This is a genomic window from Paenibacillus sp. 598K (assembly GCF_003851045.1).
Taxonomy (GTDB): domain Bacteria; phylum Bacillota; class Bacilli; order Paenibacillales; family Paenibacillaceae; genus Paenibacillus_D.
This window is the reverse complement of record NZ_BFBX01000133.1, coordinates 35,582-93,252: the sequence shown is the minus strand read 5'-3', so window position 1 is coordinate 93,252 and position 57,671 is coordinate 35,582. Positions and strand designations below refer to the sequence as shown.

40 protein-coding genes and 3 pseudogenes (1 of these 43 cut by a window edge) are annotated in these 57,671 nt (G+C 57.5%); 10 read left to right on the top strand and 33 right to left on the bottom strand.

Annotation, left to right across the window (positions count from 1 at the left end; all coding sequences use genetic code 11):
• From PA598K_RS30520 to PA598K_RS30475, 10 genes are all read right to left on the bottom strand, one after another.
• Positions 1 to 1,760 carry the 5' portion of a DUF4838 domain-containing protein gene (locus PA598K_RS30520; RefSeq protein ID WP_128660559.1) on the bottom strand. It extends 1,300 nt beyond the left edge of the window, so the window shows 1,760 of its 3,060 coding nt (coding positions 1-1,760); the start codon lies at positions 1,758 to 1,760; its stop codon lies beyond the left edge, outside the window.
• Positions 1,761 to 1,807: 47 nt separating this feature from the next.
• Positions 1,808 to 6,430: a DUF4838 domain-containing protein gene (locus tag PA598K_RS30515; protein WP_128660558.1), complete on the bottom strand. Its 4,623-nt coding sequence runs from the start codon at positions 6,428 to 6,430 to the stop codon at positions 1,808 to 1,810.
• Positions 6,418 to 8,364: a DUF4838 domain-containing protein gene (locus tag PA598K_RS30510; protein ID WP_128660557.1), complete on the bottom strand. Its 1,947-nt coding sequence runs from the start codon at positions 8,362 to 8,364 to the stop codon at positions 6,418 to 6,420. Before PA598K_RS30510 ends, PA598K_RS30515 begins: the two co-directional genes overlap by 13 nt.
• A 27-nt stretch (positions 8,365 to 8,391) precedes the next feature.
• On the bottom strand, positions 8,392 to 10,059 hold the full coding sequence (locus PA598K_RS30505) for a response regulator transcription factor (RefSeq protein ID WP_128660556.1): 1,668 nt from the start codon (positions 10,057 to 10,059) through the stop codon (positions 8,392 to 8,394).
• Positions 10,059 to 11,786 (bottom strand): sensor histidine kinase, encoded by a 1,728-nt coding sequence (locus PA598K_RS30500; RefSeq protein WP_128660555.1) that lies wholly within the window; start codon positions 11,784 to 11,786, stop codon positions 10,059 to 10,061. Before PA598K_RS30500 ends, PA598K_RS30505 begins: the two co-directional genes overlap by 1 nt.
• Positions 11,787 to 12,077: 291 nt before the next feature.
• Positions 12,078 to 12,962: a carbohydrate ABC transporter permease gene (locus PA598K_RS30495; RefSeq protein WP_128660571.1), complete on the bottom strand. Its 885-nt coding sequence runs from the start codon at positions 12,960 to 12,962 to the stop codon at positions 12,078 to 12,080.
• A gap of 17 nt (positions 12,963 to 12,979) precedes the next feature.
• Positions 12,980 to 13,882 carry an ABC transporter permease gene (locus PA598K_RS30490; RefSeq protein WP_128660554.1) on the bottom strand — a complete coding sequence of 301 codons (903 nt, stop codon included), beginning with the start codon at positions 13,880 to 13,882 and terminating at the stop codon, positions 12,980 to 12,982.
• A gap of 63 nt (positions 13,883 to 13,945) precedes the next feature.
• Complete coding sequence (locus tag PA598K_RS30485; protein ID WP_128660553.1) at positions 13,946 to 15,601, bottom strand: extracellular solute-binding protein; 1,656 nt, start codon at positions 15,599 to 15,601, stop codon at positions 13,946 to 13,948.
• Positions 15,602 to 15,705: 104 nt separating this feature from the next.
• Entirely contained in the window at positions 15,706 to 17,655 is a 1,950-nt protein-coding gene (locus tag PA598K_RS30480; protein WP_128660552.1) for a hypothetical protein, read from the bottom strand.
• A gap of 189 nt (positions 17,656 to 17,844) precedes the next feature.
• Entirely contained in the window at positions 17,845 to 18,756 is a 912-nt protein-coding gene (locus PA598K_RS30475; protein ID WP_128660551.1) for a helix-turn-helix transcriptional regulator, read from the bottom strand.
• A gap of 155 nt (positions 18,757 to 18,911) precedes the next feature.
• Here PA598K_RS30475 and PA598K_RS30470 point away from each other — a divergent pair, with 155 nt between their 5' ends.
• Positions 18,912 to 20,063 (top strand): Gfo/Idh/MocA family protein, encoded by a 1,152-nt coding sequence (locus PA598K_RS30470; protein ID WP_260405693.1) that lies wholly within the window; start codon positions 18,912 to 18,914, stop codon positions 20,061 to 20,063.
• Positions 20,064 to 20,189: 126 nt separating this feature from the next.
• On the opposite strand, the gene PA598K_RS30465 is transcribed toward PA598K_RS30470, so the two are convergent.
• The 3 genes from PA598K_RS30465 to PA598K_RS30455 all read right to left on the bottom strand — a co-directional run bounded on the left by PA598K_RS30465 (position 20,190) and on the right by PA598K_RS30455 (position 23,768).
• Positions 20,190 to 21,224, bottom strand: coding sequence for an NAD(P)/FAD-dependent oxidoreductase (locus PA598K_RS30465; RefSeq protein ID WP_128660550.1), 1,035 nt, complete (start codon positions 21,222 to 21,224; stop codon positions 20,190 to 20,192).
• The gene (locus tag PA598K_RS30460; RefSeq protein WP_260405699.1) at positions 21,221 to 22,276 is read right to left on the bottom strand and encodes an ABC transporter substrate-binding protein; all 1,056 of its coding nucleotides are present in this window, start codon (positions 22,274 to 22,276) and stop codon (positions 21,221 to 21,223) included. The genes PA598K_RS30465 and PA598K_RS30460 overlap by 4 nt, the downstream gene beginning before the upstream one ends.
• Positions 22,277 to 22,379: 103 nt before the next feature.
• Positions 22,380 to 23,768, bottom strand: coding sequence for an AraC family transcriptional regulator (locus PA598K_RS30455; RefSeq protein WP_185602317.1), 1,389 nt, complete (start codon positions 23,766 to 23,768; stop codon positions 22,380 to 22,382).
• A gap of 599 nt (positions 23,769 to 24,367) precedes the next feature.
• On the opposite strand from PA598K_RS30455, the gene PA598K_RS30450 reads away from it, so the two are divergent.
• The gene (locus tag PA598K_RS30450; RefSeq protein ID WP_128660547.1) at positions 24,368 to 25,471 is read left to right on the top strand and encodes a copper amine oxidase N-terminal domain-containing protein; all 1,104 of its coding nucleotides are present in this window, start codon (positions 24,368 to 24,370) and stop codon (positions 25,469 to 25,471) included.
• A 123-nt stretch (positions 25,472 to 25,594) separates the two neighbouring features.
• Here the strand turns inward: PA598K_RS30450 and PA598K_RS30445 are convergent, their stop codons facing one another.
• From PA598K_RS30445 to PA598K_RS30420, 6 genes are all read right to left on the bottom strand, one after another.
• The gene (locus tag PA598K_RS30445; protein ID WP_128660546.1) at positions 25,595 to 26,194 is read right to left on the bottom strand and encodes a response regulator transcription factor; all 600 of its coding nucleotides are present in this window, start codon (positions 26,192 to 26,194) and stop codon (positions 25,595 to 25,597) included.
• A 2-nt stretch (positions 26,195 to 26,196) separates the two neighbouring features.
• Positions 26,197 to 27,324, bottom strand: a complete 1,128-nt coding sequence (locus tag PA598K_RS30440; RefSeq protein WP_260405698.1) for a sensor histidine kinase — start codon at positions 27,322 to 27,324, stop codon at positions 26,197 to 26,199.
• Between the two features lie 122 nt (positions 27,325 to 27,446).
• Entirely contained in the window at positions 27,447 to 28,520 is a 1,074-nt protein-coding gene (locus tag PA598K_RS30435) for a fatty acid desaturase (protein ID WP_128660544.1), read from the bottom strand.
• 215 nt (positions 28,521 to 28,735) lie between these two features.
• Positions 28,736 to 30,628 (bottom strand): molecular chaperone HtpG, encoded by a 1,893-nt coding sequence (htpG, locus tag PA598K_RS30430; protein ID WP_128660543.1) that lies wholly within the window; start codon positions 30,626 to 30,628, stop codon positions 28,736 to 28,738.
• 71 nt (positions 30,629 to 30,699) lie between these two features.
• Complete coding sequence (locus tag PA598K_RS30425) at positions 30,700 to 31,314, bottom strand: hypothetical protein (protein ID WP_128660542.1); 615 nt, start codon at positions 31,312 to 31,314, stop codon at positions 30,700 to 30,702.
• Between the two features lie 114 nt (positions 31,315 to 31,428).
• Entirely contained in the window at positions 31,429 to 32,310 is an 882-nt protein-coding gene (locus PA598K_RS30420) for a cell wall hydrolase (protein ID WP_128660541.1), read from the bottom strand.
• A 278-nt stretch (positions 32,311 to 32,588) separates the two neighbouring features.
• On the opposite strand from PA598K_RS30420, the gene PA598K_RS30415 reads away from it, so the two are divergent.
• The gene (locus tag PA598K_RS30415) at positions 32,589 to 33,455 is read left to right on the top strand and encodes a PhzF family phenazine biosynthesis protein (RefSeq protein ID WP_128660540.1); all 867 of its coding nucleotides are present in this window, start codon (positions 32,589 to 32,591) and stop codon (positions 33,453 to 33,455) included.
• A gap of 111 nt (positions 33,456 to 33,566) precedes the next feature.
• On the opposite strand, the gene PA598K_RS30410 is transcribed toward PA598K_RS30415, so the two are convergent.
• From PA598K_RS30410 to PA598K_RS30390, 5 genes are all read right to left on the bottom strand, one after another.
• A complete protein-coding gene (locus PA598K_RS30410; protein WP_128660539.1) occupies positions 33,567 to 35,252 on the bottom strand; it encodes a glycoside hydrolase family 13 protein in 1,686 nt (561 codons plus the stop codon).
• 1 nt (position 35,253) lies between these two features.
• Complete coding sequence (locus tag PA598K_RS30405; protein ID WP_128660538.1) at positions 35,254 to 36,090, bottom strand: carbohydrate ABC transporter permease; 837 nt, start codon at positions 36,088 to 36,090, stop codon at positions 35,254 to 35,256.
• Positions 36,090 to 36,965, bottom strand: a complete 876-nt coding sequence (locus PA598K_RS30400) for a carbohydrate ABC transporter permease (protein ID WP_128660537.1) — start codon at positions 36,963 to 36,965, stop codon at positions 36,090 to 36,092. The genes PA598K_RS30405 and PA598K_RS30400 overlap by 1 nt, the downstream gene beginning before the upstream one ends.
• 101 nt (positions 36,966 to 37,066) lie before the next feature.
• Positions 37,067 to 38,323, bottom strand: coding sequence for an ABC transporter substrate-binding protein (locus PA598K_RS30395; protein ID WP_128660536.1), 1,257 nt, complete (start codon positions 38,321 to 38,323; stop codon positions 37,067 to 37,069).
• 178 nt (positions 38,324 to 38,501) lie between these two features.
• The gene (locus PA598K_RS30390) at positions 38,502 to 39,485 is read right to left on the bottom strand and encodes a LacI family DNA-binding transcriptional regulator (RefSeq protein ID WP_128660535.1); all 984 of its coding nucleotides are present in this window, start codon (positions 39,483 to 39,485) and stop codon (positions 38,502 to 38,504) included.
• A gap of 293 nt (positions 39,486 to 39,778) precedes the next feature.
• Between PA598K_RS30390 and PA598K_RS30385 the strand changes: the two genes are divergently transcribed.
• Together PA598K_RS30385 and PA598K_RS30380 are read left to right on the top strand one after the other, a co-directional pair.
• Complete coding sequence (locus PA598K_RS30385; RefSeq protein ID WP_128660534.1) at positions 39,779 to 41,191, top strand: PepSY-associated TM helix domain-containing protein; 1,413 nt, start codon at positions 39,779 to 39,781, stop codon at positions 41,189 to 41,191.
• 117 nt (positions 41,192 to 41,308) lie between these two features.
• Complete coding sequence (locus PA598K_RS30380) at positions 41,309 to 41,839, top strand: FixH family protein (protein ID WP_260405697.1); 531 nt, start codon at positions 41,309 to 41,311, stop codon at positions 41,837 to 41,839.
• 525 nt (positions 41,840 to 42,364) lie between these two features.
• On the opposite strand, the gene PA598K_RS30375 is transcribed toward PA598K_RS30380, so the two are convergent.
• From PA598K_RS30375 to PA598K_RS30360, 4 genes and pseudogenes are all read right to left on the bottom strand, one after another.
• Positions 42,365 to 43,666: an MBL fold metallo-hydrolase gene (locus tag PA598K_RS30375; protein ID WP_128660532.1), complete on the bottom strand. Its 1,302-nt coding sequence runs from the start codon at positions 43,664 to 43,666 to the stop codon at positions 42,365 to 42,367.
• Between the two features lie 7 nt (positions 43,667 to 43,673).
• Positions 43,674 to 45,350, bottom strand: a complete 1,677-nt coding sequence (locus PA598K_RS30370; protein ID WP_376739095.1) for an ABC transporter permease — start codon at positions 45,348 to 45,350, stop codon at positions 43,674 to 43,676.
• Between the two features lie 3 nt (positions 45,351 to 45,353).
• Positions 45,354 to 46,481, bottom strand: a complete 1,128-nt coding sequence (locus tag PA598K_RS30365) for an ABC transporter substrate-binding protein (RefSeq protein ID WP_376739096.1) — start codon at positions 46,479 to 46,481, stop codon at positions 45,354 to 45,356.
• 206 nt (positions 46,482 to 46,687) lie between these two features.
• Positions 46,688 to 47,644: pseudogene (locus PA598K_RS30360) on the bottom strand (ABC transporter ATP-binding protein); the annotation flags it as partial.
• A 183-nt stretch (positions 47,645 to 47,827) separates the two neighbouring features.
• On the opposite strand from PA598K_RS30360, the gene PA598K_RS30355 reads away from it, so the two are divergent.
• On the top strand, positions 47,828 to 48,811 hold the full coding sequence (locus PA598K_RS30355) for a LysR substrate-binding domain-containing protein (protein WP_307719904.1): 984 nt from the start codon (positions 47,828 to 47,830) through the stop codon (positions 48,809 to 48,811).
• Positions 48,812 to 48,886: 75 nt separating this feature from the next.
• Positions 48,887 to 49,447, top strand: a complete 561-nt coding sequence (locus PA598K_RS30350) for a hypothetical protein (RefSeq protein WP_128660528.1) — start codon at positions 48,887 to 48,889, stop codon at positions 49,445 to 49,447.
• Between the two features lie 136 nt (positions 49,448 to 49,583).
• On the opposite strand, the gene pflA is transcribed toward PA598K_RS30350, so the two are convergent.
• Positions 49,584 to 50,348 carry a pyruvate formate-lyase-activating protein gene (pflA, locus tag PA598K_RS30345; protein ID WP_128660527.1) on the bottom strand — a complete coding sequence of 255 codons (765 nt, stop codon included), beginning with the start codon at positions 50,346 to 50,348 and terminating at the stop codon, positions 49,584 to 49,586.
• Between the two features lie 171 nt (positions 50,349 to 50,519).
• Positions 50,520 to 52,796, bottom strand: a complete 2,277-nt coding sequence (gene pflB / locus PA598K_RS30340; protein ID WP_128660526.1) for a formate C-acetyltransferase — start codon at positions 52,794 to 52,796, stop codon at positions 50,520 to 50,522.
• A gap of 356 nt (positions 52,797 to 53,152) precedes the next feature.
• Between pflB and PA598K_RS30335 the strand changes: the two genes are divergently transcribed.
• Together PA598K_RS30335 and PA598K_RS30330 are read left to right on the top strand one after the other, a co-directional pair.
• On the top strand, positions 53,153 to 54,382 hold the full coding sequence (locus PA598K_RS30335) for an acetate/propionate family kinase (RefSeq protein WP_128660525.1): 1,230 nt from the start codon (positions 53,153 to 53,155) through the stop codon (positions 54,380 to 54,382).
• Positions 54,383 to 54,390: 8 nt separating this feature from the next.
• Positions 54,391 to 54,606, top strand: a pseudogene (locus PA598K_RS30330) (transposase domain-containing protein); the annotation flags it as partial.
• Positions 54,607 to 54,839: 233 nt separating this feature from the next.
• On the opposite strand, the gene PA598K_RS30325 reads toward PA598K_RS30330, so the two are convergent.
• Entirely contained in the window at positions 54,840 to 55,226 is a 387-nt protein-coding gene (locus PA598K_RS30325; RefSeq protein ID WP_128660523.1) for a hypothetical protein, read from the bottom strand.
• A gap of 219 nt (positions 55,227 to 55,445) precedes the next feature.
• Positions 55,446 to 56,243, bottom strand: a complete 798-nt coding sequence (locus PA598K_RS30320) for a hypothetical protein (RefSeq protein WP_185602319.1) — start codon at positions 56,241 to 56,243, stop codon at positions 55,446 to 55,448.
• Between PA598K_RS30320 and PA598K_RS30315 the strand changes: the two are divergent.
• Positions 56,243 to 56,970, top strand: a pseudogene (locus PA598K_RS30315) (Tn3 family transposase); the annotation flags it as partial. The gene PA598K_RS30320 and the pseudogene PA598K_RS30315 overlap by 1 nt on opposite strands.
• Before the next feature lie 315 nt (positions 56,971 to 57,285).
• Here the strand turns inward: PA598K_RS30315 and PA598K_RS38380 are convergent.
• On the bottom strand, positions 57,286 to 57,671 hold a 386-nt coding region (locus PA598K_RS38380), incomplete at its 5' end, for a fibronectin type III-like domain-contianing protein (protein WP_260405692.1).

Sequence of the window (57,671 nt, the reverse complement as noted above, 5' to 3'; positions counted from 1 at the left end):
CCGACCTCGGTCGAACGGGTCCACAGAATGCCTGTATTGCGCTCCAGAAAATCGTATACCCCGTTCAGTACGCCGCCGGGCTCCGTCCCCAAAATGTACGTCTCCCCGCTATGCTGGCGCACCGCAAATCCGTCGCTGTCCGCAAGCTGGGCAAGGTCGGCGGGGAACAGCGTCGCAAGCGCCGCGTTCGAGGATGGCGTCCCCAGATGAATCCGGGTATGCTCGCCCGGGCCAGGCTGCCCGTCCTGATTGGCATCGCTAATCTTGCTCAAGCTGACATCGTCGATCCAGAGTTGATCGTTCACCGCATAGAAGTAAGCCAGATGAAAATCCGTCCCTGCCGCGGTCTGCGGCGTAAACTGCCACTGCATCAGCGTCCAGCCCGTATCCAGACTCCTTGCTTCCATAGGCGTAGGCGGAACCAGATCCGACCAGTCGACGCCGTCCTTCTCCATAAAGCTGACGAGTACCTGCTGTCCGGACGGCTGGCTGCCCTTCACCCAGGCCTTGAGCACATAGGTCTCGCCCAGCTCCAGCCCATGCAGCGGCTCCGTCCGCGCATAGGTCCAGCCTGCGGCGGGAATATCGACTCGCAGCGAGGCTGCGCCGCTATGCTTCACCCCGGTATCGACGGCCCCGGAGGGGACATTCCAGCCGACAGGCAAGACGCCGCCGGACAGCGTCTGCTCGAATCCGCCATTGTCGACAGCGCTGGCGATCAGCGGAGGCGCGTCGACCTCGGTATCGACGGCCCGCAAGGCGACATCGTCGATCCAGATCGGGTCGCTGCCGCTCGCGAGGTAGAAGGTGCATGAGACAAAATCCAACTGGGTTGCCGACGATGGCGTATAATCCAGCTCGATGCGGGTCCAGCCGTCATGGATCGCATAGGTCGTCTGGGGCATCGGGGCGGAGCTCTGCCAATCGGAAGACATCTCGATGAATTGGGCTACCACCTGCTGCCCGGCGGGCAACGACCCCTTCACCCACGCTTCCAGCTTATAGGGCTTGCCCGCCTCCAGCTTGAGCTGCTGATCGGTCCGCAAGACGGTGTATGGCGCGCTGAAGTCCATCCGCATCGACTGCTGGCCTGTGCGCGCGACCTGATCGTCCAGGGCGCCGGAAGAAACGACCCACCCCGTTCCCGGGAGCGAGCCCGAGCCCGCTTCAAACGAAGGATTGTACAACACATTACGGTTCAGCTCGACGGTGGCCTGCAGCACTTTGTAAGGAACCGCGTCGACGGACAAGGTTATCGGGATCGAATACGTTCCGTCGGCAGCCTCGGGCGCCACCTCGATGATGCCGGTGGCGTTGGCCCCGGTATACGGGGCCAATACCACCTCCTTTTCAAAGGAGGCGATGGCCAGACCCGACATCGCGGTCTCGAGCCGCACCGTGACGGGATTGGCGCTATTATTCATCAGCGATACATCGATGGCTGCGCTGCCGCTCTCCGCAAGCGCAATCGTATCTGTCCACAGATACGCGCTGACCGGCGTATCCTCGATCGCTCCGCGCAGCGCAGGCAAGCGCGCTCCGCTGATCATCGCTACGGTCTGCTGCAGCTCCTCGGCGGCCAGACGTTCGGTGCTTCCGGCCCCGGGCCGAATCATAATGTCCGCTTGCGGCGCGCCGTTGGTCGTCAAATGGTAGGTCGTCTCCTCGGCTTCGCTGCTCCCTGCCGTCATCGACACGCCCAGGCTTAATACAAGGACCGCTGCCACCAATTGTCGATACCATCGCTTCTGTTTTTGCATTGCTTCAGGCCTCCTCGTCAGGAATGGTCTTCATCACAAGCCTATCGTTATTTGGTCAACGCAATCGGGAGAAAGCTGCCGGAATCCCATACGGTACCGGTTCCCCAGCCATAGTGGCCGGCCATGCCGTGATAGCTGCGGAAGAAATAACCTTGCAGCGCTTGCGTCTGTTCGGGATTCACCTGGATGCTGGCAAATGGAATGACCTGAATCGATGTCCAGCGATCCGCTTGGACGGAGGTATAGGCCTCCCATGCGCCGTTATAGGCGCTGTTCTGCGCAGGTCCGCTGTACTCCAGCTTGAGTCCGCCGGGATTGTTGAAGAAGACATAATAGCTCGAAGCGTTCGGTTCCCCGGTAATGAAAGTTTCATTCTCATCGTCCGCGCCGCTCGCCCACCATTCGTTCGGGGCGCTGTCGCTGACGATCAGTCCATCGATGTCGGGGTCCATATTTTCATAGGCGACGTACAAATTGTCATCATCCCACAGCAGGCGGACCTTGGTCTGAACAGGAGCCTTGGTGGTCGAATTCATCTTATAGAAATCGCTGATGACAGGCGCATCTGCCCATGGTCCTTGCGTAAAGTCTGTTGTGCCGACAATCGCCTCCTTATCCGCTGTCGTATAGACCGCCTCCCCCTGCAAGGACGGGATCTCGTTAAACTGCGTGACCATCGCTTCGAAGGTCGTTTTGATCGGCTGGATACGCGCCCGGATCGCGGCATCCGCCAGGCTCCAGGCTTCATCGAGCGCCGCCTGGGCCGCTTCGGCAATACCGGCCTGGACGATATATTTGCCAATATACGTATTCGTGCTCGTGTTGTAGGCGATCACATCTTCATACTTGTTCCAGCCTTGCTCGATGAGCGAATAATAGGTCGCCATCGGGCCGGCCGCCGGGCCGAACACTTTGGTAATATAGTCCGTCTTCAACTGCTCGATATTGGCGTCCGGATTCCACATGAGCTTCTGGAACAGCCAGAACTGCAACGCATTGATGCCCCAGTTCGGACCGTTGGCATCCGCGATGCCCTCCGGGATGACGCCAGTCAAGCCGAGCTGCCGGTAATACTGCATATCCGCTTGCACTTTGGCGGCAATCGGGCGCTCGTACTTATCGGACAAGAAGGCGCCGTAGTAGTTGTACATGACGATATTGGACGTCTTCTTCAGCCATCCATCGAGCTTGGAGACATAGGCCCGGTTCGGATTGGACGGCTCCGGCGTATTCATCGGCTTGCGATCATCGCCCGAGATCGGAGCGAGGACGATGACGATATTGTCCTCCAAGGCGATGCGCGGCGGCACCTCGGTGAAGAAATAAGCATAGGTGGCAATCTGCACGCCTGGATTCGTCACCTTGACTTGACGGGCGATCTTGTTCAAAAAGGTATAAAAGACCGTCGATTTGTAATCTGCTTCATTCGGTTGAATGGTGATGCCATCCTCGGTCACGAATGGCTGGTCGCTGTAGCCGGCCTGCTCGAAATAATGCGTATCATTGATGCCGATGCCGACCACCTCGATCGGGTTCTCCTCCAGGAAATCGGCTACCCGACCGGCTATGACGCCGGGGACATCGGGATGGTAGAAATTGATCTGCGTCTCCAACCCGACCGGCAGCGGGTCGCCGTTCGCGTCGGTGTTGTAATACTCCGGATGATTGGCAAAGTAAACTTCATTGGGCAGCCAGAAGGGCAGGTTATGCCCGATATTAAAAGGCTCGATGCCTCTCTCGCTTTGCCCCTTCCAGAGCGGCATATTCTCGAATTCGGCCAGCTTGCTATTCAGCTTGTTGCGCGCCATCATCTGCTCGGTGCCCGGATCGGAATGATATTCGCCAGCCGCTCCTTGCCCGGTGAGATGCCACCCCCGCAGCTCGAATGGCGAGCGCTCGGAATAATTAACGGTTCGGAGGGCGATCGTCGGTTGCTCCTCGTAGACCGTGCCGATGGAGGTGGAGCGAGTCCACAATATGCCGGTATTCTTCTCCAGTACATCGTATACGCCGTTGAGCACGCCGCCTGGCTCCGTTCCCAAGATATAGAGATCGTTGCCCCGCTGCCGCACCGCGAAGCCGTCGCTGCCCTGCAAGGCGGCGAGATCGGTCGCAAAAAGCTTCGCCAGCTCGGGATCGGAATCCGGCGTTCCCAAATGGATGCGCACTCGGCTGGCCGGGTCAAGCGCGGCTATGACCGGCGCTGCTGGAAGCGCATCTTGCTTCCCTTGCAAATCTGGCGATGGCTGCAACGCTTGCCCCTCATGCTCGCCTTCTCCGGCAACGGGCTCTGCGGCAGACCGCCCTGCAGGCGATGCTGGCGATGAGTCTGCCAGATCAGAGGTTAACGACATGCTCACGTTATCGACCCAGAGCGGATCGGTAACCGCATAGAAATAGACGAGGTAGAAGTCCGAGCCCTCCGCCACCTGCGGCGTAAAGGTCCATTCCAACAAGGTCCAATCCTCTGTGATCGGCCTCCCCTCCATAGGCGTGGGGGGCACAAGATCCGACCAGTCGACGCCATCCTTCTCCATAAAGCTGACCAACACCTGCTGTCCCGCCGCCTGACTGCCCTTTACCTGCGCACGCAAGGTGTAGGATTCGCCAAGCTTCAGGTCGTAGATCGGCTCCGTCCTCGCGTAAGTCCAGCCAGCCGCCGGAATATCGATGCGCAGCGAGGCATTGCCCTCATACTTGACCTCGGTATCCCGCGCGCCGGACGGGACATTCCACTGCTCAAGCAGCACGCCGCCTGACCCGGCGCTCTCGAAGCCGCCATTAGCGATTACATTCGGTACTGGCTCCGGCTCTGGCTCCGGTTCTGGCTCAGGCTGCGTTGATGCGGCCTTCGCCTTCAGCGATATATCATCCACCCATACGGGACCTTTGTCATCCACAACAAACAGATATGCCCACACGAAGTCCAACTGGTTGCCAGCCTGAGGAGTGTAGTCGATCTCGATGCGAGACCATTCGTCCGTCAGGTCGAAGATATACTGAGGCAGCGGAATGGTAGATTGCCAGTCCGAGGATATCTCCGTAAACTGCGCGACGACACGCTGACCAGTCGGCACGCTCGCCTTCACCCAGGCTTCCAGCACATAGCGCTGACCCGCCTGCAGCTTCAACTGCTGCTCGGTGCGCAGAATCGTGTACGGCGTGCTGAAGTTCATCCGCATCGACTGCTGCCCTGTCCGCGCCTCCTGGCTGTCGATGCCGCCGGCCGAGATATTCCACCCTGTGCCCGACCCCAGCTCGAAGGAGCTGTTCTGCAGCAGATTGCGATCGAGGCGAACCGTGGCCGACAACGTCTTGACGGCTTGCCCGTCGACGATGATATCAATCGGGACGGTATGTACCCCGTCGGCCGCTTGCGCATCAACCACCACCTGGCCGGGTACAGACAGGCTTTCGTACGGAGCAAGCGTGACGTCGCCTCCGAACGAAGCAGTCACCTCGCCCGTAGCAGGCGATTCCAGACGAACGACGACGGTTGCCGCACTGGTGTTCATCACAGAAGCTTCGAGCGGGGCGCTACCGCTCTGCTGCATCTGCAGTTCCTCCTGCCACAGATACGCGCTCACCGGCGTATCCTCGATCGCGCCGCGCAGCTTCGGCAAGCGCGCTCCGCTAATCGACTCCACGGTCTGCTGCAGCTCCTCGGCCGCCAGCCGCTCCAAGCCGCTCGCATTCGGACGGATCACGATCTCCGCTTGCGGCAGGCCGTTTGCGGTGATTTGTTTGGGCGCCTCTGCCGGCGGATTCGGATTGCCCGGCGTCACAGGCGGCACATAATACGGCGGTCCTCCCGGCACGCCTGTCCCTTGCTCGCTGCCTTCCTCCTCCGGCGCTTGCTCCTCCTCCGTGCCCGGTTGCTCCTCTGCGCCCGCTTCCGCCGACGCAGCCTCGATCGCCACCAGCACGCGATCCATCAGCACGACGACCTCTGCCCGCTTCATCTCTTGCGCGGGTCGGAAGCTCCCGTCCGGATAACCCTGGATTAGCTGATGGCTGACGACGGCTCCCGCCTCTTCGGTGACCCAGCTCGGTATCCCCTCATAATCCGTAAAGGCCTCCCAGTCAGCCGCGCTCCCGGCGCTGTTGCCCGCAGAGCCGGCCGGAGCCGTCACGTCGCCTTCAGCCTCCTCGACGATCCGCTCCTGCCAGAGCCGGGCGATAATGACCACCGCCTCCTGACGCGTCAGGACACGCTGCGGTCGCATCGTCCCGTCGCCATAACCGCGTAGATAACCGGCTACGACAGCCGTCGCAATATCGCCGTACGCCCAGTGTTCGGGACCAACATCGGCGAATGGCGCCGCAAGCCCTTCAGCAGGCGGAACCGTCAGACCGAAGGCGCGGTTGATCAGCGTCGCCAGCTCCCCCCGCGTGAGCGATGCATCGGGCCGCAGCGAGCCATCCGGGTAGCCTTGCAGCAAGCCGCGTTCCATCCAACTGCGCATCGTCTCCTCCGCCCAGTGACCGCTTTCGCTATGTGCCGCTTCCTCTTGCCGGGCAGGGTTGGAAGCCCCGTCAATGCCTGCCCCGTCGCTCCGATCAGTTGCCCCGAACGAGGCAGATACAGACGATGCCAACAAGCTAATCATAAGCGCCAGAATGGCCGTCATCCGCACCCATCGTGTCTTGTGCTGCTTCAGTCTTCGCATGAAATGGCCTCCCCATCATTCGTTATTGGCTGGCCTGGTCGATCCAGTATCCAGCCGATGACCAAAATAAAATTGTATACGTCGAACACGTCCGCCACTTCCGACTCGATCTCCCATAGCCAGTGCTGCAGCCGCTGCCAATCGGCATGACCTTGCTCTGTCTCTCCGGCATCATAGCGATGGAAAATATCCGTCATCGCAAGCCATAGCTGTCTGTGAAGCTCCAACTGACGCCAGGAGCGGGCCTGCACCTCGGGAAGACCGGTCAGATGTTCGGCGATGACGGGCTCGAAGCGCTCCAGTTCGGCCGTTACGCTCGCGTAATACTCCGCCTTGCTCTGCGAGCCGCCCAGTCCATCCTCCAGATTGATGTTGTCGTATAGCTCGGATACAAAATTCAGAAGATTCAGACAATAATTTCCGTATTTACCGTACGCATCTGCATAATAGTCCTCCGCCAGCGTGTCGAAGGCAACTTCGCGATCCCATAAGGTCCGCCCCATCACCGTCATGGCAAGCCCGTTCGGGAAGCAGTTGCGCTGTACCTGACAGCTCATATAGCCATTTAGTCCAAGGCTCGATAAGGCCTGGATATCGGCATGCAGGATGCGCGCCAGCTTCATATGGCCGGGATCGCGCTGCTGCGCCCACATCAGATGATAGTCGAAATCGAAGCTGTCGCCAGCGAACGAGGCTTGCCAAGGCTCCAAAAAAGCGAGGTTTTCGGCAATCGTGCGCGGCAATTCGATGCGATTGCGGACGAAGGGCGGCGGCTCGGACCTTGCTCCCGCTTCTGCGAACGATTGACGATAGGTGCGCGTAATGGGAGCAAACATGAGCACAAAACGCTCCGAGCGGGCAAGCTTCTCCTGAAGCGGACGCCATAGCAGCTCCTGGTAGATGAGAAATACGATCCGCGTCGCAAGGCCCAGCTCCGACAGGCGCTCATCCAGCTCGTTGAGCAGCAACACATACCAGTCTGAAGGCGTCATTGCAGTGCAGAGCTCGCACTCGCATTGATTGTTCATCCCGTCCGACAACCAGACATGCAGATAATCGATCTCCGAATGGGCAGACGCATAGGCGGTTGCTTCATCGATCATCCGTTGTCGCGCTTTTGCATTGGAGTAGCAGAGCTCGGTATCGAGCGGCACCCCCTTCCACAGCTTGCGCTCGCCGTCTACCTCGGCGATCAGCGCAGCCAGCTCAGCGTCCGACTCCCCCTGCCACTCGATCTTCTCCCAGCCCAGTCCAGGCAACCCCAAGGCGTTGCAGGTCCAGCCATGGCCGACGGCATGATAGAGCAGCCCTCGCTTACGGATTGCCGCTACCGCCTGCTCCATAAAGCCGAGCGTATCCGAGACTTCAATGTCCTTGTACCAACGCTCGAAAAAAGTGAATGCCTCCTTGAACTGGATGAAGTAGCTGTTCAAGCCTAGCTTGGGCATCCAGTCGATCATATCCAGCACATGCTCGATGCCGACAGCCCCCTCTAGGCAGATGCCGCGATGGCGATGCGATGCCTCCTCCCGGATGGCGACTGCGGCCGCCGGCCATGCGATGCGGGGCAGATGCTCCCCCGTCCGGCCCGGTCGAACCCAACGACATCCGAGCGCATGCAGGTAACGGTAGACGGCGATCAGGACGCTGCGCGGATTGGTGCCGGCGATGACCCCGGTACCGTCATCCTCCACCTCGATCCGAATGCCATCCGGCCGTTCCCCGGTCTCGCCCTCCTCCTGCAGGCAGAGCGCGATGCCTGATCGCGACCCCTCTGCTCGCTCCGATGCGCCTACCTGTACGATCGCACATCCTGTCATCGCTGCCAGACACCTGCTCAGCTCCGCAGCGGCGAAGCCGATCGTCTCATCTTGTCTGTCCGGGAGCCATAACGCAATTGCGTCGCCTCCCTCTCGGTCGATACGTGTTGTCATGATCGCCTCCTGGTCATGTTTTGCCTTTTAGGGGGTACCCCATTGATCCCGGTACTCCTGCGGCGTGATGCGGTTCTGTTTTTTGAAAAAGCGGATAAACGCATGCGAGGAATTGTAGCCCAGCTCGGCCGCAATCGCATATACCTTCAGGTTGCTTTTCTTCAGCAGCTCCTTGGCCTTGCGATCGCGAAATTCAACGATATAGTCTGACAGGGCGTTGCCTGTAATCTGCTTGTATAGCCGAGAAAGATAGGAGGGATTCAGGTCCAGGAAGTCCGCGATCTGAACCAGGGACAGATTCGTCGCGACATGGCGTTCGATAAAAGCATGGATCTTGCCCACAATATCCCGCGTCGACTGCTCCTGCTCGTTGCGCGTCCATCTCATGATGCGGTCTGCCGCCTGCAGGAAAAAGTCGTTCCACTCGCTCCAGGAAACCTCCGCGTCGAAGTGAGCGAGCTTGCCCCAGTCGATCTCCCCGGCCAGCTCCCGCTCCAGGTTGTACTTGTTCACGAAGGACAGGAAGAGAAAGGATAGCGCATGGTAAAGCTCCAGCTTGCGCAGCGGCGACACCTGCTCATCGGTAAAAATAACGGTCAACTCTGCATAGAGGGGATAATATTCCGCTTCGTTGCCGTTCTCCAGACTGTTCATCAGCATCGGCAGCTTCGCTTGCAATTGGTAATTGGATGCTCCGCCGCTATACCCTCCGCCGTCCTCGCTGTTGCCCTGCGCCTGCTCGCCGGACTCCGGCCGATGGTCCGTCAGCAAGGAGCCGCGTTGGCCGCCGATTCCCCGCACGAGTAGGAACTTGAGCGCATGGAACCGATCTGCCAGCTCGTTCCAGTCGACAGGCTGGCTGCCGAGCACAAAGGAGATCGAGAGCTTCAGCAGCTGCTCGCAACGGGATTGGATCATCTCCATCAGTCCGTTGACATAAGAGACGGACCGTTCCCAGCTATCCGCTTCTCCTCCCGGCGGCTGCAAGATCCACACCATACGGGATTGCTCGTAGACGATGGAGATCAACTGCATCGATTCGCCGAGGAACTCCTCGGCAATATTTTGTACGGCGTAGACGAGCAAGGCTTTGTCCGGCGCTGTCGTCACCTCGTTCCAATCGTCCACCCGGCAGATGAGCAGCATGACAGGCAGCTCTGCATCGAAGGGAAGCTGGATATGGGCGAAGTGCTCGCGCAATACCGCTTGCCCGACCTTCTTGCCCTGCAGCAGGAACCACAGATACTCCTGCTGCAAGGCGGGCAAGGCCATCCGCATATGCTCCTGGGCCTTGTCGATCAATTGCCGCGCGCCATGCTCCTTGTCGAGCGCCTCGCAAGCCTTGCGTACAGCCTGGAGGATCGTATCGTCATCCTCAGTCTTCAAGATATATCCCAGTCCGCCTAGCGACATGGCGTCCTGGACATATTTGAAGTCGCTATGGCTCGTCAACATGATAACCTTGCAGCCCGGCCAACTGGCGCGAATCTGCCGCAGCAGCTCGATCCCGTCCATGCCCGGCATCAGAATATCCGTCATGACGATATCGATGCGATGCCGGCCCAGCAGCTCCAGCGCTTCGATGCCCGAATACGCTTTGTACACCTCGAGAGCCATGTCCGCCTGCTTCTCGAACAGCTCGACCAGACCATCGGTAATAATCGGCAGATCATCGACAATAAGCAAGCGATACATCAGTCCTCACCTCCCGTATCCAGCGCCAGGCGCACCATGACCTTCAAGCCGCCCAGCTCCGATCTCGACAGAAATAGTCCGTATTGCGGACCGTACATAATCTGAATGCGCCGGTGAACATTGATCATCCCTGTCGTATCCTCGATACCTTGTCCGGAGGCCGCCAACCGCCGGTTCAACTGCAGCAGCTGCGCATCCATCAATGACGTGCCGCTGTCCTCCACGACAATCGCCAGATCCTGGCCGGAGTAATCGAAGCGGATCGCCAGCTCTCCCCCATGGACCATCGCCGTCGCGGCATGCTTGTACACATTCTCGACGATCGGCTGCAGGATCAGGCGCGGTACCAACTGCTTGGCGTATGCAGCGTCCAGCAGATCGAAGCGAATCTGGATACGTTCCCCGTAACATACCTTCTGCAGCTCCACATAGGTTCGCGCATGCTTGATCTCCACCTCCAACGGCACCTGGTCGGAATCGTCGCGAGTGATGAACTGGAAGTAATCGCCCAAGTAGCGGCAAAAGCGGTACGACAGCTCCAGATCCTCGGACTTGATCAGCCGGCACAGCACGAAGAAGCAGTTGTACAAAAAATGCGGGTTAATTTGCGATTGCAATCGTTTCAGCTCCGATCGCTGGCTATAAATCTTTTGCTCATAGTTTTCCTGAATCAGCAGCTTCAGATGGAGCGCGGTCTCATTGTAAGCCTGGTACAAATAACCGAATTCGCCTTGTCGCGGCGGGTGCGGGATCGGCTCGATCTCGCCTGCTCTCATGCGCTTGAATCCCATGATGAGTCTCTTCATCGGCTGATGGATCATCCGATAGATCGACAGGGAGAAGAAGAGGATAATGAATCCCGAGAGCACGGATACGGTCATAATCCAGTATTGATACTTGCGGATCGGGTCCGTAATATAGCTTTCGGGCACATAGCTGACCAGATACGTATCGAGCTGCTCCGAATACTTGTAGTAGACCAGATGGGGAGCGCCATCGACCGTTAGCGTCGTATTACCGTCGACGACCCCCTCGTCCGCATGCTCTGCCAGGTAGGCTCGCAATACAGGCATGATCGCTTGGGCCGATTCGCTCGATACGCTCCAGTTACGATTCAGATTCACCAGGAGTGCTTTCCCATGCGAGATACTGACCTGCTCCCCTAACGCCTGCATCAATTTCTGGACCGAGATTTCCACGGCGACAACAAACAACGGCTCGCGGTCTGCGATAGGAGGAAATTGCATGCCGATAAACATTCGATCCTGCCAGTAGATAAGCGGGCTCTCTTGCGCGTAGCTTCCCGCCTTGAGCGCCTCCATCTCCTCCCGATCTATGCGCGTGTCGAAGCTGGAGCTTAACAGCGTACGATCAAGCAATGGCACATATACCCGCACCTCGTTGATATACATGCTGTTGTACTTGATGAGGCTCATGCGTTTTTGAATCGCCTTGATGAGCGCAACCTTCTCATAATCGCTAATTTTATGACCGGTGGTGCTTAACGCCTGCAGATCGTTGTCGGCTACATATTCCGGCAGCATGCGCTTGACCCGTTCGATCTCGTTCTCGAGCATGCTCAGGTAGAAGGTATTGCGTCCATTAATCGACTGCGAGATTTCTTTTCGAATGCTTTGCGCGCCCTTGTCGTTAATGACCAAGGTCAGGACATACAGCGGCATCAAGACGGCCACAAAGGTAATGATCAGGCGAGCCAGCAAGCTCATGGTGGTTCCCCCTCGGTCTGCTTAGGCATCTAGTAGATCGCTTCTGAAATAACGTCCCGATCTGCGTTACGAGGAGAGGGGGCTTCCGATCGCTGTTGTCCCCGGATTTCTTGATTATCTAACAGCAGATGCTGTTGAAATCCGGGGACAAAGGCGAACATTCCATTTCTCCAGCCTCCCTCTCCTCTCCACGCCTCATCGTTTGATTATTTCGGGTTCTTTCTACTAAGTATTCCTATCATACCTCGGGTTATATAGGGGAAGACAACCAAAATTCGCGTCGTCGAGCTGTTATTCTTTGACGCTCCCCAGAACGATGCCTTTGATAAAGAAACGCTGCAAGAACGGATAGACCATCAGAATCGGCAACGAAGCGATAAAAATCTGCGCCGCTGAGTTGGTACGATCCGAAATGAGGCGCATCAGCTCCATGTCTTCCGGGTTCATAAACCGTACATCCCGCTGAATGACGATTGTTTGCAAAAAGGTTTGCAAGGGATAGTTTTCCGACCGATTCATCAATATCAATCCGTCGAACCAACTGTTCCAGTGCCCTACCATCGTGAACAAGCCGACCGTAGCCAGGGCTGGCTTGGAGAGCGGGACGACAATGCTCCATAATGTCCGAAAGTGGCCCGCCCCGTCCATTCTCGCCGACTCGTCCAGCTCCTTGGGCAAGCCGCGGTAAAAATTCAACAGCAAAATAATGTTAAATACGGCAAGTGCGCCTGGCAGCACCAGCGCCCAGATGGAATCGATCAAGCCCAGTTGGCGAATCGTCATGTACCAAGGGACCAAGCCGCCGCCAAACAGAATGGTAAACACAAAATACCAGGCATATACGGTGCGAAACTGAAACGCCTTCACTTCCTTGGCAAGCGGGTAAGCCGTTATAATCGTAAGCACCAAGCTAACCGTCGTCCCGAGCACCAAGCGCTGAACGGATATAAAAAAGGCTCGCGCATATTCTGGTTTGGCAACAATATTTTTATAAGCCGCCAATGTGATCTCTACGGGCCACAATCCGACCGTCCCCGCAGCCGCCGCCGAAGCTGAGCTTAAAGACAAGGCGAACATATGAATCAGCGGGGACAGGCACAGGATGGACAAAAGGGCCAAGAAGATATAATTGACCACTAGAAAAACTTTTCTGCCAACTGACAATTGTATGCGCATGGTTGTAATCTCCTTGATCAAAATATTCGATAGCCGGCAAACCGATAGGCAAGCGTATAGGATACGGAAATGAGAATTAAAGCGACGATCGATTTAAGCAGACCTACAGCAGTCGCCAATCCGTACTGAACCTTCTCGAAGGTTAGGCGATACACGAAGGTATCGATAATATCTCCGCTCTCGTATACGATCGGACTGTATAGATTAAATATCTGCTCGAATCCCGCATTGAGGATATTTCCAATACTTAGTGTCGACAATAGCACGATAATCGGCAGCATCCCGGGCAAGGTAATATGCCAGGTCTGCCTCCAGCGATTGGCTCCATCCATCTCGGCCGCCTCGTACAGGGACGGATTGATGCTGGTCAGAGCCGCCAAATAGACAATCGTACTAAAGCCAAATTCCTTCCATACGTCGGATAAAACCAAGGTATAAGGGAACCAGGTATTGCTGCCCAAAAAGAAAATCGGTTTGATCCCCACCCAGCCCAGCATTTGATTAATAATGCCTTGCGAGGGGGATAGCAAATCAATCAGTATGCCTCCGAGCAAGACCCAGGACAAGAAATGGGGCAAATAGATCATCGTCTGCACAAACCGTTTGAACGTTTCCCTGCGGATCTCATTCAACAACAGGGAGATGGTAATCGGCACGAGCAGCCCGGCGATAATTTTCATGACGGCAATAAAAATCGTGTTGTACATAATCTGACCGATGTCCGGGTATTGAAACATAAACTTAAAGTTATCCCAGCCCACCCATGGCGAATGAAAAATTCCTTTGTTCGGGATGTACTTCTGGAAGGCAATAACGATGCCGGCCATGGGAACATAACTGAATATGAAAGCTGCCAGCACACCTGGCACTAACAGCAGATGAAGCGCCCACTCTCTGCGAAATCTCTTGATCATCTGCATAGCGTTCTCCTTCTAAAAAGGAGGAAGAGCCAGTTGAGCCTTCCCCCTCCAATTTCTTCAACCTCAGTTGGCCGTGCTTTGGTACCAGGTATTGACTTCTTCTGTAATTTGCTTGCCGCCCAAATTGTCAAATTGCTCTACCAGCTTGTCAAACTCCTCAATCGGTATCTGGTTCATCACGATTTTGGTAAACACTTCATTGATTTTGTCGGTCAGCACCGCAAGCTTCTCTGTCATAGCCGGGCCTGGCGCGCCAAAGAATTCGTTGAATTTGTAACGATCCTGCTCGAAGTAGTCGTACATAATCGAGAGGGCTCCGTCTGGACCGGACAGCGGATACTCCGCCCATTCCTTCGCATCTCCATCCAGGTATTTCATAATTTTGTTGTACCGGTCCGGGGCCTCCAGACCTGTCAGCTTGGAGCCGTCCTTCGCCTCTACGGCCTCCGGGACCCATTGTCCCAGCATCAACGTCTCGGTCTGCGAGTTGACGCGGATCGGGTTGATCTTCCAGTAGTTCGAGGAATCCTCGCTCCGATAGAGGTATACCTCATCCCCCTCTTGCGGATCGTTGTACGCTTGCACCCATTTGTTCAACAATTGAATGACGGCTTCGGGATGCTTGGCCGACTTGGATACGACATAGTAGCTGCCCACGCCCAGCTCGATCTGCGATAATGCCGGCTCGGCATCATGCGACACGATCGGGTACGGCCACCAATCCTGTACAAGCTTGCCGTCCTTTACAGCGTTGTCGAAGAGCGGGTAATAGCTTAGCCAAAACGGGCCGTAGGCGATACCGATTTGGTTGGAGGCGAGCAATTCATTCACCTTTGCCACGTCTTTTACAGCAAATTCGGTGTCGAGCAGACCTTCCTTGTACAGATTTTGAAGCTCCTGCAGCGCAACCTTCACCTGTGGCTGGATGCTGCCATAGACCAGGCTTCCATTCTCATCCTTCACCCATTGGCCCGGATAAGCATGATAGCCATTGAAGAATCCTTTAATATCGAAGGTACCGTCGTTCAGGAAGTCTCTAGTCAACGGGAAAGCATAGTTTTTGCCTGTTCCTCCCGGGTCCTTGGCGGCGAAGGCTCTGGCAATCGCAAGCACATCGTCCATCGTCTTCGGTTCCGGAAGGCCGAGCTGCTTCAGCCAATCTCTTCTGATCCAGATCTGAGTGGACGAACCGTAAGGGCTGCCCGTCGACGGAATCGCCATTAACCTACCGTTAACCTTGGCAGAATCCATTTGCTTGCCGCCGTCTCCGGTCATATAAGCCTTCGTCTCTGGAGTAGCGTATTGTTCGAAGACGTCGGTCAAATCCATAATCATGTCGGCTTCAATCAATTGCTGCATCTGCATCAAGGAAATCTGCATCAGATCGGCGATGTCATTGGCGGAAATGCTCATTTGCAGTTTTTGCTGATATTGTGCGGCATCGGCCACCCAAATGTTTTTCAGACGAATGTTCAGATCTTTTTCGATGGCATCGTAGATCAGGTTGTTATCCATCGACTCGCCTGGCTTGAATTTGATATCTCCCGACACATCCCGGAACATCGTCAGCTCGACTGGAGCGCTTGGCTTATCCCCCTCTGTCGTCGGTCCGTTGTTCGGCTGCGGTTTGTTTTCTTCTGTATTCCCCTTGCTACATGCTGCGATGAACACCAACGAAACGACCAATAGCAATGCCAAAAACTTTTTTTTCCGTTGCAAGCCTTCATCCCCCTTATGTCATGATCCATCTGAGTTCCTCTTAATTATATTCTCGTCAAAACCTTCGCTTCTATAGCCAAGCGATGACTTTCGTTTACACTTGTTTACCTTGGCTTCCCGCTCAGGAGGGTGAGCGACATCGCTTGGAACGCGCCGCGAATGGTTATTACATTCTCGTTTTTCATAATATCTGGAACCACACCCTCTGGATGTAAGCGATTATATAAAGTCCAAGATTCCATATCCCCTGCGCCCGCCAAGCAGATATCCTCCTGATCATCCAGAGAATAATTGACGATCGCTATGCCCTTCTCGCCATCAGGCAGCTTACATTCATAGCAACCGACATGCGGAGCGTCATTTGCAATCATTAACGGCGCAGGCGACGCGCACTGCTGCAAAAATTGCTGTACTACCTCCCGTCGGATCGGATGAAACAACCCGCGTGCCCCCGTCTGATCGTAAGGAAGAATAAACACCTTCTCGTTAAAAATCGTCATTCCCGGCGCAACAACCTCGCCGCTCGGCAGACATAGCTGCGAGAGTATCTCCACGCCTTGCGCTTCGTATTCGATGAGCACACATGGGCTTGTGGCCAAGTACGGACGCATGATGGCCTCCGACACGCCTGCGTACTCCGCTTGGGCAACCATCTGCTCATAGGTTTGCAAGCTGCGCCACTGCGCCTTGCGGACTCCGCACAAGTCGCCTAATCCCATCTCCACCAACGCCTGCACAGCCTGACCCTCCAGCAGGACGCAGGCCGACCCGAACAAAGAGCGGATCTGCTCCGCCTTGCAATTGCGCAGCATCTGTCCCGATACCGCGACGACCCCATGGTTGGCCGCCTCCGTTGTGAACGTATTGGATATGCCGAAGCCTGACAACATCCCGCCCCAGAACGTTTCGCTCGGATACAAGCCTTCCATGGTCGCCCCTTGCTCGGTGTGCAACGTATAGGCGGAATCCTGACTCGTCCAAACGTTTACCCCCTGGATGGAACGGCTGCTTAGGCGCATGGCCGCTGCTTGCTCCAAAAAAGGCTTGAGCTCGCTCAGCCACGCGGCTTGCTTCGGATCGGGATAAAGTCCGTTGCCCGACATGTCGACAATGTTGAGCGTACACCCGTTGCTGCCCAGCAGCAGCGCGGTTTCCAACTGGTATTGTTGAAAGCGGATCGACTTGGCATAGGCGGTATACGGGACGTTCTCCAGCTCGGGATAAATCTCTGTCTCCTCCGGCAATAACGCGACCGTCAACCTCGGCACCCGGTTGAACTCCCAAGCGTAGCTGACGCTGCTGACGCTCTCTGCGTAAACCGGCAGATGCGGCCTCGCAACCATCGGCACGGACCCTTCCTTGCTGCCGAAGGCTCTGGCCAGGCCGACCCAATCTCTCGCTTCCGCCGCATGCACCGCCGGATCGCTCGTCATCAACCCGATCCTCGTGGCTGGAGATACGCCATGGATGGCTTGCTCCAATAGCTCGGCGAGCTCGATCATCATCCTCCGGCAGTCATCCAGCCAGACTTGCCGATAAGGATGCGGTTCGCCTGGCGACAGCAGCCCCGCAATAAACGCCTCCCGCTCCAGGCGCTCCACGCCCAACTGCCGGGCAAACCGCTGCAAATGCACGTCGCAGAAGCAGCCGCCCCACTCCAGCGGAGGATGGTTGTGCAAGCGAAAGTCATCCTCGATCCAGAGCGTGTGCGGCTCCAGCGCTGCGTACTGGCGGTACATGCGTGCCAGATACGCGCGCCACTCGGGACAAAGCGGGCATGGGGCAGTACCTGTGCTAGAGCCATTCACATCGACCATGAGGCGGAAGGGCTGGTCCTCCAGCAAGCTCAGCCCTTCGCAGCCATGCGTCAAGGTATTGAGCGGATTAATGGAAAAGGTCATGTTCTCCTGCTCCAGCCTCGGCTTCGCCCTCGCCATCGCATCGAGCCATAACTTGGCCTCCGTCTCCGTAACATGGCGCAGATTCATCGGATCGACAAAAAACATCACATCGTCCACTTGGGCCGAACGACAAAAAGACAGGAGGCGCTCCAAGCGCTCTTCCTCCCTGTCCCCTGGCCGCAACACAAACCTCAACATATACGCATAGGATGACATGTTTATCTCCTCATTTCTCTAGCAGTGCTTAATAAACTAGTTAGAAGTATAGAGATATGCGCCATCCATAACCATAACCTTCTCTTTGCTTTTAGTGATATTTGATGACCTTGCAAGCTGATCGAGCTACAAGATACTTCCCATTCTCCGATACTCCCGCGGCGATACGCCTTGCCACTTTTTGAACGCATGACTGAAATTGTACAAGCTCGAATAGCCGACATGCCGAGCGATCGCTTCAATCTTCATATCGGTCTCGCGCAGACAACGCTTCGCTTCCTGAAGGCGGATATGCTGCAGATGCTGGTATGGCGTCTTGCCGAAAAACTCCTTGAACAGACGGATAAAATGGTCTTCGCTAACATTAAGCCGCTGGGCCATGCGCGCTATCGTCCAGGGGATATGCCAAGCTTGCTGCAGTTCATCGGCCAGTTGCTCGAACGCGTCCCGGTAGGCAACATTGACGGCTTTGCCAGAGGCGGTCTGACAGCGCAGCAAGGTAGCGATCACCTGCAGCATGCCGCTGCGGCACATCATTTCATGGCCGGACATGCCTGTGCGATGCTCCTTGGCTACAACGTCCATACCGCTGACGATCTCAGGCGGCACCGCCTGGTATTTGCGAGCGAACAAAAGCGCCTGCTGCTCGTTGACCGGCCAGTTGCAGAAGCTGTCAGGCTTTATATTCGCTTCGTCCACCAGCATGCCGATCTCGCTCTCCAGCTCGAACTCGTCATAAAAATCAAAATGGATGCCGAGCAGCCTGGCGCCTGATTCGAGCGGAATGTCGATTCGATGCGGAATCATCGCCGGAATAAACAACAGATCGCCAGCGTAATAATCGATCGGGCTGTCCAGATCGCCGAATTGCACCTGCATCTCGCCCGCGACGACATACATCAGCTCAAAATCATACAGACGGCGATACTCCCCCGTCATCCGAGGGACTTGCTGATAGCTTGCCCAGTGTACGCTCGGCGCGAACTCTCTGCCGTCCATCGGTCTGCACTTGGGTCGGTATACTTCCTGCCCGCTCATCTTTGTCCCCCCATGAATATCGATTATGAACAACTACTTCTCGATTATAAACAAATACAGCCTTATATTCCTATGCTATTATGATCAAAGATTATCGCAAATTCGCAAATGAATGATTGCGATCCGTTTTAACCTTGCAAAGGAGAGGACAAACATTGAACCGTAAAATCGACCTTGGCGTTATCGGGTATGGACTGCGCATCGGCTATATGCTGGATACATTATTGAAGCTGGAGCCGGATAGCCGGATCAAGGCGATCGCCGACCCTCGCGCGGACGAGATTCGCATCAAGCTGGGCGCACAGGCGGAACAGATCGCCTTTTATACCGAGGCAGACGAGATGCTGGCCAACGAGCGGCTGGACGGCGTATTTATCGGAACCCGCTGCAACCTGCACACCGAGATGGCACTGAAGGTACTGAAGCTGAATCTGCCGCTGTTTCTGGAGAAGCCTGTCGCGACCACCTATGAGGACCTGTATCGGCTCAAGGCTGGTTACGAGGCTTCCAGCTCGCCGGTCGTCGTCTCCTTCCCGCTGCGGAATACGCCGCTTGCCCGACTGGCCAAGGATATCATCGACTCCGGCAAAATCGGTACGGTAGAGCATGTGCAGGCTGTGAACAATGTCAATTACGGCGGCGTTTATTATCACCATTGGTATCGGGACGAATCGATCACGGGCGGGCTGTTTTTGCAGAAGGCTACTCATGATTTCGACTATATGAATTACCTGGTCGGGCAACGCCCGCAGGCGATTTGCGCGATGCGTTCGAAGCAGATCTTCAAGGGGAACAAGCCTGTGGGGTTGACATGCGCCGCATGCGAGGAGAAGCTGAGCTGCCCGGAGAGCACCATCGCCAAGCCGGAGCTGGGGGCGTATTGCTGCTTTGGCGTCGATACCGGCAATGAGGACTCGGGGAGCGCGCTCATCCGTTATGAATCGGGCCTGCATGCCGCCTATTCGCAAAACTTCTTCGTCCGCAACAAAGCCGCCAAGCGCGGAGCGCGATTAATGGGCTACAAAGGCACGCTGGAGTTCGATTGGGTGACCAATGAGCTGCACGTGTATATGCATCACGAGCTGCGCGTCGAAACCCATAAGCTCGACCACGACCCGACCGACGGCCATGGCGGCGGCGATTCGATCCTGCTCCGCAACTTCATGCAGGCGCTGCGTGGCGAAGCCCCGTCCGAGACTTCGTTAGCGGAAGGGCTCTGGAGCGCCCTGCTCTGCCTGAAGGCCAATGAATCGGCGGACAACGATAAATTCTGTACCGTTGCGTTCGACGGCGAGACAGGCGTTTAGCTGGAACTTACTGGAGCGACTATACGAGGAATAGCCAGCGTTGCCGTATGGACGGCTGACGCTGGCTTACTTCACTGGAACACCCTTAAGGTGAAATATCATTAAGGCGTCTGCTCGCCACGCCTTTTACGGCGCGCTGCGTTGCCCGCCATAATGCAGCTGCCGGTTGCGCTCGCGGAACTTCTCGTTGTGCGAGGAGACGTATGCCATGGCGGGCGCTTCGGCATCGATGTAGCTCATAGCGCTGTTGACGGCCAGGACAGCGTCGGTGAAAGCGCCGGCAATCAGCTTGACCTTGTTGGAGTAGGTAGCACAGTCGCCTGCGGCATAGATGCCGGGGAGGTTCGTCGCCGTATGGTCGGTCACCTGGATGCCGTGGCTGCCGATATCCAGTCCCCACTTTAGCAGATCGCCGTAGCTGCGGGTGTAGCCGTGGCTGATGACTACTTCGTCCACCTCGATCAGCTCCGTCTCTCCGCTCTCGATGTGCTTGATGGTAACCCCGCTTATAACATCGCCTTGGCCGTGCAATTCCTGCAGCTCGAAAGGCGTACGCGCGTCAACCGACTCCAGCATGCGGGATACGCTGCGCTCCATGGCCGCAAACTCCTCGCGACGATGCACCACAGTAATGTTCTTCGCTAGTCCGACAAGCTCGTTTGCCCAGTCCACAGCGGAGTTCCCCCCGCCGGATATCAGCACCCGCTTGTCCTTGAAGGCCTCCGGGTTTTGCACGGTATAGTGCAAATTCGTCAGCTCGTAACGATCGGCGCCCTGAATATTCAGCTTGGTCATCTCGGTAATGCCGCGCCCTACTGCAACAAGAATCGTCTTCGTATCGTGGACGTCTCCGATATCGGTATGGAGCCGATAAGCGCCGCCGGGCAGCGTCTCCAGCCCGTCGACCCGCTGACCGAACACGATGGAAGGATCGAAGGTTCGCGCCTGCTCGTCAAGCTGCCGGATCAGTTGGTCGCAGCGGAGCGGCGGAATGCCCCCGATGTCCCAAATCGTTTTCTCGGCATAATGATGCAGGAAGCCGCCCAAATAGTCCTTGCCTTCAATCAGCTTCACCTTCATATCCCGCATGCCTGCGTAAAACGCCGCATACAAGCCCGCCGGACCGCCGCCGATAATGGTCAAATCGTATAACCCGCTCACGGCTGCACCATCTCTCGGATTTCCTTCATGCCTTCCGTGAACGCAATCGGACCGCCGCGCTCCCAAGGATAGCTGTGCACCTTGTACACCTGGCCCTTCTGGATGGCCGGCACGTTTTGATACAGCTCGTTTGCAAGCATTTCGTCCACTAATGCGAGGTTCTCTTCATTTTCCTGAATCAACAGGAAGAGATGCTCCGCCTCCGATTGGGTAAAGCTCTCCAGCGAATACGGTCCGCCCCATGTATCGGTCGCGGCGTCCTTCACAGGCGTCAGCCCCAGCAAATCGTAGAGGATAAAAGAAGCGGAAGAGCCGGTGCCCGGGCCTCCGTACAATTCCAGCCCATTTTGGCGCACGCGAATAAATGCAACCGGATCGTCTCCGATCTTCTCCGCGAGATCAGCCTTTGTCGTCTCCACCTCGGCGTTGAACGCATCGACATTCGCCTGCGCCTTCTCCTCCAGATTCAACACGCGCCCCATCTCCAGATGCGTCTCTCTCCAGTCGACAACCCAGTCAAAATAAACGGTAGGCGCGATCTTCTGCAATTCGGCCAACGCCTCCCGATGATGATAACCGGCCACAAGCAGATCCGGATTGGCCGACAAGATCGGCTCGAGATTCGCGGACAGCGGGAACGTCTCCATCCCTTCCAGTTGATCCGCCAAATACGGCAGGTAGCCGTTGATGTTATCTGTCCGTGCATAGAGCGGCGCAGCGACCGGTTTTAAACCAAGCGCCATGAAATGGTCTACATCGTCGTCGTAGGTCAGCACAATACGCTGCGGATGGGCCGGAATGTCCACCGTACCCGCCAGCGTCGTAACGCTTCGGAAGGAAGGCTCGGCAGCATCTTCCGATTCATCCGGCACAGCCCCGTTTGCCTCGTCCGTTTTTTCGGAGGCCGCATTTTCATTGCCTGACGCAGCGTCTTCCGCTGCCCCTTCAGCAGCCCCCGTGTTCCCGTCAGTTGTCTTGCTTTCGCCGCCGCAAGCGGCCAGCAGACCTACCATAAGCGCCGACATCGCCAGCACCAGCATCCACTTTTGCATGTTCTTCACAGCTGTTCTCCCCTTGTTCTCCGATAATGATTATTCTTCTCAACAAGAAGAGTAACGCATTCCCGACCGGAAAGCCATGTACGATTTCCGCAATTTATTTGTGGATTTTTTCAAATTGGGACAAGATCAGCCTGACCCCCTGCGAGAATGCAATCGGCCCGCCCTTCCCCCACGGATACCGGGGCAGCTCGATCAGTCGACGACCCACTCGACGCCTGGCCAGCTCGTCCAGCAGCCTGCGATGGATGCTCGCGGCGCCGCTTCGTTGACCGACAAACAGATAGTCGGCCGGCAGGTCCGCCGCTGCCTCGGGCGTCACATAATGCTCCCAGCCGTTGACGCTCACAACCGACGCCGGCGTGAAGCCAAGCTGCTGGTAGAGCAACCAGCCTCCGTTGCTCATGTAAGGACTGATCCGCACCCCTTCGCGGGTGGACTCGAGAAAGACGAATGTCCTGCCCCCGCATGCCGGAAAGACGACGTCTCGGACGGAACGCACGAGCCGGTCGAACTGGGCGATATTTTGCTCGCCTTGGGCCTCGCGTCCCAGTACCGCCGCAAGCTGGCGATGGACATTGCGCCAGTCCACCTCCCAGGCATAATAGTGGGTCGGCGCGATGTCATGAAAGCCGGTTACGCCCCAATCTTTCATAAAGCGGCCCGCCACGATCAACTCCGGCGACAGCCGCCGCAGCCGGTTCAGATCGAGGGAGAGCTCGCAGCCGATATGCGGCAGATGCGCGATATGCGGCTTTAAATACGGAATGACCGTCTCTTGGCCATCCTCCCTTCGGTCGGACGGCACGACGGCGGGCAGCAGCCCCAACGCAATCAGATGATCGACTTCGTCTACATACGTGACCGCGACATTAACAGGCTTCAATACATTGCCGTTGCGCTCCTTGCGTTGCGTCCGCTCTCCTACGGTACGACTGTAGACGGTAGGGGTCATACCGGCAATCTTTTTGAACATCCGGCTAAAATAATATTCATCGCAGAAGCCGACCTGCCGGGCAACCTCCCGCAGCGGTCCGGCGCCGGGCAAGATGGCCTTGGCCGCTTCAATGCGCGTGTGCATCAAATAATCGCTGGGCAGCATCCCCATCGTTGACTTGAAATGGCGCGTGAATGTACTCCGATGAAGGCCGCACCAGTTCGCAAGCTCGTCCATCCGTATATTGTCCTTGTAATGGCGATCCATATAGGCGGCGCAGCGCCGGACGGCTTCGGGAGCCGAAGCCGGACCGCGCCGCGCCCCTTGCTCCGACATCATGATGTATAACAGCTCGGCCAATGCCAATTGACGCTTCCATCGAACCATGCCGCTGTCTGCGCCGTCATCATGCATCTGTCCGACCAGCCGCTCGACGACATGCATATCGGCAACGGCAACATCGCCGGCCCGCATAAAGGCGTTGGGCTCGCAAGGCATCAACATCCGCCCGCCGACCGACCGTGCAGGCCGCATCAGCTGGAAGGCCATGTAGTAAACATCCCAGTACGCGAGAGCTGCCGACCGCTCAATCACTTGCATGCCAGGCACAAGCAGCAGCAGTTGATTGGGTTTGACCGACACGGGAGCATGATCAAGGATCAGTTCGCCCCCGCCTTGCTTGATATATAAAAGCACAAAGGTGCGAATAGGTCTTTTTTTCGTTGCGGCAGGCCAATGCCCCGTATAATGAAGGGCTCGACGCAGGAAAACAAGCGGCGGATTATCGCCGGTCTGCATTGCCTCCCCGGACAAGTCCGGGAGCAGTGACGGAGAACGTTCAGCACGCCCTGAGCGTGCGCCAGCACCGGATTCGCGGCTCTCGGACCCGGTCCCGGCAAATAGGGCGGAATGGGACCGCGCAGGCTCGACCTCGGGTTTGTCGCGCATCTTCGTCGCCTCCTTTAGCGCTAAGCTCATGATGAAAATCGATCCTCCTCATTATAACCTTGCAGATTGCACTTTCAAAGACGCGGACAGGATAAGGATATCCGCTCGCGACGAAAACTTCGTCCCCTACTGCAACCTATTGACCACTCGCGCCGTCTGAGACAATGTAACCTGAAGGAAAGAAAGGAGAATGACCAACTATGAAACCCAACATGAAGAAAAGCTTGACAAGCTTGCTATCCGTAAGCGTACTCTCCCTGTCCGCAGCCTCCATCATCTCGGCTAGTCCAGCCGAGGTGCGCCCGATCAGCGCACCGATCCAGGCCCCTGCTGAGCAGGATATCATACCGATCAGCGCGCCGATCCAGGATGAGGTGGCTCCCTATGCAGCCGTCCAAGGCGTCGTGAAGGAGATTCAAAAACATGGCACAGACGGCGATATGCTCATGCTGACCCTGGAGCTTGAGAACGGCGAGACCGCCAACCCTGTCATTACCGCGGATACGTATCTGGTCGACGATCTGAAGCCGGAGGTCGGTCAAAAGCTCGTCATCTTCTATGACACCGGCAAGCCGATGCTCATGATCTACCCGCCGCAATACAACGCCGAGGTGGTCGCCGAGCTGCGAGACGATATGAACTACAAGGTCGATCGGTTCGACGAGAATCTGCTCAGCGCAGACGGCAATCTGATCCTCAACGTATTCGAGGACACGAAGATCATCAACCCGGACGGCACGAAGTTCGAAGGCGAGCTTAGCGATCATGTGCTGCTCGTATCCTATACTGTTACAACTCGGAGCCTGCCGCCTCAGACCTCCCCGGTGCAAATCGTCGCCTTCGAGGATGATGCAGGACAGCCGATCGTAGAGCCCGAGGTTGATGTTGATACGGAAGGAACCGATAATGCCGAGCCTGCTGTACCGATCTCCGAGGTGATGGGCGATGTCAGCAAGATGCCGCTGGTCGTCAGCGACAAGCCTGTCCAGGCTCCGGCCGCTTATCTTGACGACAATGACAATGTCATGGTGCCGCTGCGCGCCATCGTCGAAGCGCTCGATCTCAAGCTGAAATGGAACGCAGCCGACAAGAGCATCGTCATCGATGACAGCATCTCGCTGAAGATCGACGAGAACCGGTACGCCAATGCCGACAACGAAGCTATTCAGCTTGGCGCTGCGCCAACGCTTGTCGATGGCAACACGTATGTGCCGCTGAACTTTTTTACCGATGTGGTCGGCCTGAATAATGCCTATGTGTTCGAGGGGCAGATTAACGTTGACGATTTCGAGAAAATGCAATAAGCACACCTTGCAAACGCAAGCTTTCAGTAAGAAAAAAACGCCTGCTGTCCCGATGGGACGGCAGGCGCTTTTGTGCCGATGCTTGAGTTTAAATTTACTGCGTTTGCCGACGGACAGCGCGGTTCACTTGAACCAGCCCTTCTCCTTGAAGCGGGTGATCGCTTCGATCCGGTTGCTGACGTTCAGCTTGTCGAGGATGACAGAGATGTAGTTGCGCACCGTGCCGGTCGTGATGAACATTTCGCTGGCGATTTGCTTCGTATTTTTGCCGCCAGCGATCAGCGCCAGCACTTCCTTCTCCCGCGAGGTCAACGGATTCTCCTCGCTGAACCCTTCATTGACGAGCTCGGATGCATAGATGCGCCGCCCCCCCATGATGCTGCGGATCGAAGCGGCCAGCTCCTCGCTTGGGCTGTCCTTGAGCAGATAACCGTGCACATCTGCCTTGACCGCCCGCTCGAAGTATCCGCTGCGGGCAAAGGTCGTCAGGATGACGATCTTGCAGCCCGCCCCCTTCAGCTCCTCGGCGGCATCCAGGCCCGTCATCAGCGGCATCTCGATATCCATGATCAGCACATCCGGCTGCAGCTCTCTTACAAGCTGGACCGCTTCCTCACCGTTGCTAGCCCTGCCCACCACTTCCATATCCTCTTCCAGATCTAGCAGTGAAGCCAACGCGCCCAGCAGCATCCGTTGGTCCTCCGCGATGACGATACGCAGCATGTTCACGCCTCCCTTCGATCCCCTTGCAGCGCATTGGGGACAGTGAATGTGATGCTCGTGCCTTGCTCCGAACGGATATCCAGTCGGCCATTGACGAATTCCAATCGCTCCCGCATCCCTTGCAGCCCATGGCCGCGATGTTGATCCCGGCCGAGCTCCATCCCCTTGCCGTTGTCGACGACCTCGATGACCGCCTCGGTCGGCGTCTTCAGGATACTCACCCGACAGGATGTCGCTCCGCTATGGCGAACGACATTGGTCACGGCTTCCTTCAGACACATCGTCAGCACGTTCTCGCCGAGCAGCGAGGTCTGCCCGAGGCGAGGCTCGCCCTCCAGCTCAAAGGCAATCCCGGCCGCCTGCAACAGCTGACGGATCCGCTGCACCTCCTCCTCCAGCCGGACGCCGCGCATCTCCGTCACCAGCTTGCGGACCTCCTTGAGCGCACTGCGCGCCGTCTGGCTCACATCGGCCATCTCGGCGAGTGCCCGTCCAGGATGACGATGCACCAGCTTACCCGCCAGATCGCTCTTCAGTCCGATCAGCGACAGCTTCTGCCCTAGCGTGTCATGGAGATCGCGGGCGATCCGCTGCCGCTCCTCCAGCTTGACCAGCTCGTCGATCCGCTCGTTGGCGTGCTGTAGCTGGCCTTCGAGCTGATCGCTCTTGTTGCGGTTGTACGTCGTCACTGGCAGCAGGATGACGGCGATCAGACTGACGAGGACAAACGGCAGCTGCGAGATGATGACCGGATTGCGATCCAGCAGACCGAAGTTGATCGTCGCCAGCGTCGTCATCAGGTGCACCGAGTAAAGCGTGTAAAAGCCGACGCGATGCTTGATATTCCCGATGAAGTACGCCAGGAAGATCGCGAAGTACACGTAGCCGAACCATAACGTCATCGTCACCGAGATGATCAGTTGCATCGTCGTCCATACGTAGACGACCCAGCCCTTGGAGATGAACGACAGGACGTAACAGATGAAAAATCCGAGAATCATAACCCCGCCGACGATCGTCTGATACATCGAGGTGGAGCTGAATACAAAGTAGAACGGAAGAATGTAAAAGACGACCCAGACATACGGGCTAAGACCCGTATTGCGCTGCAAAATTTGGTACCACTTCAGACGGTCGTCCTCCTTGACTATACGAAAAATAGCGAAAGAATCTTTCGTTGAGCTGCCGTCCGCCTTGGAGGCGCGCGACCAGCTCAACATGAAAGTCGCTTCTTTCGCTATTATAACAAACTTCAGGTACGAGCGGCTCGCTTTTCACTGATCGGTTTGCTGCCGAGCGCCAGCTTGCCCGTCATGCTCTCGGCTGCACGGGCCTTGTGCTTCAGGCTGCCGAAGGTGACGAAGTTTTTCAGGTCCTCATCCCACAGATGGAAGCGCAGCGATTTGAGACTGGTCCATAACGTGATCGTCGTCGCCTTGTGAAGCGGCGGCGTCTCGTTATGCGCTTGCTCCAGGTAATAGTTTGGCACTCTTGGGCTCAAGTGATGCACATGGTGGTAGCCGATGTTGCCGGTCATCCATTGCAGCACCTTGGGCAGCTTGTAGAAGGAACTGCCTTCGACTGCCGCCTTCACATAGCTCCACTCGTCATCCTTCTCAAAGTACGACTCCTCGAACTGATGCTGTACATAGAACAGCCAGATGCCGAGCAGACCAGAGAAGAAGAACACTGGCCCTTGCACAAGCACGAAGCTCTGCCAGCCGACCGCCCAGATCAGGAGCCCGTAAAGGACGACCAGCAGCACATTGGTCAGATACGTATGCATCCGCTCCTTGCGCTTGGCACCCTTGCGGTTGAACCGATACTGAAACAGGAAGACGAAGATCGGGCCGACTGTGAACATGAAGAGCGGAAAGCGATACAACCGATAGAACACTTTGTTCCAAAACGATGCCGCGCGGTATTCAGCCGTCGTCATAATCCACAAATCGCCTATGCCGCGTTTGTCGAGGTTGCTGCTGGTCGCGTGGTGGATGTTGTGCGCGTTTTTCCATTGCTCGTAAGGAACCAGCGTCAACAAGCCGGTGATCGTACCGATGATGTCGTTAGCGCGCTTGCTTCGGAAGAACGATCCGTGGCAGCAATCATGGAAGATAATGAAAGTTCGTATAACAAAGCCCGCGGTCACGAGAGCGAGCGGCAAGGTCAGGAAGTAGGACACGGACAAGCTCAAATATGTCACATACCATAACAGGATGAGCGGGAGCAGCGTATTGGCCATCTGGATCAGGCTTGACCGGAGATTGGTCTGCTCGAAAGGTTTGACCGTTTTTTTAAGCTCTTTTATGGACTCGGTTGAATTCATGTGCAGCGCCTTCCTCCTCGTGCGGCTGGCGCGAAGCGCGCGCAGTGCCGGGACTTTTTTCTATTTTTATTATAGAGGAAAACGTCACCCCCACGTAGTCATAAACGTCATCTCTTGCACATGACAAATGTCATGGTTCGCCATAACCTAAAAACCCCCCTGCCGTTTGCCACGGCAGGGGGGTACTGGATGCAATATGCAAGATGCAAGCGAGATTACGCCGTTGGCGCAACCATCACCTTGCAGATATCGTTGGTGAATTGGACTGGGTCCTCGATCGGCAGCCCTTCGATGAGCAGCGCCTGATGATAGAGCAGATTTGTATACAGACCCAGCTTCTCCTTGTCGCTCTCGAAGCTGTTTTTCAGCGAGGCGAACACCTCGTGGTTGCTGTTGATCTCCAGCACCTTGTCGGCTTTGACGTTCTCGTTGTTCGGCATCGCCGCGAGGATCTTCTCCATCTCGATCGTAAGCTCGCCCTCTGTCGTCAGGCAGACCGGATGGCTGCGCAGACGCTTCGAGACGCGGACGCTTTTGACCTTGTCGCCGAGGATCTCTTTCATCGCTTCGAACAGATCCTTATGCTCGTTTTCGATCGACTCGTCCTTGTTGTCCTTGTCGTCCTCCTCGATGCCGAGATCGCCGCTGGAGACGTTTTTGAATTCCTTCTCCTTGTAGCTGGTCAACATCTTGATTGCGAACTCGTCGATATCGTCGGTGAAATAGAGAATCTCGTAGCCCTTGTCGGCGACCATCTCGGCCTGCGGCAGCTTCTCGATCCGCTCGATCGACGAACCGGCAGCATAGTAGATGTACTTTTGCTCCTCCGGCATGCGGCCGATGTACTCGTCGAGCGTAACCAGCTTCTTCTCGGTCGACGAGTGGAACAGCAGCAGATCCTGCAGCACGTCCTTGTCGCGACCGTATTCATTGTATACGCCGAACTTGAGCTGGCGGCCGAACGCCTTGTAGAACTTCTCGTAGCTCTCGCGCTCGTCCTTCAGCAGGCTCTGGAGCTGGCCTTTAATTTTGTTCTTAATGTTCTTGGCGATCAGCTTGAGCTGACGGTCATGCTGCAGCATCTCGCGGGAGATGTTAAGCGACAGATCCTCGGAGTCGACCATACCCTTGACGAAGCTGAAGTAATCCGGCAGCAGGTCGCCGCATTTGTCCATGATCAGGACGCCGGCCGAGTACAGCTCCAGCCCCTTCTCGTACTCCTTGGTATAGTAGTCGAATGGCGTGTTCTCCGGGATGAACAGAATCGCGTTGTAGACGACCGCACCGTCGGCGCTAATATGGATATGCTTGAGCGGCTTGTCGAAGCCGTAGCGCTTCTCATGATAGAACGCCTCGTAATCCGCGTCTGTCAGCTCGTTTTTGTTTTTCTTCCAGATCGGCACCATGCTGTTGACGATCTGCTCCTCGACGTACTCCTCGTACTCCGTTTCGCTGCCTTCCTTGAGACGCGACGAAGGGATATCCATCTTGATCGGATGACGGATGAAGTCGGAGTACTTTTTGATGATTGCCCGCAGCCGATAAGGCTCCAGGAATTCGTCGTAGTTGTCCTCCTCGCCGTTCTCCTTGATCTTCAGCGTGATCTCGGTGCCGACGCTATCCTTGTCTGTCGGCTCGATCGTATAGCCGTCCGCGCCGTCGGATTCCCACTTGTAGGCGGTGTCGCTGCCGAGCGCGCGGCTGACGACGGTGACGCTGTCGGCGACCATAAACGCCGAGTAGAAGCCAACGCCGAACTGGCCGATGATGTCGTGGCCGTCCTTGATTTCGTTCTCCTTTTTGAATGCCAGCGAGCCGCTCTTGGCGATCACGCCGAGGTTGCTCTCCAGCTCCTCCTGGGTCATGCCGATCCCGGTGTCGGAGATCGTCAGGAGACGGGCATCCTTGTTCGCCGTCACCTTGATATAGTAGCTGTCCTTGTCATAGACGAGCGTATCGTCGGTCAAGGCCTTGTAGTAGATTTTGTCGATAGCGTCGCTGGCATTGGAGATCAGCTCGCGCAGGAAGATCTCCCGCTGCGTATAGATCGAATTAATCATCATCTCCAGCAACCGTTTGGATTCTGCCTGGAATTGCTTCTTTTCCACTTCCATACTCGCTCCCTTCACATATATACATCGGTGTGGTTATGGTTGGACTAGGATTATTTTAGCACTCTTCACCGCTGAGTGCCAAGTGGTTTTTTTTCAGCTACCTGTGCAGTAATTAATTGTTCAAACTGCTCTTTATTTCGGATCTGATTATCTTCAACCTTGGCCCACTTGATAATTGTACTATCGTCCACTACTTCGTATACTCCACTCTCTCCGCCCAGGATCCAATAAGTACGTTCAGAGAAACCCGTGGCTTTTTTCAAAATGAGCACATACTTTTCACCGACCTGAAAAAAACGAGTCCCATTAAACTCGACTTTGCTGTTCCCTTCTTGCAAAACATCTATTGTCTCTCCGGCTTCAAGCCCACCTTTATAACTTTTGACAATCTCTGCCGAAAAAATAGTCTTTGTGGAAGGCTCGTCGATTTCTCCAGCATGGTTGGTAATGACGATTTCCGAAACAAGATCAGCTTGCTGTAACGCTTCATCAAATGGGTAGGTCTGTATTAAAGCATGTGCTTTCACTTTCTGTGCGGAGTTCACAGTGGTATTAATAGAAGTTTTCACCTCCGTAATAGACGATTCCGGTGACTGATTATTCATGATGTCCCCAACCAATAAACAGGACAGGATTGCGATTTCTACAAATAGCCAAGTCCATTTCCTATTACTCCTCACGTTATCAGCTCCTTTGTTAATTAGACACAAGTAAAAGGGGAAAAGTTGAGTGTTTCTTCCAGAAATTAAAAAAAAGCCCTGCGAGCGTAAACGCGCCGCAGGGCTTCCCGAGGATTATTCTGTAAATACATGATTGCCAATGACGATCGTAACCGGGCGGCTGCGCACCCATTGATTGTCGGTCTTGTCGGGGTTGTAGAACACGAGCGCGCCCTTCGACGGGTCGCTGCCGCTCATCGCTTCGTCCACCGCGCGGATCGTCTCGGCTGACGGGACCGCATCGTAGATGCGCTTGTCCAGCACCGGCGAGTATTGATAGTAAGACTTGCCGTTATAATGCGTGACGTGGAAGATCGTCTCCTTGATCGTGTCTGGCCAGTAACCTGTCGTATCCAGCACGCGATTAAGGATCGAGGCCGCCACCGCCACCTTGCCGGTGTAGCTCTCGCCCCCGGCCTCGGCCTCCGTGATGCGATACAGCCACTTCATGTCCTCGTCGGATGCCGAGACGACGCGGCTGATGCCGGCAATCGACTGCGCCTTGTAGTTGCCCTTGCTCGTCCGCAGCGATACCGTCCCGCTCTTGGCATCGTAGGTCGTCGTCATGCCGAGCTTGTCCGCCGTATAGGCGAGCGGCACGAAGGCCCGCCCGCCCTGCAGGAACGCCCCCGCCATCAGCGGCTCGCTCTGCCACTGATTGCGCCCCCAGTCATAGTCGGCGTAGCTCCTCGTCACGGGGAAGGCCAGCGTCAGCCCGTCCTGCCGCAGCACCGCCGAGCGATACTGCTCGCTCCAGCTTACCTGGGCGCCCAACTGATCGAACAGAATAGCGGGCACCAGCATCCGATCATGGCGAAGCGCCGCAGGTGTCGAGATCTCGGTCCCGTCCACGGTGATCTTCGTCGTCGTTACCTGCGTCGCGCCCACGACGGCCGGCGCTGCGAGCAGTCCAGCCAGGAGCGCGATGCAGCCAAGCTTCTTACCTGTTAACTTCATCCATCGATTCCTCCTATCCGTAGTCTACTCTACTACAGATAGATTTGGAGAGACCATGGAAAAACGTACCTCTGCCGCACCCTGCATAAGGAAACATTAGCGAACGATGGGATACCCGAAGTCGCGCAAACCCGCATCGACGCTGCAAAAAAGAGGACTGCCTGCGCAGTCCCCAACTGTAAATTCATCCTCAAATTACCATGCATTGCGCCCGTACTGCGTGAGTGCTACACTGTCTGCTATACCTACCAACAATCAACAAAGGAGCTGACACGCGCATGCGATATTACATCGTCGACGTCTTCGCCGAGCAGCGCTATCAGGGCAATCAACTTGCCGTCTTCGCCCCCCTCGCGCCGCTGCCTGAGGAGACGATGCAGCAGATCGCCAAGGAGATCAACTATCACGAGACGACCTTCATCGTCTCGCCCAAGCAGCCCGACGGGGGCTATGATGTCCGTATCTTCACACCCGACACCGAGGTGCCGTTCGCCGGTCATCCGACGCTCGGCACCGCCTACATCATCCACCATATGCTCGAGCAGGACGGCGAGACGACCGTCCGGCTCAACCTGGAGGCCGGTCAGATCCCGGTGACGATCGACGGCGAACGGCTGACGATGCGGCAAAATCCGCCCGTCTTCGGCGAGCCGCTCGACGACCGCGAGCAACTATGCCGCATCTTGCAGATCGAGCCGGACGATATGGAGCCCGATTACCCGATCCAGGTCGTCTCGACGGGCTTGCCGTCCTACATCGTACCGCTGCGCTCGCTCGATGCCCTGAACCGCTGCCGCATCGCGCCCGAGGCCTACCAGCGCTTGATCGACACGGCAGACAAGGCCAACATCCTCGCCTTCAGCCGCGAGACGATCCGCCCGGACAACGACATCCACGTCCGCGTATTCGTCGACGATCCCGGCTTCGCCGAGGACCCGGCGACCGGCAGCGCCAACGGCAACCTCGCCGGCTACCTGGTCGCCCACCGCTACTTTGGCGAGCAGCGTCTGTCCTATCGGGCGGAGCAGGGCTACCGGACAGGACGGCCGTCGCTGCTCCATGTCGAGGCCGAGCAGCAGGAAGAGGCCGTCGACATCTTCGTCGGCGGCCAAGTCTTCCTCCAGGCTCGGGGCGAGTGGCTGTAGCAGGGAGGGCGTTCCGGCGCAGCGCCTGCCGGCCCTGCATAGCCGACTGACCTGGCTTGCGATGCCACCGACCGGGACGCCCTGAGCAAGCTGGCTGCAACGGTCCACTCGCTAGCCGCCCATCCGGTACACTCTGGCCTCATGCGGGCTGAGCTGCAATGGCGCGCCGAGCGCTTCGCCCGCGTCGGCGTAGTTGCCGAGCAGTAGCACCCGCTCCCTGCTGCGCCACGGCTCGGGCAGCTCCACGACGGTCGGCTGGTCGGCGTGATGGAGCACGATCAGCCACGTCTCCTCGCCGAGCGTGCGCGTATAGATGTAGAGATGCGCATCGCCCCGCCAAGGGTCGAGCTCGGCGAAGTCGCCGTACACCATGACCGGATACTGCTTGCGCAGCGCGATCAACCGCTGATAGTAGCGATAGATCGAGTCCGGGCTGGCCATGTCCCGCTCGACATTGATCTCCTTGTAGTTTGGGTTGACGTACATCCACGGCGGACCGGCGCTGAAGCCGGCATTGTCGCTGTCGTCCCACTGCATCGGCGTCCGCGAGTTGTCCCGACTGAGCGGCTGCAGCCGCTCCAGCACCGTCTCGGGATCGCCGCCCTTGGTCACTTCCTCCTCGTAGCGGTTGCGCATGGCGATGTCGTTGTAATGGTTGATCGATGGGAAACGCACGCCGGTCATCCCGATCTCCTCGCCCTGATACACATATGGCGTGCCCGGCAGCGTATGCAGCATCGTCGCCAGCAGCTTGGCCGATGGTACCCGGAAGACGCCGTCGCTGCCATACCGGGTCACTTGCCGCGTATGGTCGTGGTTGTTGAGGAACTGCGAGTTCCAGCCGCGCCCCCACAGTCCCTCGTACCAGCGGCGCTGCACCTGCTTGAAGCGGAGCATATCCCACGACTCCATCTCATCGCACACCTCGAAGTGAAACAGCATGTTCAGCTCGCCGCGAGACTCGTCTACATACAGCAGTCCCTCCTCCGGCGTCACGAATGCCGTTTCGCCGACCGTCACCGCCTCGTAATGGCGGAACACCTCGCGATTCATCTCCTGCAGATAGTCATGCAGACCCGGATTATTCGTCAGATAGCCGATGTTGTCGGGGTCCGCCGCATCCTCGTACCGCTCCGGCTTGGCCAGCAGCGCGATCGCGTCGAGGCGGAAGCCGTCGATCCCTTTGTCCAGCCAGAATCGCATCATCCGGTAGATCTCGCGGCGCAGCTCGGGATTGGCCCAGTTCAGATCCGGCTGCTCGACCGCGAAGGAATGGAGGTAGTACTGCTCCGTCTGCGCATCCCACGCCCATGCTGAGGGGGCAAAGTACGAGCGCCAGTTGTTCGGCGGCTGATGACCCGAGCCGTCGCGCCAGATGTACCAGTCTCGCTTCGGGTTGTCCCGCGAGGCGCGAGATTCGATGAACCACGGATGCGCCATCGACGTATGGTTGACGACCAGATCCATGATCAGCTTCATCCCCCGCGCATGCACCTCCGCCAGCAGCCGCTCCCAGATCTCCATCGTCCCGGCCTTGGCCATCACCGCCTCGTAGTCGGAGATGTCGTAGCCGTTATCGAAATCCGGCGATTCGAAGATCGGATTAAGCCAGATAATATCAATGCCGAGCCCGCCGATGTAGTCGAGCTTGTCGATCAGCCCTGCCAGATCGCCGTAGCCGTCGCCGTCCGAGTCGTAGTAGCTGCGCCAGTACACCTGATAGACGACGGCCTCCTTCCACCAGGCGCGAGTCGGGCCCGGTCTTTGCCGATCCGGCGTCTCGTTTGTGTTAGCCATCCTACTTCACCGCCCCGGCGGCGATGCCCTTGATGATGTACTTCTGCGCGAAGGCGTAGAAGATGACGACCGGGATGATCGTCAGCGTCAGGCCTGCCATTGCCAGGTTCCAGACGATCGTGAACTCGCCGAAGAAATAAAACGTCGCCAGCGGAATCGTCCGCAGTCCCGTCGAGGAGAGCACGAGCGACGGCAGCAGGTAGTCGTTCCACATCATGATGACGTCGAGGATCGCGACGGTGACGGTGATCGTCTTGAGCATCGGGAATACGATCCGCCAGAACACGCCGAACTTGGTGCAGCCGTCAATCGTCGCCGCTTCCTCGAGCGCGATCGGCACCGACTTGATGAAGCCGTGGTAGAGGAACACCGCCATACTCGCATGGAAGCCGATGTTCATAAAGATAAGACCTTCATGCGTGTTCAGCATCGGGATGCCTGTATTCGAGCGGATCCAGTCCATCACCTGCATCAGCGGCATCATCAAGGTCTGGAACGGGATCAGCATCGTCGAGACGAACACGAGGAAGATGATCCGGCTCAGCCGATTGTCCGTGCGCACGAGCATCCACGCCGTCATCGACGCCAGTACGACGATGAAGATGACCGAGACGACCGTCACGTAGAGCGAGTTGCCGAAGGCGCCGAGGAAGTTCATCTTGTCGATCGCCTCGCGGTAATACTGGAAGCTGAACGTCGACGGCAGCGAGAGCACATTTTCGTAGAGCTCGGCCCGATTTTTGAACGAGTTGACGAGCATGATGTAGATCGGCGACAGAAAGGCCAGTGCAGCGAGCAGCAGCAGCGCCTCAAGCGCCCATTTGCCGGATTTCTTCATTACAGCTGCACCTCTCTTCGCTTCGTAATGATGACCTGGGTCACGGTGACGGCTGCGACGAGGATGAAGAAGACGATCGCCTTCGCCTGGCCGAGGCCGTAGCGATTATAGCCGAAGATTTCATTGTAGATATTCATCGCCAGCAGCTCCGTCGAGTTGATCGGCCCGCCGCCGGTGAGCGACAGGTTGACGTCGAAGATTTTGAACGCCCCGGACAACGTCAGGAACAGACAGATCGTAAAGGACGGCATCAGCAGCGGGAAGATGATGCGCGTCAGCCGTTGCCACATATTCGCCCCGTCGACCCGGGCCGCCTCCATCACATCGTCCGGGATGCCCTGGATGCCGGCGATGTAGATGATCATCGTATAACCCGCCATCTGCCAGGCGAAGACGATGACCAGCGCGAACAGCGCATACTGCGGATCGAGCAGCCAGTTGAAGAAAAATCCGGTCCAGCCCGTCGCTTCGCCGACATTGCGGAAGGCATCGGTGAAGATGAACTTCCAGATGTAGCCGAGGATCAGACCGCCGATCAGATTCGGCATGAACAGCATCGTGCGGGCGGCATTGCGCAGCCGCAGCTTGCTCGTCACCAGCAGCGAGAACAGCAGGCCAAACACATTGACGATCACAAGCGCCAGCAACGTGAATTGCAGCGTCACCCAACCGGAGCGGATGAAGCGCGAATCCTGGAGCAGCCGGGCGTAGTTGTCCAGGCCGACGAACACTTTGGGGTTGGCGGCGATTCCGTCCCAGCTGATAAAGGAGTAGTAGATCCCGATCAGAAACGGAATAATGACCACAATCGAAAAAATAAACAGCAGCGGGACGGTAAATAGGGCATACCATGCCCGGTCTCTATTTTTTTTCATCCGTGCGCCTCTTTTCCATCGTGTAGTGAGGTTCAGACAAAGCGAAAGCCCAACATGGCTGGCAAGTCAGGCTTTCGCTTGTAGCTTATGCGTGTGCTGGATTATCCGGCGTTCGCCCAGATTTGGTCGAGCCGCTCGAGGAACTGCTCGCCCGTCATCGACGAGGAGAGGAAAAACTCCTGCGCCAGCGGCGACAGATCGTTGATGATGATGCCCGGCGGGAAATAGTTGAGCGCCCACGGCATCGTATTGCCGTTTTGCGTAGCGTCATAGACGGCCTGCGAAAGCGGGTCCAGATCGGTTGCCTCGATGCTCGTTACGGCCGGGATGAACTTGAACTCGTTGACGATCGCATTTTTGCCGGTCTCGCTCGTGATCAGCCATTCCATAAAGGCGTTGGCAGCCTTGATCTCCGCCTCGCTCGCCTTGCCGTTAATCACCCAGGCGGACGGGATGTCGACGGCCAGCTTGTCATTGCCCATGAGCGGGAATGGCATCATGTCGATATTCAACTCGCCGAAGTCCTCCAGCATCCCGTAGCTCCAGTTGCCTTGATGGACCATGGCGTTGCGACCGGTGGCGAAGTCGCCCATCTGCCGGTCATAAGTGACCTCCAGCGGATTCGTCGTCTCGGCGCGGATCACCTCGAGGAACTTGGCGAACTCCTGGAATTCCGGCGTCTCGGCCGTCTTCACCTCGCCCGCCGCAAGCTTGGCCAGATAATCCTGCGGGTCCTCCTGCAGCGAGAACGGCGTATTGATCAGATGGCCGATCAGGAAGTACGCTTCCTGGGACAGGCTCAAGCCGTTGACCCCGTCCGCCTTGAGCTGCTTCAGCGTCTCTGTGAAGCTCGCCAGATCCTTGACGCTCGCCGGATCGACGAGGTCGGTGTTGTAGACGAGGCCAAAGCCCTCGACCGCCAGCGGCATGCCCATAATTTTGCCATCGATCTCAAGACCGATTCCCTCTGCCAGATCAGCTACATACGCTTCATTGGACAGATCGTAATAATAGGATTTGAATCGCTCGGCTTCCTCGCCCGGCTGGACGCTGAAGATCGTCGGACCTTCATTGGCCGTTAGTCGCGCCTGCAGCTGCGTAATATACGCGTCGCCGGCAGAGCCCCACACCTCGAGCGGATTGCCCGTCTCCTCCGTATATTTCTTTGCCAGCGCCTCGAGGTCGCCGGCGATCTCGACCTTGGACTGGAAGATGGAGATCGGCGCCATGCCGCCGCCCCCGTTATTGCCGCCGCCCGTGCCCGGAGTCGGTTCATTCGCCCCGTTGCCGCATGCGGCGACCATCGCCGCAGCCGTTACTACGGCCAGTAAACTGGAAATCCTTTTTACTTGTTTCAATGTACACGCCCCCTTGATGGTTATAACTTTCAGTTACTATTACCAACCTTATGCGGATTGTAAACACTTCCATACCAAAAAAATAAAATAATCGAAGTAAAACTAAAATCGATTATCGTAAAATTTTACTTTAGACAGGATCGATGAGGATACAGTCTACTGATGCGACAATCCACTGTTACGGCTCTCTTCTATTCGTCGCGCTCCGCCTCCACGTCACCGCAGCATTGAGCTTGAACGGTCTGCGCTCCATCTCCCCGTCGATCATCTCCAGCAGCGTCTTGGCAGCCAGATAGCCGCTCTCGTAACGCGGGATCGTGACCGTCGTCAGACCGGCCATCTCCGACGTTTCCGAGTCATCGAAGCCCGTGACGACGATCTGCTCCGGCACCCGGATGCCGCTTTCCTCAAACGCCTTGATCGCCCCGATCGCCATATTGTCATTAGCGCAGACGAGCGCTTGCGGCAGGTCGTGACTCAGCGCGATAATTTTGGCTGCCTGGTAGCCGCTTTGCTCCCGGTAATTGCCGTGGTAGTAATGTTTGCGATCAAAAGACAAATTATTCTTCTCCAGCGTATCCGTCACCCCGGCAAACCGCTCGCGGTTGTCGAGCGTATGCTCCAGACCGCCAAGATAGCCGAAACGACGGATGCCTTGATCGACAAGCGTCTGCACCAGCTCGCACATAACCGGATAGTTGTTGACGACGACGCTCTTGACCGGGACGTCCGCTTGCTCGATCAACCGGTCCATGACGACGATGGGGAATTCGCCTGCCGCCGCGGCCAACACCGCCTCGTCGGTCATGCTGCCGTCGAGGCAGATCGCGCCGCTGGCAAAGCTGCTGCGCATGAAGCTGCTGCTCGAACGATTGGTGCAGATGACCAGATCATAGCCGTTCTCGGTCAGGTAGTCGCTGATGCCGTGGATGATCTTCAAGTAAAAGTCGCGGTCGAAATCCTGGAACACAAACAGGATGCGATTCGACTTGCTCGAGCGCTCCTTTTTGGCCTGTCGATTTAGCTGGTAGCCTTGTTCCTCGCAAATTTGCAGCACGCGCTCCCGCGTCGCCTGCCCCACATTGGAACGACCGTTCAATACGTTGGAAACGGTAGATATCGATACGCCTGCCAGATTGGCGATCGTTTCCATTCTGACCATCGCTGTTCCTCCTCTATCGGATATGCCTTGTACGGCTTCATTTTACGTAAAAAAAAATGCATTTTATTGATTTCTATTTATCTATTGTACAAATTACGCTCCGATCAAACCACTAAAATCAAAAAGGAGGCCGGATCGACGCTCAGAGAAATCAGACTACCCTCAAAACGGAGCCTACGGTCACGGGAGCGTTCTTCCACAGTCTGAGAAATGGCTCGATCGAGTCATACCCGAATCAGAAGCAACCCTTTATACTGACTAGCAGTGAAATTTTACTGGGTTAGGGGAATGTTATGAAACCGAACAGGATGGACAAGCAACCGCGTATCGCCTCAAGTTCCGCCGCCAACGCCCGCTCCCGCTGGAAGACCGCATGGTATGCTTCCGTGTGGCGATGGCATTTCTATGCCGGACTGATCTTCGCCCCGTTCATCATCATCCTGGCCGTAAGCGGCTCTGTCTATCTGTTCAAGCCACAGATCGAAGGCTATCTGTACAAGGACATGCTCACCGTGCGTGAGGTTGGCGCTGCCGCTCTCCCAGCCGATGAGATCGTCGCCCGTACGATGAGAGCCTATCCCGGCACAAGCGTATCGTCTGTTACCTATAGCGACGATCCGGCTGCGACGCTCAAGCTGGGCGCCTCCCGAGACGGCATCTTTCAAACGCTCTATGCCGATCCTTACACCGGCCATATCCGGGGCATCCTGGACAACGACCATACGTTCAGCGCCTTCTTCAAAAAAATGCACAGCGAGCTCGTCATCGGCGGCACCTGGGCGAATCGACTGGTCGAGCTCGCTGCCTGCTGGGCACTCATCCTGACGCTGACTGGACTGTGCCTGTGGTGGCCACGCAACAAGTCGGCGCTCTGGGGGACGATCCTGCCCCGTCTGAGCAAGCCAGGCAGCCGTCAGTTCTGGCGCGATCTGCATGCCGTCCCGGCATTCTGGCTCTCTGTCGGCATCGTCGTCCTCATCCTCACCGGCTTGCCCTGGTCCGGCGTGATGGGACAGCAGATCAACAAGGTCGCGACAGCGACGCATACGGATTATCCTCCATATGCGCTGAGCTTCGCTGCCAAGCCCAACTCCGTCACCGTAACCAAGGATGTCTCCGAGGACGTGCCTTGGGCTGCCGAGCAGTTGCCCGTACCCGAGTCTGTCGCAGGCGGCTATGTCCGTCTCGCCGTCGAGGAGGTCAGCGGCATCGCCGAACGGCATCAGGTGGCGCGGCCTTACACAATCTCGATGCCGCACGGCGAGCGCGGCGTCTATACGATCGCGACCTCGCACAGCCGTCCCGGCGACAATGCGACGCTGCACGTTGACCAGTATAGCGGCGCTGTGCTCACCGACGTCCGCTATGCCGATTACGGCTGGATGGCCAAGGCGATCACGCTCGGCATCGCCTTGCATGAAGGACAGCTATTCGGCATCGTCAACCAACTGCTGGGGCTGATCGTCGCGCTTGGCCTGATCCTGATCTCCATCAGCTCCTATGTGATGTGGCAGAAACGCAAGCCTGCCGGAAAGCTGGGCGCGCCGCCCCGTCCCAAGGACAAGCGGGCGACGCTTGGGGTCCTGGCGATCATGATCGTATGCGGACTGATCATGCCGCTCGTTGGGCTGTCGCTGATCGTCGTGCTGGCGCTCGACCTGCTCCTCCTGCGGAGGATCGAGAGGCTGAGGCATTGGTTCGGCTAGTCGTTCGCTCCTGAACTAACGTTCCGTCCGCGTTACGAGGAGGGGGGCTTCCGATTGGGAAAGGACAGGTAGAAAGAAGAAAAGCAGGATGAGGAGGAGGCAAGAAGGGTGAGCAAAATGAGCAGGGCGAGGAATAGGATAAGGAACGGGATAGCTGCGTCGCAACGCCATCTCCCCCGCCGCAAGGCGATTGTCGCTCTGCTGCTCGGAGCGTTGCTGCTCGCAGGCTGCACCGCCCAGACCGGGGATGTCGATGAGCATGGCCTACGGCCGCATCTGCGCGTCGACCTGCAGCTGCCGGAGCAGCTGGCAGTTGGCGAGACGGCTGCCTTCATGCTCGATGTTACTCGAGGCGACGAGCCAGTAGTCGCGGATGCGGTCCGCTTCGTCCTCTGGCCGGAGACAGCGCCGGAGCAGCGGACAGAGCTGGCAGCTGCGCCGGATGCGCCTGGCCGCTACAGCGTCGCGTACCGTCTGCCGGCCGAGGGCGTCTACGTCATCCGCGCCTATGTCGAGGCGGACAAGCTGGAGGCGATGCCTGCCAAGCGCTTCGCAATCGGCGCCGACGCCGTGCTGGAGCTGGCAGCCCTGGAGGCGGCGCAAGCCGGAGCAGCACCGGCGACCGGCGGCGGCGGTCACCATCACTAGACCATCGCGACTGGCGCGGACAGACATCCTGACACCGAGGCGCAGCAGTTGACGTATTGGCGGGGAGTCATAACACCGAGTTCGGGCGGCAGGTGTACAAGCGGAGCGCGTTTGGAGCATGGGTAACTCTATTTTGCCTAAACTGCCTTTTGAAGGGGGCGAAGGAACATACGTATCGTTATCCCCCCGTTAACAGCACATTTCGGCTCGATTTCCTCAAAATAACGTTACTGAGGTTCCCGAAACCGGCAAAATGCCGCTTTGGGAAACAAATAAGGTTACCTATATTCCCAAGCTGGCCCAGGGGGCGCTGGAGGTGCTGGGGACAGTAGCCTCGATGTAAATCTTGTGAATTGGCTTGACCGCGGACCATCATACGTTGGTTGACAAGCTTAAAAAGCAGCGCCTGGCTCGAACGCAGCCCGGGCGCTGCTTTTTGTACAAACCTCTGCCGAACTGGATCGCTCCCCATAGTTGCTTCCATCAATCTTCTATCCGATTAGAGGTCGTCCATACTAACTCCCCCTAATCCTGTCGGGCGTCCGAGGGCAGCGGCTCCTCATCTGCCAGCAGCGGATCGAGTAGCTCCCACGATCCCAACGAGCGGAGCCTCCTCGCCAGCAGCGTCGTCGCCTGGTCATCAGCATGTACCAGCACTGTTGCGAGCGGCTGAAGCGCGCGCAGCATCTGGAGGACATCCGGCAAGCCCTGATGCACCTTGTAGCGAGTGCTGACGATCTCGCAATCGACTCCGCCTCCCATCGCCCTCGCATCCCTGCTCAGATGACCGGTGAAGACGATCGCATGCCGCGCATCCTGCTGCAACGCTCGGCCATACGCACGCGCCGGCTCGGAGAGCATCATCCCGTCCGGCGACAGGATGATGCGCGGCGATCCCCGCAGCAGCTGCTGCCGCTGCGCCTCGCCTGACACCGTCACGAGCCGGCCGATCGCCGCCGCCAGCCGGGCCGGGGCGTCGGCGCGCAGCCAGCGGGCCGCCAGGTCGGAGCGCAGCAGCCGCGCCCACTCCAGCGCCAACGTCGATTCGACCGCCAGCGGCATATGGGGCAGACGCTCGCTCAGCTCGACGGCGAGATCCATCCCCCGTCCGCACGAAGGCACCGGGAGCAGCACATGACCCTCGCGCGCATGCACCTCCATCAGCTTGTCGCACAGCGCATCCAACTGCGCGCCCTGCTCCGCCTCCGCGTCGCCGTAGGCCGCGTCCACGATCGCCAGCTCGATCCGGCGACCCTCCAGCAGCTCGGGCCCAGGCATCGTCGCCCGCAGCAGCGTTGATTCGCCGCTGTAGTCGCCCGAGAAGAATGCTACTCGTCCTTCCAGCTCCAGCAGCAGCCAGACAGCGCCAGGCAGATGCCCGCTCGGCCCCCAACAGACGCGGACGCCCGGGGCTGCCGTCATCCAGCGGCTCGGCTCCGCCTCCTCGTCGAGGAGGCGCCAGCGCAGCCTCTCCCAGTCGCTCTCGGCATAAGGCACGCTGCCGCCGTACGACTCGACATAGCTGCGCCAGGCGCGGGCATAGCCCGGCAGCTGACGAAACGTCTCCCGCGTCAGCCAGATCTCGCCCGTGTAGCCGTGCTGTAGCAGCAGCGGCAGCGCAGCCATATGATCCTCATGGGCATGCGACAGGAACACGACACTCAGGCGCTTGACCTGCTCCGGGACGAGGCGGGGATAGAGGCCGCCGCGTTCTTTTTTGCCGCCGCAATCGAGCAGCACTGAGGTCTCTGCCACTTCCAGCCGATAGCACGACCGGCCGTGCTCGCGCACGCCTCCCCACACATCCAGCTCGATTCGTCCGCTCATCACTCGCTCACTTCCTGTCTGCACCGAGATAGTTCATCGCGACCAGCACGAGCGTCGTCAGGCCGACAGAGACGACGGCCATCGCCATGCCGAGCGATACCTCTCCCTGCTCGAACTGGCTGAAAATATACGTCGCCGTCACCTGCATCGAGGGCGGCAGCACCATCAGCGAGGCGACCAGCTCGCGCGCCGAGATCGTGAAGGTCATCATCCAGCCTGCCAGTACGCCGGGTACGAGCAACGGCAGCACGATGCGCCGGAATATATACCACGGCTTACCGCCGAACACCCGCCCCGCCTGCACCAGACTGCCGTCGATCTGCGCTGCCGAGGACTTGATATACTGCACGGAGTACGGCAGGAAGAAGACGACGTAAGTGAGCACGACCATCGCATACGTATTGTAGATCGGGATCGGCATCCACGGCGCGTTCCAGAGAAGGATCAGGCCGACGACGATGACGATGCCGGGCACCGTGTTCGGCAGCAGGCTGAACAGGTCGAGGCTACGCTCGGACAGCCGCTTCATGCTGCCCATCTGCAGCACGAGGAAGGTGCCGAGCAGCACCGCCAGCGTGGCGGCGAGCGCCGCCAGTCCCATGCTGTTGAGCAGCGCCTGCCAGCCCTTGGAGCCGGGACGCAGCAGCTCCGCATAGTGCACCAGCGTCATATTGCCCCATGCCAGCCCTTCGCCGCGCAGCTTCATGAGCGAGGCCGCGATGATCGAGAAGTACGGGATGCCGATCGACAGCATTATCAGCAGCCCTGTGTAGCACCAGCCCCACACCGCGCGCCAGCCGCGCAGCGGCGTCATGCGCGTGCGCATCCCTTTGCCGCCGAGCGTCCGATACTGATGGCGTCGGCTGATGACATTCTGTACGTACCAGAACATCAGGCACGCCCCGAGCAGGATCGACGCCAGCGCCGTCGCCTTGCCAAAGTCGATCGGCCAGCTCGAGGTGTAGCGGTGAATCTCGCTCGTCAGCACGTAGTAGCCGATCTGGCGACCAAAGGTCGCCGGCGTCCCGAACTCAGCAATCGTCTTGACGAAGACGAGCAACGCCCCCATCGCATAGCTCCCGAGCAGCAGCGGCAGCACGACCCGGCGCAGCCGATAGAGCGGTCCGCCGCCATGTACGCCGGCCGCTTCCTCCAGCGAGCCGCCGATCCGCAGGAGCGCATTGCGCAGGATCAGATAGAGGAACGGGAACAGGTGCAGACTCATGATCGCCACCATCCCGAACAGGCTGAAGAACGCAGGCGTGACGCTGCCCGCTGCCGGCCATAGCTGCTCCGCGAAGCCGCGCTTCTGCATGAACAGGATCCAGCCCATCGAGCCGATATACGGCGGCGTCATGAACGGGATGATCAGCACAACATCAAGCCATGCATGGCGTCCGATCGTCGTCCGGGCCGCGAGGAACGCCATTGGCAGCGCCAGCAGCGTCGAGCCGAGCACAACCCAGCCTCCCAGGGCGATGGAATTCCAGAAGATACGAAGCAGCGCCGGATCGGACAGCACCCTCAGCGGGGCGAGCGCATCGAAGGCGCCATCCGGGTACAGGCTGCGCAGCAGCACCATCGCCAGCGGCAGCAGCACCAGCCCGGCCAGCAGCACGAGGCCGAGGGCGAGCCGCCACGACATGTCGGGGAGCCGCAGCCCCCCGCGAACCAGCTTGTCCATCGGTTACTTGAACAGCTCCAGGAATCGTGCGCTGATCGCCTCGCCCTGCTCGCTCATCCAGTTCCAGTCGTAATCCAGCAGCTTGATCTCATCGGTGTTGACACGATTGTCGGCCTTGATGTCCGCGCGGCCAGGGAGCAGATAGGCGCCGGTGACCAGCGCCTGCGCTTCGTCCGAGAGCAGATAGTCGATGAACAGCTTGGCATTGTCCAGGTTCGGCGAGGCCTTCATGATCATCGCTGCGCGCGGATTGATCACTGTGCCGCTCTCCGGATAGACGATATCGACCGGCTCGCCTTTGGCCTTGGCGCTGTAAGCCATATAGTCGACGCCAGCCATGACGATGCTCTTGGCGCCGGTGATGACCGGATCGAGCGCCTCCTTGTTAGCCCCGGCCATCGCTACGCCGTTCGCCTTCAGTTGCTCGAACAGGCTCCAGTCCTCGCTGCCCTGGTCGTTCAGATAGCCGGAGATAAAGTCGAGCGCAGAGCCGGACAGCGACGGGTCCGGGATGTTGACGACGCCTTGCCAGCTCGGGTCGGCCAGGTCGGCCCAGTCGCGCGGCGGCTCCGACACCAGCTTGGTGTTGTAGGTAATGCCAAGCGCCGAGGCGCTATAGCCGAACAGATGACGATCCGCGTCGACCCAGTCCGCCTGCAGCTTGTCCGCTTCTGCCGCCTCGGGATAGGCCTGCGTCCAGCCTTCAGCCTTCATCGCCATAGCCGACGGCCACGAAGCGAGCACGACGACATCCGCTACCGGATTGCTCTTCTCGGCCTCGAGACGGCCCAGCACCTTGCCTGTCGTCCCGTCGAACTGCTCGACCGTGACGCCATACTTGGCCTCGAAGCCTTCGCGGATCTTGGTTGCCAGTCCCTCGGGTCCTGCCGTGTAGACGACCACCTTGCCCGACGGCGCAGGCTGCTGCTCGGCGGGCTGCTCCGCTGCCTGTCCCCCGTTTGCAGCCGCATTCCCTGAGGCGTTGTTGCCCGGATCAGCTGAAGCCCCCGTATTGGCATTGCCTGCAGCACCGCATGCGCCCAGCAGACTGCTCGTCAGCACCAGTACGGCGAGCCCGCCCCGCCAGTTTGTCTTCGTCTGCTTCGTTTTGTTCGCGGCCATTTCGTTCATCGTCTTCATCGGTGGATAACCTCCTTGAGTTGGTATTGCTAGTGTGGCAAATCCTTCGTATTCAGTGCGTCTTGCATGGACTTCACGTCGTCCTTATCATGCATGTCGTGCATGTCGTTCGTTCCGTTCACGTCGTGCATGCCGCTCCCTATCGTTGCTCGCGCCGCTTGCGCACTGCGCTCCCCGCCGTGCCAACGCGGCTCGGCCAGGTCGTGGATATGCCGCTCGGCCACGCCCAACCGCACCGCCTCGCCGATCGCCAGCCGCTCGTGATGATAAGCCGTCCATACCTCGCCAGTGTCCAGGCGCACCGCTACTTCATAGCGGTCGCCCAGATAGGCGACCCGGCTCACCTCGCCCGCGAAGATGCGGTCCCCGGGCTCGGCCGCCCAGCGCACATGCTCGGGCCTCACCAGACTGCGCTCCGGCTCGACCCAGTTCGAGCGGCCGACGAAGCGGGCGACGAACGGATGGCTCGGCTTGTCGTAGATCGCTTCCGGCGCGCCGCGCTGGAGCACTCGTCCCTGCTGCATGACGATGATCGTGTCGGACATCGCCATCGCCTCGGTCTGATCATGCGTCACGTAGATGGCCGTCAGCCCCAGCTCCCGCACCATCTGCACCAGCTCCTCGCGCATCTCGTCCCGCAGCAGCGCATCGAGCGCGCTCAGCGGCTCGTCGAACAGGATCAACCCCGCCCGCGAAGCGATCGATCTGGCGAATGCCACCCGCTGCTGCTGACCGCCCGAGAGCTGATGCGGATAACGCTTCTCCATCCCCTGCAGGCGGACCGCAGCGATTGCTTCAGCGACGCGTTCCTTGACTTCCTGCCGCCTTCCCCGGGCCTTGAGGCCAAAGGCAACATTTTCGAATACCGTCATGTGCGGCCATAACGCGAAGTCCTGGAACACCATACCGAGCTCGCGCTGCTGCGGCTGCAGATAGACCCCCTTGCCCATATCGCATACCGTATTGCCACCGATTCGAATGACTCCGCTGTCCGGCTGCTCCAGCCCGGCGATCAACCGCAGCAGCGTCGTCTTGCCGCAGCCCGATGGACCGAGCAGCGTAGCGAAGGAGCCGGACGGGATCGTCAAGTCCAGCGGATGCAGCGCCGTCGTGCCGTCGAATGCTTTGGCGATGCCGGTGAGCGTCACCTCCATTGCCGTTCACTTCCTCTCTGTATGCCTTGCCGCGATATCCGCTTGGACGACCGCAGCTGTTTTCCTTGCTCCTATCATAGTCCTGGTTCGTCTGTGTTATATTTTCGTGGTGTTAAGTGTTTATTAAATAACCTATTAGGATCTATGCAATTCCATAGAGATCATCTATAATCCAAAGCAAACATCTCCTGCTGGAGGCGAACCCACCTGAACTTCATCAAACTGGATATTCTCGTCTTGCTCGATCGCCACAAAAAAATAACCGCCGTTGCGAGCGCGCTGGGCGTCAGGCAACCGACGGTTACGTTCCATATGAAAAGTCTGGAGGAGCAATACGGCGTACCGCTATTCGAGCAGATCGGCGGCAAATACGAGCTGACACGGGCCGGCAAAGCGCTCCTGCACTATGCGACACAGATCCGCTCGCTGGGGCTGGAGGCGGGTCGCGTCATGGCCGAGCAACGCTCGCCCGAGCGCGGCATCTTCCATATCGGCGCCAGCTATGTCGCCGGGACGTACCTGCTGCCGGCGTGGATGCACCGATTCCACGAGCGCTATCCCGAGGTCGAGGTCAAGCTGACGATCCGCACCGCGCCGGCGATCACCCAGTTGCTCGCCGAGCGTCGCATCGATCTGGGCTTCATCGCCGCCCAGCAGCCCGAGGCGAGCGAGCTCCGCTGCGAGCCGCTCTTTGAGGATCGGATGGTCGTCGCCTTTGCAGCTGACCATCCGCTGGCGCAGACGCGTGATGCGCGGACGCAGACCGCTGACGAGACGACAGTAGCGACCGAACTGAACAGCGCTGCCTCGTTGTCGGCAGCGGAGATCGCCGCCTTCCCGTTCCTGCTTCATGGGGATCAGTCGACCACTCGCCAGATGACCGACCGCTGGGCGGAGGAGCATGGCGTCGGTCTACGGCAAGCGATGGAGCTCGACTCGCTGGAGACGATCAAGCGCTCGCTCCTATTGGGTCGCAGCATCACCTTCATCTCCCATACCGCGATCCGCGAGGAAGTGGCCGCCGGTCGTCTCGCTTGCGCTCCATTGCCCGGCGGTCATGCGGCACGGATGATCTATGCATGCTATCATCCCGAGCGCTGGATGTCCCCGCAGATGAGCGCCTTCCTCCAGGTTGCCAGGCAGCACAGCGAGCCGATAGCGGACTAACGGTGTTTTGCAACCCAATGGACGTTTGAGGAGAGTCATGTTCAGCAAAGCTAGGCCCATAACTTTAATAGGCAGGTGAGAGCACTGTATAAGCTATGGAAAAGAGCGACACTTATCGGCACAACCAGCTTGGCACTTTTCCTGACCGCAACCGCATGCGATGCCCCACAATATAACATCGGCGAGCAATCGTCGCAACACAATCTGGTCGACCAAATGGAGCTTGCCCAGGCTAGCTATATAGGAAGCGCTATGTTTGAAGACGCAAAATCGGCCATCCTGTTCTACAAAAAAAATGATGGTGAAGTGGCCGGCTTATTCTCAGAAATAACGGGGGATAAATGGAAGTCGCAAGAACAGGTCATATTATCTCTTGAAGGTGTGGATTCGTTGAGCTGGCAATACCAGAGCTTTGATCAAAATAAATATCAGGTTTACATGGGGATTGTTGCCGATGAACGAATTACGAAGGTGATATATGAAGAAAACGGCGAGCGGCATGATGCTTCGTTGATGGAAATCTCCGAGGACACGAGACTCTGGTTGCACGTCAAGGATGAGCCGGCACCCTACCAGGCGAATTATCGGATCATCGGTCTAGACGAAAACGGCGAAGAGATCATTACGTTCGGTTGATCGGCCAGATCACCCCCGCTTCTTGCGCCACGTAAAAGAAAAAAGAACCTCGCCTCCCACTGAATTGTGGAAGACCGAGGTTCTGACTCACATATGCTGACCGCCCGGCGCGACAATGCAACTCTACTTTTTAGAATTATTCGGCTCTCGGCCCGGCAGCCGCTGCCGAGCGGTCGAGCGAGCGCTTGCCCTCTTCGATCCAGCTTAGCGCCCGCTCCACCTCGCGGGGGTCCGGCTCCTGCACGCCCTCGAGCGGATAGTCGAGGCCAAGCGATTGCCATTTGTAGACGCCCATCCGGTGATAGGGCAGCAGCTCCAGCTTCTGTACCGAGCGCAGCTCGGCGACGAAGCGACCGAGCGCCTGCAGATCTGCGGGGTCGTCGGTGACGCCAGGCACGAGCACATGGCGGATCCACATCGGCTTGCCGAGCGCGGACAGGTGGCGGGCGAACTGGTGGGTGCGGGTATTGCTGCGGCCCGTCAGACGCTCGTGCCGCTGCTCGTTCATCTGCTTGAGATCGAGCAGCACGAGATCGGTCGCCTCCAGCAGCTCCGTCGCATGACTCGGATCGCAGAAGCCGGAGGAATCGAGCGTCGTATGCAGGCCCCAGCGCGCCTTGCACTCCTGGAACAATCGGGCGACGAAGCCCGCCTGCAGTGTCGGCTCGCCGCCTGTGACGGTGATGCCGCCCCCGGAGCGCTTATAATATTGGACGTACGGCTCGATCTCCGCCAGCACCTCCTCTACCGATACCAGACTGCCCCCGCCCATATCCCAGGTGTCCGGGTTATGACAGTACTGGCAGCGCAGCGCGCAGCCCTGCATGAACAGCACGAACCGGATGCCCGGTCCATCCACCGTCCCGAATGTGTCCATCGAATGGATACGTCCCTTCGCCATGTCCTTCGCCTCCTAGATGTCCGCTCCCTTCGCCTGTCAGCGCTCGGCCGTTGTGCCGGTTGGCTGGCGGGACGCGGGCCGGCGGTCAGCTACTGTCGCACTGCCGTCCGCCGCCCACACTATCGCTTGCGCCCGCCCATACACTATCGCTGCCGACCAGCGCTTGCCGTCTTATACTCTGCTATGGAACGTCCGATTAATAACGTCGAGCTGTTGCTCGCGCGTCAGCTTGATAAAGTTCACCGCATACCCCGATACGCGAATCGTCAGCTGCGGATATTGCTCGGGATGCTCCATTGCGTCGAGCAATTGCTCCCGGTCGAACACGTTGACATTCAGATGGTGACCGGAGCTGGCGGCATAGCCGTCGAGCAACGAGACCAGATTGTTGACCCGCGTCTGCGACTCCTTGCCGAGCGCTTTGGGGATCAGCGAGAACGTATTGGAAATGCCGTCCTGGCAGCTCTCGTACGGCAGCTTCGCCACCGAAGCCAGCGAGGCGAGCGCGCCCTTGCGGTCGCGTCCGTGCATCGGGTTAGCTCCCGGCGCGAACGGCACGCCCGCTTCGCGTCCGTCCGGCGTGCTGCCGGTTTTTTTGCCGTAGACAACGTTGGACGTAATCGTCAGCACCGACATCGTCGGTACGGAGTCGCGGTACGTCTGCTGCTTGCGCAGCTTCGCCATGAACGATTCGGTCAGTTGCACCGCCATCTCGTCGACGCGGGCGTCGTTGTTGCCGTACTGCGGATATTCGCCCTCGATCTCGAAGTCGATCGCGATGCCCTGCTCGTTGCGGATCGGACGCACCTTGGCGTAGCGGATCGCGCTGAGCGAGTCTGCCGCTACCGACAAGCCGGCGATGCCGCAAGCCATCGTGCGCAGGATGTCGCGGTCATGCAACGCCATCTCGATCCGTTCGTATGCGTACTTGTCATGCATATAGTGGATGACGTTGAGCGTCTCGATGTATAGCTCGGCGAGCCAATCCAGCACCCGGTCGTAGCTTGCCATGACTTCCTCGTAATCGAGGACGTCGCCAGTCAGCGGCGCTACCTTCGGTCCGACCTGCAGACCCAGCTTCTCGTCGACGCCGCCGTTGATGGCGTACAAGAGCGCTTTGGCCAGGTTAGCGCGAGCGCCGAAGAACTGCATCTGCTTGCCGATCCGCATCGCGGAGACGCAGCAGGCGATACCGTAGTCGTCGCCGAACACCGGACGCATCAGATCGTCGCTCTCGTACTGGATCGCGCTCGTCTCAATCGACACCTTGGCGCAATATTGCTTGAATGGCTCCGGCAGCTGCTCCGACCAGAGCACCGTCAGATTCGGCTCCGGCGCAGGTCCGAGATTGTACAGCGTGTGCAGGATCCGGTAGGAGCTGCGCGTGACGCGCGTCCGTCCATCCTCCGCCATACCGCCGATCGACTCCGTGACCCAGGTCGGGTCGCCGCTGAACAGCTCATTGTAGTCCGGCGTCCGCAGGAACTTGACGATGCGCAGCTTCATGACGAATTGATCCATCAGTTCCTGCGCCGCTTGCTCGGTCAAGACGCCTTCGCGCATATCGCGATCGATGTAGATATCGAGGAAGCTCGATACCCGGCCGAGGCTCATCGCCGCCCCGTTCTGCTCCTTGATCGCTGCCAGATAAGCGAAGTACAACCACTGGAAGGCTTCCTTGGCCGTCGTTGCCGGAGCCGAGATGTCATAGCCGTAGGCGGCTGCCATCTCCTTCAGCTCGGAGAGCGCCCGGATCTGCTCGGACAGCTCCTCGCGCTGGCGAATGTTCGCCTCGGTCATCGCGTGCCGTTCCAGCTCTTTGAGCTCGCGGCGCTTGTCCTGCGTCAGTCGATCGACGCCGTAGAGCGCCACCCGGCGGTAATCGCCGATGATCCGGCCACGTCCGTACGCATCGGGCAGACCGGTGATGATGCCCGCCTTGCGAGCATTGCGCATCTCTGCTGTATAGACGTCGAATACGCCTTGGTTATGTGTTTTGCGGATCGTGGTGAACAGGTGCACCAGCTCCTGCGGCAGCTCATAGCCATATGCCTTGCATGCGTCCAGCACCATCTTGATGCCCCCGAACGGCTGGATCGACCGCTTCAGCGGCGCATCCGTCTGCAGGCCGACGATCTGCTCTTGCTCGCGATCGATGTAGCCCGGACCGTGCGAGGTGATGGTAGAGACGGTGTTGACATCTACATCCAGCACGCCGCCCCGCTCGCGCTCCAGCTTCGTCAGCTCCTGCAGCTGACGCCACAGGCTCGAGGTCGCCTCTGTCGGTCCGGACAGGAATGTATCGTCCCCGAGATAGGGTTGTATATTGTAATCCAGGAAATCTTTGACGTCGATGCGCTCCTGCCAGGCTCCTGCTGCAAACCCGCGCCACGGGCCCTCGTAGGGCAGGTCATTGCGCGGCCTCAGTTCTGCTTCCTTCATAGCCATTGTATTTCATCCTTTCGCTGCTTGCAGGACCGGCGGCGCTCCGTCCGGGAGCGACCTGGGGAGGCCTGCTGCTGTGATTTTATTGCTTGCTCTTAGTTTATTACTAGGCTGACCCTATGTATGTGAATTTAGTCACAAATAATAATGACGTTTATTTTTCCGTTCCGTACCCGGATTGTCACATGGCACTGTGTCCTGCGTCACAGTATGGGGGTACGAAGTTTGTTGTAATGGAGTCAGAACAAGCTGCGGTACGGGACCGCCTCTGCCTGGGCCCTCCTGCGCCGCACGACGCGGACGATTGCGCGCTATGGGCGCAACGGCTGCGACTACACAAGCGGATGGGAGAGTCAGAAATGAACATACTGGTCATTAATTCGGGAAGCTCTTCGCTCAAATACCAACTGTACGACATGATCGCCGAGACGCTGCTGGTCAAGGGCCGCATGGAATGCATCGGCACGCCGCAATCCTTCATTACCGAGCAGGGACAACACGGCCCCGAGCGCAGCGAGCGGCTGCCCTTGCCCGACCATGCCGCCGCCCTGACCGCCATGCTGAGCAAGCTGACCGATCCCGAGCACGGCGTCATCACGAGCCTGCGGGATATCGACGGCGTCGGGCATCGCGTCGTCCACGGCGGCGAAACCTTCACCGAAGCGGTCTTCATTGATGAAGTGGTAAAGGGGCAGATTCGCGAGCTCTACGACCTGGCCCCGCTGCATAACCCCGCCCATATGACTGGCATCCTCGCGGTCGAGCAGTTGCTCAGCCATGTGCCGCAGGTCGCCGTATTCGATACCGCCTTCCACCAGACGATGCCAGAGCGCGCCTACCGCTACGCGATCGCCAAGGATTGGTACCGCAAGCACGGCGTACGGCGCTACGGCTTCCACGGCACCTCTCACGCCTACGTCTCCGAGCAGGCTGCCCGCCTCGTCCAGACGCCGCTCGATGAGCTGAAGATCGTCTCCTGCCATATCGGCAACGGCGCCAGCTGCACCGCTATCGAGGCGGGACGGTCGATCGATACGAGTATGGGGATGACCCCGCTCGAAGGTCTGATGATGGGGACGCGGACCGGCGACATCGATGCCGCCGTCATGCCCTATCTGATGAAGAAGGAAGCGATGAGCTGCGACGAGCTGAATGCCTCGCTTAACAAAGCCGGCGGTCTGCTCGCCGTCTCGGGCCGCAGCGGCGACGTCCGCGAGGTGAGCGAGGCCGCCGAAGCAGGCGATCACGATGCACAGCTGGCGATGGAGATGTATGAGTACCGTATCCGCAAGTACATCGGCGCTTACGCCGCTGCGATGAACGGACTCGATACGATCATCTTCACCGGCGGCGTCGGCGAGAATGCGGTCGCGCTGCGCAGCCGCATCTGCCGCAACCTGTCGTACCTGGGCGTCGCGCTCGACGAGAATGCCAACCGCCGCCCTGCCAGCGGCGCCCGTCTCGTCTCGGCCCCTTACTCCAGCGTCTACGTCATGGTCATCCCGACCAACGAGGAATGGATGATCGCCCAGCAGACCTATGCGCTGCTGCACGAGCAGCCGCAGCGCGCGGCGGAGCCGGCGTATTGATTTGACAACTAAATGCGAACACGCCTCGGGGGGCCAAAGCGAGTGCGACCATCTACAGTGTGATGGAGACCGCCAAAGCCAATGGCTTACATCCGATTCGGTACCTGACGTATCTGTTTGAGCAACTGCCTCAGCTGGACGATCCCGATGATGCCGCGCAGATCGAACCCTTTTTGCCGTGGTCGCCTCAGCTCCCACTTCACTGCCGCGTGCATAAGTCTTAGTTTGCTCATTGTAGATCAGCCTACATCTTCCAAAAGGTGTGGGCTATTTGACGCTTACGTAGTACCAGCGAAGCTGACACCACCCGCAAAGGGATGTTAATGAATCTCCTCGCAGCTCGCTGCGAGGAGATTCATTGGCTGGAACGTAAACTTCATTTTGTTATGCAGTGGAGAAGAGTCCGCATATATGTTCCGTGAAATCAGTTAGTTTAACAGATTTAGGGCTTTGACGGCTAAGAACTAGTATTAGGAATTGCTTTTACGAATTCATTTTCCCCTGTTTTCACTGCTAATGCAACTGAAGTATCAATATTGACTATTGAAAAGATCTTTGTTCCTTTTGGATAGTAATTGGAATAATTGTCTTGTTGCCCCTCAGATTCTACCGCAGAAAAATTTTTGATCTCGCCTATTTCCTTATCTATATCGGTTACTTTGTCATTGGTTACTCGATAGATATGTTTATTCCAAATAATTAAAGGGAACGGATAAGATGCTTGACTCTCCACTTTTATTTCATTTGAAACTGCTCCTGCCGCATCACCCTGATTATTTTGGTGAGAACACGCAGTTAGAAATAACAGAACTGCAACTGCAATTAAAAGGGTTAATCGAACCATAGCTTACCACCTCAAATTCATGACGCAATTGGAATTAATTATGTTGCGTAGAGATCCGACAAAATGATCAATTGCAAGTAGTAATGCTGCAGATTCCAACGAAGACGGACATAATCGTGTGAAGGAAAGGCAATCCCAACAGTATGCTTCTTCGTCCGAATCCGCCTTAAGCTAAATAAAAATCAACCCCGGATACTGTTCCCAGGGGGTTATGTCACATTATCGAGGTAAATTGGCTATGTTCATATCTTTATCCGATTGGATATTCGCATAGTTTCCTTTACCTTCTTTATCGATATAGATCCCGTCGTCTTCATTAATTGGACGATAAGTATTATCGCTGTTTCTTTTCAGGAATAGGATTACATTGTTATTATGTTTCAAGTGGGTGGAATGCTCGGCTATAACCTTAACGCTTCCATCGTCTCCCCCCATTTGAGATATTTCTATGTTCTTGCCAGTGTAGGAATTATCCCCTTTTAAAACTTCTTTTACTTTCACATCGGCATAGGACTTATAAGTCGAGTAATCACCCTTTTTAAACTTACTTCCGTTTTCGTTTGTAACTTTCCCAATAATAACCATGTCAGCTGCTTCATATAACTCTTTTTCATCCTTATAGTAAATCGCCCAAGAAGCTGCTACGTAAGTACCATCTGCGCGAGGAGAAACATTGGATGAAAAGTTTGGAATAGTCGGATACAAACTATTTGTATCTGATATATCACCTGTTCCTGGTGTCAATTTTCTAGCTGATGGGGTGCCGTCGCTATTAAAAGTATACGGCCACATAATAGTTGGAAGGACCTGAATAATAGAAGCATGATTCAGTCCCAAAGAGTGACCTATTTCGTGACCCGTCAATCCTGCTTTAATGCTACTAGTATATTTTGATGCAGATGTATAGTATTGATTAATCCATAAGGAAGCACTAGTAGTATACCCTCCAGAAACAGTCCACGATGCAAGTCCATCATAATTCTCGTTTGAGTTGTTTATGTCATAAGCGTAGGGCAAATGGAAATCCTTTACACCTGATTCAGCTCGCACTCGAAGATTTGCGTAAGCGTAAAATCATCCTACCTTCAATGGCCACTATTGAAAGAGCGGTTTGGGAAACTCGCAAACGGACAGAAGAAAGAATATTTAAGCTACTCAGCAGCTCACTGACAGAATTACAAATTGCTAAGCTGGATCGCGTCATAACCACCATGCCGGAAAGCAGCAAAACCTACTTGTCATGGCTAAGGGAAATACCAGGTACCAGCTCTCCGGATTCTTTTTTGAAGGTTATTGAAAAGCTCGAATACATAAGGATTTGCAACTGCAAGTCGATACGAAAGGCAACCATCCGAACCGGCTACGGCAGCTTTCTAAAATCGGTTCGCGTTATGAACCTCATTCTTTCCGCCGCTTTAATGATCCAAAAAAGTACGCGATTTTAGTAGCGTACCTATTAGAGCTGATTCAGGATTTGACAGACATGGCTTTCGAGATTCACGACCGGCAGATTATGATACTGCTCTCTAAAGGGAGAAAAGCCCAAGAGGAACTTCAAAAACAAAACGGTAAATCGATCAACGAAAAAGTTGTTCACTTTGCCGATCTTGGGGCTGCGCTTATTAAGGCCCGAAGTGAAGGCACTGATCCGTTTGTTGCGCTTGATGCCGTTATGCCGTGGGATCAGATCGTCGCATCCGTGGAAGAAGCTAATCGGCTGGCGCGACCCGTAGATTACGACTATTATCTAGCCAAGGGGGCGCTCTTTTTTACTGCCTGTTCAGCGATATATCGATGCTGCTGTGACACGCACTGCAAATAAAGCTGGGCCCGACCGCCCCCGATTCACACGCAAACGAAAGAAATTTTCGCTCCCGCACTCACAAACGCCCATTTACGCACGCCAACGAAAGAAACTTTCCCTACCGCACCCGCCGATGCCCTTTTCCACCCGCCAGCGAAAGAAACTTTCCCTACTGCACCCATCGACGCCGTTTTCCATACCCCAACGAGAGAAGGCCCGCAGCAACCGCTGCGGGCCTTTCTCTCCTCTTCATGCTTACACCAAATGCACCGCTACCTCTTGCGCGCTGGCGGCGCTCATGCCGACCAGGACGCGGAGGTGACATGGCTCGACCGCGAACTGCATGTGGCGGTTCCAGATCGCCAACTCCGCCTTGCCGAGCGCGAAGGTCACCGTCGTCCGCTCGCCCGGCGCAAGCGGCAGCTTGCGGAACGCCTTGAGCTCCAGCACGCGGCGCGTAATCGTCGAGCGCGACGCCTGGAGGTACAGCTGTACTGTCTCGCTGCCCGCGACGTCGCCAGTGTTCGCCACCTCGACGCTCACCTCGACCGTGACGCCCGCCTCGATGTCAGCCGCGCGTACCGTCAACGCCTCGGCCGATACCGCGCCGGCTGCGCCCGTAATGTCGCGCTGCGCAGCGC

Excerpts from the sequence above, each read along its gene's own strand:
- PA598K_RS30515 (WP_128660558.1), bottom strand. The coding sequence starts at position 6,430 with ATGCGAAGACTGAAGCAGCACAAGACACGATGGGTGCGGATGACGGCC.
- PA598K_RS30510 (WP_128660557.1), bottom strand. The coding sequence starts at position 8,364 with ATGACAACACGTATCGACCGAGAGGGAGGCGACGCAATTGCGTTATGG.
- PA598K_RS30505 (WP_128660556.1), bottom strand. The coding sequence starts at position 10,059 with ATGTATCGCTTGCTTATTGTCGATGATCTGCCGATTATTACCGATGGT.
- PA598K_RS30500 (WP_128660555.1), bottom strand. The coding sequence starts at position 11,786 with ATGAGCTTGCTGGCTCGCCTGATCATTACCTTTGTGGCCGTCTTGATG.
- PA598K_RS30495 (WP_128660571.1), bottom strand. The coding sequence starts at position 12,962 with ATGCGCATACAATTGTCAGTTGGCAGAAAAGTTTTTCTAGTGGTCAAT.
- PA598K_RS30490 (WP_128660554.1), bottom strand. The coding sequence starts at position 13,882 with ATGCAGATGATCAAGAGATTTCGCAGAGAGTGGGCGCTTCATCTGCTG.
- PA598K_RS30475 (WP_128660551.1), bottom strand. The coding sequence starts at position 18,756 with ATGAGCGGGCAGGAAGTATACCGACCCAAGTGCAGACCGATGGACGGC.
- PA598K_RS30460 (WP_260405699.1), bottom strand. The coding sequence starts at position 22,276 with ATGCAAAAGTGGATGCTGGTGCTGGCGATGTCGGCGCTTATGGTAGGT.
- PA598K_RS30455 (WP_185602317.1), bottom strand. The coding sequence starts at position 23,768 with ATGGCCTTCCAGCTGATGCGGCCTGCACGGTCGGTCGGCGGGCGGATG.
- PA598K_RS30450 (WP_128660547.1), top strand. The coding sequence starts at position 24,368 with ATGAAACCCAACATGAAGAAAAGCTTGACAAGCTTGCTATCCGTAAGC.
- PA598K_RS30445 (WP_128660546.1), bottom strand. The coding sequence starts at position 26,194 with ATGCTGCGTATCGTCATCGCGGAGGACCAACGGATGCTGCTGGGCGCG.
- PA598K_RS30435 (WP_128660544.1), bottom strand. The coding sequence starts at position 28,520 with ATGAATTCAACCGAGTCCATAAAAGAGCTTAAAAAAACGGTCAAACCT.
- PA598K_RS30420 (WP_128660541.1), bottom strand. The coding sequence starts at position 32,310 with ATGAAGTTAACAGGTAAGAAGCTTGGCTGCATCGCGCTCCTGGCTGGA.
- PA598K_RS30415 (WP_128660540.1), top strand. The coding sequence starts at position 32,589 with ATGCGATATTACATCGTCGACGTCTTCGCCGAGCAGCGCTATCAGGGC.
- PA598K_RS30410 (WP_128660539.1), bottom strand. The coding sequence starts at position 35,252 with ATGGCTAACACAAACGAGACGCCGGATCGGCAAAGACCGGGCCCGACT.
- PA598K_RS30405 (WP_128660538.1), bottom strand. The coding sequence starts at position 36,090 with ATGAAGAAATCCGGCAAATGGGCGCTTGAGGCGCTGCTGCTGCTCGCT.
- PA598K_RS30400 (WP_128660537.1), bottom strand. The coding sequence starts at position 36,965 with ATGAAAAAAAATAGAGACCGGGCATGGTATGCCCTATTTACCGTCCCG.
- PA598K_RS30390 (WP_128660535.1), bottom strand. The coding sequence starts at position 39,485 with ATGGTCAGAATGGAAACGATCGCCAATCTGGCAGGCGTATCGATATCT.
- PA598K_RS30385 (WP_128660534.1), top strand. The coding sequence starts at position 39,779 with ATGAAACCGAACAGGATGGACAAGCAACCGCGTATCGCCTCAAGTTCC.
- PA598K_RS30380 (WP_260405697.1), top strand. The coding sequence starts at position 41,309 with ATGAGCAGGGCGAGGAATAGGATAAGGAACGGGATAGCTGCGTCGCAA.
- PA598K_RS30375 (WP_128660532.1), bottom strand. The coding sequence starts at position 43,666 with ATGAGCGGACGAATCGAGCTGGATGTGTGGGGAGGCGTGCGCGAGCAC.
- PA598K_RS30370 (WP_376739095.1), bottom strand. The coding sequence starts at position 45,350 with ATGGACAAGCTGGTTCGCGGGGGGCTGCGGCTCCCCGACATGTCGTGG.
- PA598K_RS30365 (WP_376739096.1), bottom strand. The coding sequence starts at position 46,481 with ATGAACGAAATGGCCGCGAACAAAACGAAGCAGACGAAGACAAACTGG.
- pflA (WP_128660527.1), bottom strand. The coding sequence starts at position 50,348 with ATGGCGAAGGGACGTATCCATTCGATGGACACATTCGGGACGGTGGAT.
- pflB (WP_128660526.1), bottom strand. The coding sequence starts at position 52,796 with ATGGCTATGAAGGAAGCAGAACTGAGGCCGCGCAATGACCTGCCCTAC.
- PA598K_RS30335 (WP_128660525.1), top strand. The coding sequence starts at position 53,153 with ATGAACATACTGGTCATTAATTCGGGAAGCTCTTCGCTCAAATACCAA.
- PA598K_RS30325 (WP_128660523.1), bottom strand. The coding sequence starts at position 55,226 with ATGGTTCGATTAACCCTTTTAATTGCAGTTGCAGTTCTGTTATTTCTA.